Raw genomic sequence first — 57,365 nt, 5'->3', positions numbered from 1 at the left:
GACCGCCCAGCAGAGCGGATTTTGTTTGGTAGGCGCGATTGGACTCGAACCAACAACCCCCACCATGTCAAGGTGACCGGTAAACAGTCATAACGCTTTGATCTATAAGAAAAAATAAGACTTTTTCAACCCCCTCAAAACCGCCACATCTCCCTATAAGAATCAATAACTTAGCGTTGTATATTCCTACAGTAGTGCCACCTTTCTGCGGCGTTCTGTCGACCTACACTCCAAGCCCACAGGTCGCCCCTGCTACGCTGAAAACTCCAAGGAGAATTCGCGATGCCAAACTCTGACCTGCTCCCTTCCCTGCTCTTCAAGATCAATGAAACCAACTCGCCCTGGAAGCAGCCATCATGGAGCTTTCGAACTGGGTCGAGCAGCGCGGGTCGGCCGATGTCGCCGATAACGTACGCTGCTCCCTAGAAGCCATCGACAAGAATGAGGAGTTCATCAAGATGACGCTCGCGGTGATAATGGCGCCGGAGTGACTGCAATCGATTAATGGAGTCCAGTAAGTATGACCCGTTCTCGCTCGTCACAGGCTCAAAAAGACCTCGCCAATATTCTCGGTATAAAGATAACCAAAGACACGTTCGATGTAGCTGCTGCACGCCTCTTAGATCATGTGGCCGCCGCCATCAGGCATGAACCGACCGAGCCATCGGCGACATGCAAAGGGCCTATGGGGGAGTGCCCACAGGTCATAATTGATCAACAAGCGGCTGCGCTAATCACAGATTGGTTGATCCAAATTTATGCACCGTCAAATACCTGTTGACCTGACTGATTCGTACCAACAAACTTTCTTTCCTTGGGTATTTCTATAGGTTTGTCTGATGCGTAAATCATTCACTGTCGTTGCATTAAGCCTTCTTGTATCGCAGTACTCCCTCGCTGGCGAAGCCACCAACACAGCTATCGGTGGCGGTGTCGGTGGAGCCCTTGGAAGCGTCGTCGGTCAGGCTGTGGGGGGTAGCACCGGCGCTGCGATCGGAGCCGGCGTAGGTGGCGCAGCTGGGGGCGCAATGACCGCGAAGAGTGGCAACAAGACCGAATCAGCCATCGGCGGCGGGCTCGGTGCAGCGGGTGGTCAGGTAATCGGCAACAGTGTTGGTGGTTCCACTGGTGGCCTGATCGGCGCTGGACTGGGCGGCGCAGCAGGTGGTGCTATCGGCAACAATCTGGCCAACGATAACGATCACGATAACGACCACTACGACCACAAGCATAAAAAGAAGTACAAGAACAAACATAAACACAAACATGACGACTGATCTCGGATTCCGAGATTGAGCAATTGGAAGCTTTGTTTCAAAAGGGAGTGGACGTGGCTCTCTCCCTTTTGGTCGTATTTCAAACTGGGCACTCATTGGTGCGCCTTTCTGCACTGACGAAACGCCATGCAGGGAAATCCCTTATTCTTCATCCTGCCCTCCAGCGGCAGCTCAATCTGCGCCGGCAGCGCCACAAACGACCATTACACCTCCCCCCTATCAGCGCCTTCCACTGAAGTAAATTTCACCTAGTCTTTAATAGAACGTGGACCAATCTATAAATATTTTTGTGACAATTATTTAACTTCCCACCCGCTTCTCGCCGATGTTTAACTCCCCCGGAGGAGAGGGTTATCGGGACGCTAGTTCATGGAGAGATTCCCTTCCCTCAATGATGTCTCATGACTTGCCCCGAACTGCTCTCCAGCAGATCGGGGATTTTTTCCTGCCTCCGGCGTTCTGCCGACCGCATACAATTCCTACCTCGAAAGACCTTCATGCACCTGTTCGCAGGTCAATTCCCGGGTTCGGGCTTGGTCGGCAATTGCAGCCAGGTCGCCCGTTCTCTGGTCAGCGCGCTTGAACACGTTGGCAAGCACCATTGCGGCGTGGGTAGCCGTCTAGCTTGCGGCGGCAGTACAGGAATTGCCGCTGGCTTCACTGGCTGCGAGTCGACGGGCAAGGTTGTCGGCGACGAGCTGCACGTCGTCAGCAGCAGCGCGAGCGGCAGCAGCATCAGCCATTGCTTGATCGATGTTTCGTTGCCCATCTTGAGCCGCCTTGTTGATTGATTGTTGGTAGGCCTGCTCTTTGGTGCGCTCGGTGGCCTCATTGAGTGCCCTCGCCTCGGCGTCCCGGGTGTCGCGATCATTCCATTCTGACTGCCACTTTTCATCCGTGACCGTCACGCCGTGGTGATAGGCGCCGAACAGCGCGCCCAGCACCATAGCTATGAGCAACAGAACAGCGCCTGCTTTCAGGTAGGTCGTCATGCTCAGTCCTCCTACTCCGGCAGATCGACCGTTTGTCCGGCTAGCGCGTGGGTGCAATCGCCCAGGAACTGGATACGGCCATCGGTGACGAACGAATGACATACACGCTCCGTACGCCACTCCTTGAATTCTTCAATGGCGTCAGGGTTAGCCGGATACCTGACTAAGATCGAAGGCGTGAACGTCGGACTTTCCGCACTACCATTCCAGCCCCAGCGTGGACCGGTCCCGGCGCCATGCTGAATGGCATGTGCGCCATCGCAGCCAGGACACCAGAACGTCAGACCATTGTCATTGCTGTCTCTCAGAACTTTCGATAGGCGACTCATGGCACATCCTTGAAGAACACATGGTGACCGAGCGCCAGCGTCTGCTTGGCACCTTTCACCCAGGCCGGCGGCTTGGGCATGGTGGTCGCGTAGTTATGGGTGGCACCACCGGTGGGATCCGGCACCTTTCCATCGATCACCTGGTCAGCGGCGATCCGTGCCTGCGCCAACTCGCGGAACGGAATCGGCTTCGCGCCACTCAGGGAGGCGAAGTTCGGGTCGCTCTTGTTCCAGCAGCTGAACTGGTAGGGTTTCTGGCATACGACGGCATAGCCCTCCCCCCAACACGATTTGTCCTTGCCGTCTTTCACGCGGTTGCGGATAGTCCAAGCCACGGCGATCTGGCCGGCCAAGGATTCGCCGCAGGCCTCGCCCCACAGCGTGCGGGCGAGGATATCGCGGTCTTTTTCTGTGACGGTCATGCTTTTCTCCAGACGTAAAAAAACCCGCTCAGGGCGGGCTTATGGCGGGTCAATAACAGCTACTGCTGCCGTGTGCTTGGCATTCGCTTTCAGAGGAAAACGAATGTAATCGTTCTTGGGCGAATTTTTGACGCCTGAAATCAATCGCTGGATATCCTGGAGCTCCTAGCTACCATCAGGGAATGGCTGGTACGGACCTAAGGAAAAATATGAGCATCGCACCTAAGAACGGATGGAAGTGGGCCTACAAAAAACTACTTGCCTTAGGCTGCTCGCGCTGGACAGCAGCCTATAGAGCGACGATTTATTCCGTCCGAGGCGATACAGGATCGTTTTATGTCGATCGCAGCTGGGAGAAGATCCGCCTTCGACGCGAATAGCGCCGGCGTTCGGGGGGATCTGCAGCGGTTGCTGCGATGTGAAGGACATTCCTTTTTTCCAGGCAAAAAAATCCCGCTCGATGGCGGGTGCGTTTGGATCTATTGATTCAGGCTTCGACGGTAGGCTCTTCACCAGATGGAGACGCCTCGGCGGGAATTTCAGAAATTTTCACGGGATCAGGGGTCGGTACTAAGATGTGCAAGGTGATCATGTGCTTCAGGTCGTATGGCAGACCGTCCTTTGTCACAGTCACCATTAGTTCCCCATCGGTAAAAACGGTCTCGACATCAGCACGGTTATCGACCTGATTGACCGTAAAGCCCCAGCCCTCGTCGACGGGGGGGGAAAGGCACCATGCCCAGGCACCCGATAACTTTGTAAACGCCCTTCGAGATTCGCGAAGAAGACACTGGAGTGTCGCCCTGAGTAACAAAGTCGTAAGTGGCGCCAGTAGTGCCCAGAATGTTGATCGCAGCTCTTGTCATAATCAGATCGCCTTCAATGTGCCGTCAGCGGCGCGCGTGGTGTTGCCGTCGTGGTAGATCTTGCGCCAAGCAGAAAAACCAGCTGCACCAGACAGACAACGAAATCCCATTTCCGAAGTAGCGTAATCAACAGCGATTTGGCCGCCGTAGTTAGCGCCACCGCTAAACAATGCCGATAACTCGATAAGCGCCCCAAACCCTGTACCAAACGTCGGGCGCCCCTGCGTTGTGCTTGCGTATCGATAGAAACCAGTAGAATAAATTTCTACGCCCGAAGCATCACTCAAGAGTGGTAGCCCAGGATTGAATTGGGTCCCCACACCGAATCCGCCAACTGGCATTGCATTGCCGGCGGCAGTGCCGAGATTTACGTTGGATGCAGTACCAAGTAATGCCTGGCGCGCGTACAACTCAACAAAATTGCTCTCGGTTTTAGTGCACTCCGCGGCGTATCCCCGCCGACTCCGCTCGGTGAAGTACCGAGCAGTATCGTCTGCTTAGCCATTTGATCGTCCTCAATTTTAAGTGAAAGCCCGCACTGGGGCGGGATGCAAACGTTGGTTTAAACACTGATCTTGGCGAATACCGCAGGCATGAAAAATGCGAACGGGTTACTAAAGCCGTCGGTCAAGGCGTACAGCACGCCGGCATTAAAGTCCCACAGTGTTTTAACGCTTCGCCCGGAACCCGAACCCGTCAGCATGTTCATGCCGAAAGTATTAATCAGCAGGTATTCGTTTTCTGGAAAGTTAAACGGCACACTGTAAAAATTACGCGAACTGCCCGTTGCCGTAATTTCATAGCGCAAATAGTTCCAGTTCTGGAACGACCGGGTAAACAGCGCCCGTTCGGTTGGTTGGTGTTGTCGTCATAGGCCCGCACATAAAACCCGGTCCAGTTTCCGGCCGAGCCGATCACCTGCATGGACGCCAGCCCGGCGATGCCGCCGGTGTCGGGCCGGCAGAACACTAGCGGCGGCTCAGCGATGGTAATCACCCGGGGAAAGTACGTGGTTGTGGACCTCGAGCAAAACACCATCAAGGTGTCACCCGGGAAAACGCAGAACTACGGAAAGCCCGTGCACCTGGAGATTGTCATGGGCCAGGCGCTGCGGGAGGTGGTGTTGGAGTGTATGAAGTCGCCGGTCGTCTGCCCGTACCTCATCCACTACTCGCCGAAGGCGCGCAAACGCACCCAGTTGGACGCCAAGCTACACTGGAACGCGGTGACGGCGGACTACCTGACCAAATCATTTGCCCAGGCTCGGGACGATTCGAAGGCCTATGAGGACATGCCAGCCGGCGAGCGCCCCACTCTCCACGAGATCCGCGCTCTCGGCGCCTGGATTTATGAGCAACAGGGCTTCGAGCAGGAATACATCCAAGGTTTGATGGGGCACGCCGACGTGAAGATGACCGAGCACTACCAGGCGGGGCACGGTGATGAAGCGGTGGTTTACATGAAGGTGAAAGCCGACCTGAAGGTGTAGCGCGTTGGTCGTTTGCCCAAAATATTCCCAAAGTTTGCCCAAACACCAGACAACAAAAAAGGGCCCACCTTTCGGTGAGCCCTTCTAGACCGCCCAGCAGAGCGGATTTTGTTTGGTAGGCGCGATTGGACTCGAACCAACGACCCCCACCATGTCAAGGTGGTGCTCTAACCAACTGAGCTACGTGCCTGCTGTGAGGCGGCATTCTACGGAATTCCGGAGGGGTGTCAACACCTTTTTTCGCGCTAACCCTATGAATATGCAAAATATTTAATTTTGCCGGTACAAAGAAGATTTTCCGGGTGCTGGCGGGCGATTTTCAACTCGGGTAGGATCAACGCACTCGTAAAATATATTAAACAGAGGCTGCCGGATGGCTAACACTCCCTACCCAGAATCCTATTACGCCGCATCGGCCAATGCGGCTCCACCGCGCCCGGTGTTGCAGGATGACGTGGAGACCGATGTCTGTGTGATTGGCGCCGGTTATACGGGGCTGTCCGCTGCCCTGTTTCTGCTGGAGAACGGTTTCAAGGTCACCGTGCTCGAGGCTGCCAGAGTGGGTTTCGGGGCGTCCGGGCGTAATGGCGGCCAGATCGTTAACAGCTATAGCCGCGATATCGATGTCATCGAGCGCACGGTCGGTCCCAAGCAGGCCCAGTTGCTGGGGCAGATGGCGTTCGAGGGTGGACGAATCATTCGTGATCGGGTCGCCAGGTACAACATCCATTGCGACTTGAAGGACGGTGGCGTGTTCGCCGCGATGACCGCCAAGCAGATGGGCCATCTCGAATCCCAGAAGCGCCTGTGGGAGCGTTTCGGGCACACCCAGCTTGAGTTGATGGATCAACGCCGCATCCGCGAAGTGGTGGCTTGCGATCAATACGTCGGCGGGATGCTCGACATGAGTGGCGGCCACATCCATCCGCTTAACCTGGCGCTGGGTGAAGCGGCGGCGGTCGAGTCCCTGGGCGGGACGATCTATGAGCAGTCGCCGGCCATACGCATCGAGCGCGGCGCCAGCCCGGTGGTGCATACGCCGCAGGGTAAGGTCCGGGCCAAATTCATCATCGTCGCCGGCAACGCTTATCTGGGCAATCTGGTGCCGGAACTGGCCGCCAAGTCGATGCCTTGCGGAACGCAGGTGATTACCACCGAGCCATTGGGTGAAGAACTGGCCAAGACATTGCTGCCTCAGGATTACTGCGTCGAAGACTGCAATTACCTGCTCGACTACTACCGCCTCAGCGGCGACAAGCGCCTGATTTTCGGTGGTGGCGTGGTGTACGGTGCGCGGGATCCGGCGAACATCGAAGCGATCATCCGGCCGAAGATGCTCAAGGCATTCCCGCAGCTCAAGGACGTGAAGATCGATTACGCGTGGACGGGCAACTTCCTGCTGACCCTGTCGCGCCTGCCCCAGGTCGGACGCCTGGGCGACAACATCTACTATTCCCAGGGCTGCAGCGGCCATGGCGTGACCTACACGCACCTGGCGGGCAAGGTGCTGGCCGAAGCCCTGCGCGGCCAGGCCGAGCGTTTTGACGCCTTTGCCGACCTGCCCCACTACCCGTTCCCCGGCGGCCAGTTGCTGCGCACACCGTTTGCGGCATTGGGTGCGTGGTATTACGGATTGCGGGACAAGTTCGGGTACTAAGCGACACGCAATACATTGTAGGAGCGAGCCTGCTCGCGATATCGGTCTGGCAGCCAACGGATGTGTTGGATGTTACGACCTCATCGCGAGCAAGCTCGCTCCCACAGGTTTTGGGGGTTAGAGACGATCTCGTGGGATACCGCTGCGAATCCGCAGGATGTCCGCCAGTACCGCCAGGGCAATCTCGGCTGGCGTCTTGCTGCCCAGGTTCAAGCCGATCGGCGCATGAATCCGCGCCAGTTCGGCATCGCCCAAGCCACCAATACGCCGCAACCGCTCGAAGCGCTTTTGCGAGGTCTGCATGGAGCCCATCACACCGATGTAGAACGCCTCGGTGCGAACAGCCTCCATCATTGCCAGGTCATCGATACGTGGATCATGGGTCAACGCCACCACCGCCGTGTCGCTGTGGCAACCGCCGTCAGCGATGAACACCGACGGCAGTTGGCGGCGAATCTCCACGTTTTCCAGCACGACGCCTTCGAGCACTTCGTCCCGCGGGTCACACAGAATCACCTCGAACCCAAGCCCCACGGCAAACTCCGCACAGGCCTGGGCGACACTGGAATACCCCGCCAGCAGCAAGCGCTGGGCCGCGCCGACGCGTACACGCACCCGGTCGATTTCACGCTCGATACGCACACCCTGTTCATGATCATCGAACAGGCTGCGCGCACCGCTTTGCAGATCAACCTCGCGGATCAACCGACGTCGGCCCAACAGTGCCGACTCCAGCTCCCGCAGATGCGCTTGCACCTCGCAATCGGCCTCGAGCTTCTCGACCAGCACGTCCAGCACCCCGCCACAGGGCAGGCTGACGCGTGAGCGTGGATCGTCGCCTTCGCCGTAACGAACAACACAAACTGGCTCCAGAAACGCGCCCTCGGCGACTCGCTCGAGAAAGTCTTCCTCGACACAGCCACCGGACAGCGAGCCAATCCAGTGCCCCTGCGTGTTCACCGCCAGCAGCGAACCCGGTGCGCGCGGTGCCGAGCCGTAAGTGGCCAGCACCGTACACAGCCAGATGCGCTGACCGGCCGTAGACCACTCCAGCGTCCGGCGCACCACTTGCAAATCCAGATGCTGCATATCAGTGGGCCTTGTGCTCGAGCGGCGGCGCATCGGCCCGCAACTTCTGCACGTCGTTTACAGCCAGATCATTCGGCTGACCACCCCAGCCCTGACGCAGGTAGTTCAGCAGGTCCGTGAGTTGTTCGTCATTCAGCTTGTCGACAAACCCTGGCATCGGCTGCATATGTTCGAAACCGGAGAACTTCTGCTCGCCGATACCGTCGTCGATCACCCGCACCAGGTTGCGTGGATCTTCCAGGCGCAGCGTGGTGTTGCCGCGCATGGCCACGGCGATGTGCGGTTTGCCCTCACCGCCCGGTGCATGGCAACCGGCGCAGACATTCAAATATTCCTGACGGCCACGCTGGGCACTCGGGCTCAGTTTGTCCAACGGCACTTCGACGAGCACTTTCGCCGCAGGCGGCTGATCGCCGAGCAGGAAAGTCGCCATCGCCGCCAGATCCGGATCGCTGAGGCTTTGGGTGCTGTTGTGGAACACCGGGAACATCTCGTTGAACATCGTGCCCTGGGCGCTCATGCCGTGTTTGAGGAACGAGCCAAGGTCTTGGTGATTCCAGCCACGGGCCGCCAGGTCAGTGGCCAGCAGGCTCGGCGCCAGATAACCATTGAGAATGCCGCCGGTCATGCGCTTGTCCTGCTGCATCGCGCCAGGCAAGCCACGTGGGGTGTGGCACTCGCCACAGTGCCCCAGCACGTCGACCATGTACTGACCGCGCTTCCAGGCTTCGCTTTTGCCTTCAGCCGGTTCCAGCTTCACGTCCTTGCCGTACATCATGTTCCAGCCCATCAGGCCCAGGCGCACGTTGAACGGGAAGCTCAGGCTGGTGACCGGTGCTGCGCGCTCGATCGGCGCGACGGTTTTCAGGTAGGCATGAATCGCGTCGGAATCTGCACGCGGGATCAGGTGATACGAGGTGTAGGGCATCGCAGGATACAGGTTCGCGCCATCACGGCGCCTGCCTTCGGTCAGCGCGGCGAAGAACTCGTCATCGTTGTACAGACCGATACCGTGCTCTTTGCTCGGGGTGATGTTGGTGCCGTAGATCGTGCCGAACGGCGACACGATCGGCAGGCCGCCCGCGTACGGCGCGCCACCCGGTGCGGTGTGGCACGCCATGCAGTCGGCGGCGCGGGCGAGGTACTCGCCTTGCTTGACCTGCGCATCATCGGCGTGAGCTGCCACCACAGGCGCAGCCAGACCAACCGCCAACGCCAGGCGGCTAAGTAGAAGCTTCATGCTTAACCCTCCTTGACCAGGCCGAGATCGGTCAGCACGTTGCGGGTGGCGCTGTAGTAGCGCACGTACCCGGTGCAACGGCAGATGTGATGACCGAGGCTGTCCTCGATGACTTTTTCCAGCTGGCTTTTGACGATGGGCTGACGCTGCAGCTTTTCCACCAGCACGGTCGCGGCATTCACGAAGCCCGGCGCGCAGTAGCTGCACTGGAAGGCGAACTCGTCGACGAAACGCTGCTGGATCGGGTTCAGCTCGGTGACCTTGCCCTGCTCGTCGCAGGTCGCATGGCCTTCGATGGTCCGAACCTTCTTGCCTTCGAAATAGTGCGCGCCGGTGATGCAGGTGCGCACTTCTTCACTGGTACCGTCCGGGTTGTCGACGATCACCACGCAGGCGTGGCAGATGCCCTGGCCGCAGCCCAGGCGCGAACCGGTGAGGTTCTTGTATTCGTGCAGGTAGTCGATCATCGGCAGGTCATCAGGGATGTCCACCGGGCCGACGGATTGACCGTTGAGGGTCAGTTGAAGCGGACGGTTAGCCATTGAGGGCCTCCTTGATGCGTGCAGAAGTGATAGGCAGGTCGCGGACACGTTTACCGATGGCATGGGCCACGGCGTTACCGATGGCACCGACCACCGGGATCATCACCACCTCGGCGATGCCCTTGGACGGGTCGCTCGGCGACAATGGCGGCAGGATTTCCGCGGTCTGTTTCCACACCGCGACGTGACGCGCCATCGGCAAGCGGTAACGGTTGAAGTTCCAGTCACCCTCCCCCGGCCCGCCTTCGTACAACGGCATCTCTTCCATCAGCGCATGGCCGATGCCCATGGCGATCCCGCCTTCGAGCTGACCCCTGACGAGTTCTTCCACCAGCACCCGACCGCACTCGACCCACGAGTGATGGTTGAGTACCGACACCTCGTTCGAACCCTTGTTGACCTTCACTTCCACCAGCGTCGCGACCGGGCTGTAGTAAGTCACCGCCGCGTTGTTCAGCTGGGTCGCCGGGTAGGCGATGCCCTGCCGATCCAGCAGATGGAAACCGGCGCTGTTCATCTGCGCCTTCTTCGCCTTCGGTGCACCGTCGCCGTACTTCACGGCCAGACCGTCGAGCGGCAAGCGCTCACGCACGCCGTCGATGCTGAATTCGGCCTCGGCCCAGCTCCAGCGGTTGAAACCGTGCACGGTGGCGCCGCTCACCAGGCCACGTTCGTGAACGCGCTTGGCCAGCATGGCGAAAGGCAGTGGCTCCATACCGTTGGCCGTGAGCTTGCCGTCGACCCAATGGGCGTCTTCGCGGCGCACCACGTAAGGGTTGGCCTGACCGCCGTAAGGGCCTTGTCGCCAGATTTCCAGAGCCGCCGGCCACAGGCCGTGGTTGAACAGCACGCGCGCCGCTTCACGGGTCGCGTGGCTGAAGTAGTACGCCGAGTTGGTGGCCGACGAAGCCGAAGCGACCTTGCCGACCCAGCGCGGATTGCGCAGGAAGTTGTCCTGCTCGGCCTGGCTCATGATGTACGGGTTGCCGCCACTGACCAGCTGCAACTCTTTCCATTCGGTTTCGCCGGTCTTCACTTCGTGCGCCGGAACACCGAGGAAATCGGCCACGACCATGGCCTGGGAGGTGGACATGCCGGTGCCGATTTCGATACCGATGTGGCGCAGGCTGATGCGACCTTCGGCGGTGAATTCAATGCTGGCCATCGGCGCTTCGGAACCGGTGCCGAAGTCTTTCTGGCAGATGGCGAAACCCACCCCGTACCAGTTGTCCGGATCGGCGGCTTCGCGTTGTTTCTTGATCGCGTCGCGGTTTTTCCAGGTGTCGTGGACCGCCGCCTTGTCGAGAATCTCGTGCAGGCGCAAGGCACCGGCCGGGATCGCGCCCTGGGTGTTTTTCATGCCCGAGCGCAGTGCGTTCTTGCGACGCAACTCAATGGCATCGACACCGAGGCGATCGGCGATTTCGTCGACCATCATCTCGGTCGCCGCCATGCTTTGCAGGGTGCCGTAGCCACGCATCGACCCGGCTTCAACGGCGCGGGAGTGATAAGCCGTGACCTGCAGATCGTTCTGCGGCATGTAGTAGATCGACTGTGCGGCCGTGGCGCCCACCGCAGCCACCGACGGGCTGTAGTTGATTCGTCCGCCACCGTCGACGCTCATCTCGGAGCGGAAAATCTTGAAGCTGTGGTCGTTCTTGTCCACCGCCAATTGGTAGCGAATGTCGAACGGGTGACGCTTGATGCCACTCTGGAACTGCTCGTAGCGGTCGTTGGCCAGGCGTACCGGTACACCGGCGCCGTACAACGCTGCGAGGGCTGCGTAGTAGACGAAAATGTTGTGGTCCTTGGAGCCGTAACCGACGGTGTAACCTGGGTGCATGTTCAGGTTGGCCAGGCCGAAACGCGACGGCGCGATCATCTTCGCGGTTTCGGTCGCGGCTTCCAGCGGACACTGGGTGGCGACGACGAAATGCAGGGTCTTGGTGGCCGGGTCGTACCAGCCGTTGCCGTTGTCAGGCTCCAGGGCGGCCGGTTCGATCGACGGGGTCTTGTAGCGTTCGTCGAACACCAGCCAGTTGTCCGGCGGCGTATCGATTTGCTGCTTCATGCGCTCGGCGTAGAACAGCCCGCGCTCGGTCAGGTTGCCGTGCAGGTTCGGCTGGGAGTTCCACACCGGACGACGGTTTTTCAGCATCGGGAACAGAATCGAATCCTTGAGGCTGGCGAATTCGTCTTCGTCCGCCGAGGTCGCGCCGCCGACGCGCACGTAGCGGAAGCTGCCGTACGGATCGCCTTCGTAGAACGGCACCTGGGCACCGTAACGAATCGCCTTATCATTGAATTTGAGTTGGTTCTTGGCCTGACGGAAGCGCTCGAAGTCGTTCCAGATCAGGATCGCCACCGGGTGCCCGATGAACATCGGCACCTTGCCGGCCGGCAACAGCGGATCCGGGGCGTGCTCCTCGGGGAACACGATACCGTCCTTGACCAGGTCTTCGGCGGTGACGATGCGGTCAGGTTGCAACTCGGCACCGAGCCACGACAGGTCGATGCCTGCAAAGATGTGGTCGGCCTTGATGGTTTTGAGCAGCATGGCGTGGCCTTGCTGCTGCGGCCAGCCCGGCATGTCCTTGGCGCGGATGTCGCGGGCAAAGACCTTGCTGCCGCAGACCTTGGACAAGGCATCGTTACGGGCGCGCGCCTTGCCATTGTTGCCAAGCCACTGCTCGGACGGCACGGTCACGCTGTTTTCCATCAAGGCGGCCAGCGCCTGGCTGCTCAATGGCGTGAGCGTCACGCTCACACCCGCTACCAGCCCGCCCTGAAGGAACGAGCGCCGGGATATATCACGGTTGGACATGGATCATCCTCTGGGCGGTTATGGGGTCCGCCCTTCTGGTTATGTTCTGGAAATCTCGAGTCTTGCAGAAGCCCTTTTCGACGATGCAAAGGGCTGTTGTTGACAGTGCAAAGCTGACCGAAAGGTTAAGTTTATAGGCTTATGCCTTCGCGGAAAACTAAAAACTGACCAAGAAATCAAAAAACCGCGGCTTTTCGTCGCAGCAGATCGATGAACAACCCCAACTCCCGGCTGATGTGCTCGCCCTTGCGCAACAACAACCCGAATGGCGCCATCTGCACATCCAGTTCCACCGGCAGCGCCACCACCAGGCCCATTTTAAGATAGTCGCGCAATGCGGTTTCCGACAGGACCATGATCGCGTCGGTCAGCTGAATCAGTTGCTGCATGGAGTACACCGAACTGCATTCGATGATGTCTGCCGGCAACGGCAACGCCAGGCGCTGCAACGCCTGATCCAGACCGATGCGCGCCGGACTGGTTTCCGGTTGCAGGATCCACGGCCAACCGCCGACCAGCTCCGCCATCTCCAGTTTTTTGCGCCGGGCCAGCGGGTGGCCGGCGTGCACCACCACCAGCAAGCGTTCGTTACCCAGTTGCTCGAAGACGTAATGCTCACTGTCGGTGGCGGCATTGCGCCGGGCGATGGCAAGGTCGATGCGACCCTGTTCCAGCAACTGGATCACCTGGTCGCTGGTGTCGCCCATGATGCGGATCCGCAGCTGCGGATTGAGGGCCTTGATCTCGGCAATCGAATCCATGACCAGGTCCGGCGCCGCGCCCATGATGGTACCGATCGACAGATAGCCGTAGCCGCCCTGCTGCCGTGCCATCAGGTCCTCGGCGCAACGGTCGAGGCCACTGAGGGCCGATTCGGCAAAGCGAATCAGCTCCTGGCCCAACGCTGTCGGGCGCATCCCCCGCGGCAGGCGTTCGAACAGATCGCAGCCGAACATGTCTTCAATCTCATGGAGCATGCGGGTTGCCGCCGGTTGCGACATGTTCAGGCTTTGCGAAGCGCGGTGCAGGTTCTGGCTGCTGCTGAGCGTCACCAACATGTGCAGATGCTTGTAACGCAGGCGATTGAGCAGGCTGCGGGAGATGATCGGCGTGGTCATGACGGGCCTTTTTTATCGATACCCTGAAGGTATCAGTTGTGAGCTAGATTCGATTTGTAACGCATCGATCAGCGGCCGTACAGTCTTCCCCATAAGAACAAATGCCCTACCAAAGGAAAACTGCGATGAAGACTCTACCCGCGCCTCTGCTCGCCAAAATTTCCTGGCGGCTACTCCCGTTTCTCCTGCTGATGTACATCATGGCCTTCCTCGACCGCGCCAACGTCGGGTTCGCCAAACAAGCCTTTCAAGCCGACACCAATATCAGCGATGCCGCCTTCGCCTTCGGCGCCGGGGTGTTTTTCGTGGGTTACGCGTTGCTTGAAGTGCCGAGCAACCTGATCCTGCACCGCGTCGGCGCCCGCCTGTGGATGTGCCGGATCATGGTCACCTGGGGGCTGGTCTCCGCCGCCATGGTCTTCGCCCACACAGAAACCAGCTTCTACATCCTGCGCTTTCTGCTGGGCGTGGCCGAAGCCGGCTTCTTCCCCGGCGTGATCCTCTACCTCACCTACTGGTTCCCCAGCGCCGTGCGCGGCAAGGCCATGGGTTTCTTCTATTTCGGTGCACCGCTGGCCTTCATCTTCGGCAGCCCGCTGTCCGGCCTGCTGCTGGAACTGGACGGCTTCGCCGGCTTCCACGGCTGGCAATGGCTGTTTGCCGTTGAAGGCCTGATGGCGACGGCTGTGGGCATCTGGGCCTACTGGTATCTGGACAACCGCCCGGCCGACGCCAAGTGGCTGACTGTCGAAGAACGCCAGCAAGTGCAAAGCCTGCTCGATCAGGAAGACAGCCATAAACAGAATCACGGCCGCAGCCTGCTCAACGTGATCTGCCAACCCTCGGTGCTGTACCTGTGCCTGATCTACCTGTTGATCCAGGCCAGCGTCTATGGCGTGGTGTTTTATCTGCCGAGCCAGGTCGGAGGGCTGCTGGGGACCAAGGTCGGGCTGATGGTCGGCCTGGTCACGGCGATCCCCTGGATCTGCGCATTGATCGCCGCCTACCTGATTCCCGGCTACAGCGACCGCACCGGCGAACGCCGCCGCACCGCCTGCCTGACCTTGCTCATGGCCGCCGCCGGGATCGCCTGCTCGGTGACCTTCAGCAACCCGCTGCTAGGGATCATCGCCCTGTGCTTTGCCGCCTCCGGCTTCATCGCCGTGCAACCAGTGTTCTGGACCTTCCCCTCCAGCTACCTCGCCGGTAGCGCCGCCGCGGCCGGGATCGCCCTGATCAACTCGTTCGGCGCTCTCGGTGGCTTCATCGCCCCGGTGCTGAAGAACTGGGCCGAAGGCGCCTTCCACTCACCGGCAGCAGGCTTGTACGTGCTGGCCGCTACCACCGTCATCGCCGCGTTGCTGGTGCTGGGCATACGCGCGCCCGGCCATAAAGCCTCGAACAAACCGGCCACCGTTTAAACCTGAGGAGTCACACCATGGGCATTCCAACCATCAAACACGTCCGCGCTTTCACTCTGCGAGGCGGCGGCGCGGATTATCACGACCAGGCCGACGGCCACTGGATCGACGATCACATCGCCACGCCGATGAGCAAATACCCCGAGTACCGTCAGAGCCGCCGCACCTTCGGCATCAACGTACTCGGCACCCTAGTGGTGGAAATCGAAGCCAGCGACGGCACCGTCGGTTTTGCCGTGACCACTGGCGGCGAACCTGCCGCGTACATCGTCGAGAAACACCTGGCGCGCTTCCTTGAAGGCGCCCGGGTCACCGACATCGAAAAAATCTGGGACCAGATGTACCAGTCGACCCTGTATTACGGGCGTAAAGGCATCGTCATCAACACGATCTCCGGCGTTGACCTGGCACTGTGGGACTTGCTCGGCAAGATCCGCCAGGAGCCCGTGCACCAATTGCTCGGCGGTGCGGTGCGCGACGAATTGCAGTTCTACGCCACCGGCGCCCGTCCGGACCTGGCGCAGAAAATGGGCTTCATCGGCGGCAAGATGCCGCTGCACCACGGCCCGGCCGAGGGCGAGGAAGGCCTGCGCAAGAACCTCGAAGAAGTGGCCACCATGCGCGAACGCGTCGGCCCTGACTTCTGGCTGATGCTCGACTGCTGGATGAGCCTGGACCTCAATTACGCCACCAAACTGGCGGTCGGCGCCCACGAATACGGCTTGAAATGGATCGAAGAAGCCCTGCCGCCGGATGATTACTGGGGCTACGCGGCCCTGCGCAACAACGTGCCCAAAGGCATGCTGGTGACCACCGGCGAACACGAAGCCACCCGCTGGGGTTTCCGCATGCTGTTGGAGATGGGCTGCTGCGACATCATCCAGCCGGATGTCGGCTGGTGCGGCGGGATCACTGAACTGGTGAAGATCTCGGCCCTGGCCGACGCCCACAACGCGCTGGTCATCCCCCACGGCTCTTCGGTGTACAGCTATCACTTCGTCGCCACCCGGCATAACAGCCCGTTCGCCGAGTTCCTGATGATGGCGCCGAAGGCTGACGAAGTGGTGCCGATGTTCCACCCGCAATTGCTCGGCGAACCGGTGCCGGTCAATGGCCGCATGCGCCTGTCCGCGCTCGACCAGCCAGGTTTCGGCGTGACCCTCAACCCCGAATGCCAACTGCATCGGCCGTATAACCGCTGAGAAAGGAGTTCGACATGAACATGCCGCACAACGCGTTCAAGGCCGCGCTGAACAGCTCAGCGACCCAATATGGCATCTGGGCCGGGTTCGCCACCGGCTACGCCGCCGAGATCGTCGCCACCACCGGTTACGACTGGATGCTGATCGATGGCGAGCACGCTCCCAACACCGTGCCCGGGGTACTCGCTCAGTTGCAGGCCGTGGCGCCTTACTCGACCGCGCCAGTGGTGCGCGCAGTGAATGGCGATGCCAACCTGATCAAGCAACTGCTGGACATCGGCGCACAGACGCTGATGATCCCGATGGTCGAAACCGCCGAGCAGGCACAGGCACTGGTGCGCGCCATGCGCTACCCGCCCCACGGCATTCGCGGTGTCGGCGGCGGCCTGACCCGCGCCACCCGCTGGGACGGTGTGCCGGACTACCTGAATACCGCCCATGAACAACTGTGCCTGATCGTTCAGGTGGAATCGCGCACCGGCGTGGAAAACGTCGCAGCGATTGCCGCCGTCGAGGGTGTGGATGCGGTGTTTATCGGCCCGGCGGATTTGTCGATCGGCCTGGGTCATGCCGGCAACCCCGGCCATCCGGAAGTCCAGGAGCGGATTCAACACGCGGTGAACGCCACACTGGCGGCCGGCAAGGCCTGCGGGATTCTTGCCCCGAACGAAGAAGACGCCCGTCGCTACCAGCGCTGGGGCTGCCAGTTCATTGCAGTGGCCATCGACATCAGCCTGCTACGCCAAGGCGCCATGGCCACCCTCGCCCGCTACCGCGAACCCGCTGCCACTCAAGCGCCGTCGCGCACTTACTGATCTGCCAAGGAGTCGCACCATGTCATCCGTGCCTGTTTACGAAAACTTCATCGACGGCCAGTTCGTGGCCAGCGCTGCCCATCTCGATGTGATCAACCCGGCCACCGGCGCCGTGCTGTCGAAAGTCCCGGCCTCGACCGCCGAAGACGTCGGGCGCGCCCTCGCCGCCGCCCGTGCCGCCCAGAAAGGCTGGGCGCGCAAACCGGCCAATGATCGCGCCGGCCACCTGCGCCGGATCGCTGCCAAACTGCGGGAAAACGTCGCGCACCTGGCGCGCACCATCACTCTGGAACAAGGCAAGATCAGCGGACTGGCGGAAGTCGAAGTCAATTTCACCGCCGACTACCTCGACTACATGGCCGAATGGGCCCGGCGCATAGAAGGTGAAATCATCACCAGCGACCGTCAGAACGAAAATATCTTCCTGTTCCGCAAACCACTGGGCGTGGTGGCCGGGATCCTGCCGTGGAATTTCCCGTTCTTTCTGATCGCTCGCAAGATGGCCCCGGCCCTGCTGACCGGCAACACCATCGTCATCAAGCCCAGTGAAGAAACCCCGAACAACTGCTTCGAATTCGCCCGACTGGTGGCCGAAACCGACCTGCCGCCCGGCGTGTTCAACGTGGTCTGTGGCGACGGGAAGGTCGGCGCCGCCCTGAGTTCGCACAAGGGCGTGGACATGATCAGCTTCACCGGCAGCGTCGACACCGGCTCGCGGATCATGGCTGCCGCCGCACCGAACATCACCAAGCTCAACCTGGAACTGGGCGGCAAGGCACCGGCCATTGTGCTGGCGGATGCGGACCTCGACCTGGCGGTCAGGGCGATCCGCGATTCGCGCATCATAAACAGCGGGCAGGTGTGCAACTGTGCCGAGCGGGTGTACGTCGAACGCAAGGTGGCGGATCAATTTATCGAACGCATCGCAGCGGCCATGAGCGCAACCCGTTATGGCGACCCGATTGCCCAGCCCGACGTCGAGATGGGCCCACTGATCAACCGCCAGGGGCTGGAAAGCGTCAACCGCAAAGTCCGCACCGCGCTGAGCCAGGGCGCAAGCCTGATCAGCGGCGGGCAGATGGCCGACCTGCCCAATGGCTTCCATTTCCAGCCAACGGTGCTGGCGGGTTGCCGCGCGGACATGGAGATCATGCGCGAAGAGATTTTCGGCCCAGTGCTGCCGATCCAGATAATCGACGACCTGGACGAAGCCATCGCCCTGGCCAACGACTGCGACTATGGTCTGACTTCATCGATCTACACCCGCGACCTGAGCAAAACCCTGCAGGCCATGCGTGAACTGGATTTTGGCGAAACCTACGTCAATCGCGAGAACTTCGAAGCGATGCAGGGCTTCCACGCCGGCGTGCGTAAATCGGGTATTGGTGGCGCGGATGGCAAGCATGGGCTGTATGAGTACACCCATACTCATGCGGTGTATTTGCAAGGCTGATTGCCGAATTCCAACAACCGAGCAGGAGCGTGCTTGCTCGCTCCTGCAGTATGGGTCGCAAAAACTTAAATCGCAGAAACAAAAAACCCCGGTCTTTCGACCAGGGTCTTTGCTATCGACTCGAAGTAACCAGTGGCTTCTTCGTAGCTCCAAGGCGTTCAGTGGGCCTCGGGGCAGATATGGCGCAGCGGACGGGACTCGAACCCGCGACCCCCGGCGTGACAGGCCGGTATTCTAACCGACTGAACTACCGCTGCGTATCGCTTTGAGCTGACGCTCAAGTAACTTGTCTGACTGAAAGCTCCGAGACTTTTCAATCTCTCTTTCAATCTCGAATCAAGGCATGCCTGACTCGGAAAATATGGCGCAGCGGACGGGACTCGAACCCGCGACCCCCGGCGTGACAGGCCGGTATTCTAACCGACTGAACTACCGCTGCGCGTCGGTGGAGGCATTTCAGCCTACCTCTTGCTTTCGCAAGTATCTCGGAAGTGGTGGGTGATGACGGGATCGAACCGCCGACATTCTGCTTGTAAGGCAGACGCTCTCCCAGCTGAGCTAATCACCCGTTTGCATCTCCGAGGCCGCGAAATTTACGCAGGTAACGAACCTAAGTCAATACCCTGCTTGAAGTTTTTCTGAAAAAGACAAAATTCTTTCAATCGGGAGGGCACCTACAGCAGTCAGACCGCTTTCGCGAGCAAGCCCGCTCCCACATTGGACCGCGTTCTTTCAGACACAACACGATCCAATGTGGGAGCGGGCTTGCTCGCGAAGACGGCGGCACTTTCAACATCAATGCTGAAGACAGCTTCCTTGTCCGATTACTCGCTGTAAATCATCTTCTTGGTCATGCCGCCATCGACCACGAATTCCTGGCCGGTGACAAATCCGGCATTCCTCGACAGCAGCCAGGCCACCATCGCCGCGACATCCTCGACCTTCCCCACCCTGCCCGCCGGATGCTGGGCATGATCGGCCTCGGTCAAGGGTTCGGCACGTTGCACCGAGGGGTCGCGCGCATCGATCCAGCCAGGACTGACGGCATTGACCCGGATCTCCGGGCCAAGGCTGATGGCCAACGCATGCGTCAGGGCCAACAAACCGCCCTTGCTCGCCGCATAGGCCTCTGTGTCGGGCTCCGACTGCCCGGCGCGGGTCGAGGCCAGATTGACGATGGCGCCGCTGTGAGCGCGCAGATACGGTGCACAGTGCTTGGCCAGCAACATCGGCCCACTGAGGTTCACCGCCAACACCCGATTCCAGTGAGCCAGGTCGAGGCTTTCCAGGGTGATGTTGTGCGGATCGGCAACCGCTGCATTGCATACCAGCGCATCCAGGCGCCCGAACTGACCGAGCACCTCGGCTACGCCCAGCGCGACTTGCCCCTCGTTGGAGACATCCATGGCGATGAACCAGGCGCTGTCGCCCAGCACTTTCGCCACTTTCGAACCCCGCTCCCGATCCAGATCCGTCAGCACGACTTGCCAGCCTTCGCTGATCAGCCAGGCCGAAATCCCCAGGCCAATGCCCCGCGCAGCACCGGTCACCAGCGCTACGCGGCCATTTGAGCCGGTGGCCGGCGCAGACAACTCGATCACAACGCAGCCAGGCCGCGTGCCAGATCGGCTTGCAGGTCCGCCACGTCTTCCAGGCCGACCGCAACGCGGATCAGGCTGTCACGAATGCCCGCCGCTTCACGCTCTTGTGGCGCCAGGCGACCATGGGAGGTGGTGCTCGGATGGGTGATGGTGGTTTTGCTGTCACCCAGGTTGGCGGTGATCGAAATCAGGCGCGTGGCGTCGATAAAGCGCCAGGCGCCCTCTTTGCCGCCCTTGACCTCAAAACTGACGACCGCACCGAACCCCTTCTGCTGGCGCAGCGCCAATTCGTGCTGCGGATGGCTCTTGAGGCCGGCGTAATGGACTTTCTCGATACCGTCCTGCTGCTCCAGCCACTCGGCCAGTTGCTGGGCGTTGGCGCAATGGGCCTTCATCCGCAGGTTCAACGTTTCCAGGCCCTTGAGGAAGATCCAGGCGTTGAACGGGCTCAGGGTCGGCCCGGCGGTGCGCAAGAAACCAACCACCTCCTTCATCTGCTCGCCGCCACCGGCCACGACGCCGCCCATGCAACGACCCTGGCCGTCGATGAATTTGGTGGCCGAGTGCACGACGATGTCCGCGCCCATTTTAAGCGGTTGCTGCAATGCAGGGGTGCAGAAGCAGTTATCGACCACCAGCATCGCGCCTTTGGCGTGAGCGATTTTCGCCAGTTCAGCAATGTCCACCAGCTCGGCAAGCGGGTTGGACGGCGATTCGACGAACAGCAATTTGGTGTTGGCCTTGATTGCCGCGTCCCAGCCGGACAAGTCCGCCAAGGGCACGTAATCGACTTCGATACCGAAACGCTTGAAATACTTCTCGAACAGGCTGATGGTCGAGCCAAACACGCTGCGCGACACCAACACGTGATCGCCGGCGCTGCACAGGCTCATCACCACCGCCATGATCGCGGCCATGCCGGTCGCGGTGGCCACCGCCTGCTCGGCGCTTTCCAGCGCGGCAATGCGCTCTTCAAAGGCACGCACAGTCGGGTTGGTGTAGCGCGAGTAGACGTTGCCCGGCACTTCGCCGGCAAAACGCGCGGCGGCATCGGCGGCGGTACGGAATACATAGCTGGAAGTGAAGAACATCGGATCACCGTGTTCACCTTCCGGCGTACGGTGCTGACCGGCACGTACGGCCAGGGTATCGAACGCTACGCCTTCGAGGTCGCTGTCCAGCCGACCGGCATCCCAATCCTGACTCATGCTGTCACTCCTTGCCTTGCTCTTGATAGATAAAAGTCTTTTTGCCAGATACAAAACCGGCCCCTCAGGGCCGGTAGTTACTCAGTTGTTGTACAGATCGATGATCGCACTGACTGCCTGCGTCTTGACCTTGGAGGCATCGTTGCGTGCCTGCTCGATCTTGTTCAGATAAGCCTCGTCGACGTCGCCGGTGACGTACTGGCCGTCGAACACCGCGCAATCGAACTTGTCGATCTTGATCTTGCCGCCCCCGACCGCTTCGATCAAGTCAGGCAAGTCCTGATAGATCAGCCAGTCGGCACCGATCAGGTCTGCCACGTCCTGGGTCGAACGGTTGTGGGCGATCAGCTCGTGAGCGCTCGGCATGTCGATGCCGTAGACGTTCGGGTAGCGAACCGCTGGCGCCGCGGAGCAGAAGTAGACGTTCTTGGCGCCGGCTTCGCGGGCCATCTGGATGATCTGCTTGCAAGTGGTACCGCGAACGATGGAATCGTCCACCAGCATCACGTTCTTGCCGCGGAATTCCAGCTCGATGGCGTTGAGCTTCTGGCGTACGGATTTTTTCCGCGCGGCCTGGCCCGGCATGATGAAGGTCCGGCCGATGTAGCGGTTCTTCACGAAGCCTTCGCGGAACTTCACGCCCAGGTGGTTCGCCAGCTCCAGGGCCGCGGTGCGGCTGGTGTCCGGAATCGGGATGACCACGTCGATGTCGTGATCCGGACGCTCGCGCAGGATCTTCTCGGCGAGTTTCTCGCCCATGCGCAGACGGGCCTTGTAGACCGAAACGCCATCGATGATCGAGTCCGGACGCGCCAGGTAGACGTGTTCGAAGATGCACGGGGTCAGGGACGGGTTGGTCGCGCACTGACGGGTGTACAGCTTGCCCTCTTCAGTGATGTAGACCGCTTCGCCCGGTGCCAGGTCGCGAATCAGGGTGAAGCCGAGCACGTCCAGGGAAACGCTTTCCGAGGCGATCATGTACTCGACGCCTTCGTCGGTGTGACGCTGGCCGAAAACGATCGGGCGGATGCCGTGCGGGTCGCGGAAACCGACGATGCCGTAGCCGGTGATCATCGCTACGACGGCATAACCACCGACGCAACGGTTGTGCACGTCGGTGACGGCGGCGAAAACGTCTTCTTCGGTCGGCTGCAACTTGCCGCGCTGGGCCAGCTCGTGCGCGAACACGTTGAGCAGTACTTCCGAATCGGAACTGGTGTTGACGTGGCGCAGGTCAGATTCGTAAATCTCCTTGGCCAGTTGTTCAACATTGGTCAGGTTACCGTTGTGCGCCAGGGTGATGCCGTAAGGCGAGTTGACGTAAAACGGTTGAGCTTCAGCCGACGTCGAGCTGCCCGCGGTTGGATAACGCACATGGCCAATACCCATGTGACCGACCAGGCGCTGCATGTGACGTTGCTGGAACACGTCACGCACCAGGCCGTTGTCCTTGCGCAGGAATAACCGGCCATCATGGCTGGTCACGATACCGGCAGCGTCCTGGCCGCGGTGCTGGAGGACGGTTAGCGCGTCATACAGCGCCTGATTGACGTTCGACTTACCGACGATACCGACGATGCCACACATGCGACGCAACCCCTACTTAATGGATCTGAACTGAGCACTACTCACTGAGGCGTTTTGGCCATCGGCAAGAGTTGCTCCTTGAACGGAATATCAGCGGGTACGCTGATTCCGCTGGCAAGCCACTGACTGCTCCACCCGAGGATCAGGTTTTTGGACCAGTCTGCAACCAATAGAAATTTTGGCACGAGCTGTGACTCTTTCCACCACCCGTCCTGCTGTACCGGCCCCAGGCTCAACAGCCCGACGGCGATAACCACCAGCAACCCGCCACGGGCGGCGCCGAAGGCCATGCCGAGGAATCGGTCGGTCCCGGAGAGCCCGGTGACGCGAACCAGTTCGCCGATAAGATAATTGATCATTGCGCCTACGATTAAAGTGGCGACAAACATGATGGCACAGCCCGTTATTATACGTGCCGATGGCGTTTGAATGTACCCGCCGAGGTACTCGGACAGTGAGCCACCGAACATCCAGGCTACGACTCCTGCGATGATCCAGGTCAGCAGCGACAGCGCTTCCTTGACGAAGCCGCGGCTCAGACTGATCAATGCGGAGATGGCGACGATTGCAACGATCGCCCAGTCAACCCAGGTAAATGGCACAGTGCAGCCTACAGACGGATAAGGCGGCGCATTTTAGCAGAGCCCATGCTTATCGGTAAGCTGCGATTGTCAGTGCATTTCATATCGGGGCGATAGTTTTAGCCACGTTCCGGTTGAAAGCGCACCACAAACCCCTTGAGGTTCTGTTGGCGGTTAAGCAAGTCACGCAGCCGGTCGGCTTCGGCACGCTCGATCAGCGGCCCGACAAACACCCGATTTTTGCCGTCGGCGGTACGGATGTAGGCGTTGTAACCCTGGCTGCGCAGGGTTTTCTGCAGTTTTTCCGCGCTTTCACGGTTCGACAGGCTGGCCAGTTGCACCGACCAGCTGACAGACAAACCATTGGCATCGACACGGCTTTGCGTGGTGTCCGGCTTGCCCGGTGCCGCGGTGATCGGCTGGGCAGGCGCCGTTGCAGGCTTAGCCGCCAAAGCCGGGACCGGCGCGGGTGCAGCCGGCTTGACTGCTGGCGCTGGAACCGCAGGCGCTGGAGCCACCGGAACAGCTGGCACCGCCGATTCCTGCTGGGCGATTTCGTCATCGCTCGGCACGGGTTCCTGAGGCAGGGCTTGCGGCTCAGGCACCGCCACGGGCTCGACCTGTACCTGGGGCATCGCCGGCGCCTGCGGAGCCGCGGGCGCTTCGACCGTCACCTGGCGTTGTTCGTCCTGGCGGGAAAACAGCATCGGCAGAAAAATCACCGCCAGCGCGACCAACACCAGGGCGCCAACCATGCGCTGTTTGTATGCCTTATCCAGCAATGCCATTTGCCGCTTCCTCCGTGGAGCGCCGGGCCAGCCACTCAAGGGCCTCGGCGACACAATAAAATGATCCGAACAACAGGATTTCGTCGTCGCTCGTGGCCTGCGCGCACTGCCCTTCCAGGGCGGCCGCGACACTGTCGTATGACGTGACCGACGCACCAAGACCTTGCAACGCGGCGTGCAAATCCGCAACCGAACGTGCCCGAGGCGAATCCAGAGGTGCGACGGCCCAGTGCTGGACACTAGCATTCAATTCACCGACAACACCACCCAGGTCTTTGTCCGCCAGCAACCCGAACACCGCCAGACGCTTGCCGACCGGCGGGCGACTGGCCAGGCGACGAGCCAGATACTCCGCCGCATGGGGGTTATGCCCCACATCCAGCAATAGATTCAAGCGCTTGCCTTGCCACTCGAACTCACGGCGATCCAGGCGACCGACCACCCGGGTGGCCCGTAGCGCCTCGATAATCTGCGCATCCGCCCAAGGCAAGCCGAGCACCAGGTAAGCCTGCAACGCCAGCGCGGCGTTTTCCATCGGTAGATCGAGCAGTGGCAGGTCGCGCAGCTCCACCGCGCGCCCTTGCCCATCGACACCGCGCCATTGCCAGTTGTGATCGGTCACACCAAGGTCAAAATCGCGCCCACGCAGGAAAAACGGGCAATTGAGCTCGCGCGCCTTGTCCAGCAGAGGTTGTGGAGGATTCAGATCGCCGCAGAGCGCAGGCGCGCCCTGACGGAAAATACCGGCCTTCTCGAAGGCCACGGACTCCCGGGTATCACCGAGGTAATCCGCATGATCGACGCCGATACTGGTGACCAGCGCCATGTCGGCGTCCACCACGTTGACCGTGTCCAGACGACCGCCCAGACCGACTTCCAGCACCACTGCATCGAGCCCGGAGCGCTGGAACAGCCAGAATGCCGCCAGGGTGCCCATTTCGAAGTAAGTCAGGGACGTGTCGCCGCGCCCGGCCTCTACCGCGGCAAAGGCCTCGCACAGCTCGGCATCCGTGGCTTCGACGCCATTGACGGTTACCCGCTCGTTGTAACGCAGCAGGTGTGGGGAGTTGTACACCCCCACTTTCAAGCCCTGGGCCCGTAGCAAGGACGCCACGAACGCACAGGTGGAACCCTTGCCGTTGGTCCCGGTGACCGTGATCACCCGAGGCGCCGGCTTGCCCAGTCCCATACGGGACGCTACCTGCTGCGATCGCTCCAGGCCCATGTCGATGGCCGAAGGGTGCAACTGTTCAAGGTAGGCGAGCCATTCGCCAAGGGTACGTTGGGTCATAGGCTGGCGGGTACCGGTGGAACCACGATCGGCTCGATAGGGGCAGCAACGAACTTCGGCGTCGGCAGACCCATCATTTGCGCCAGCAGGTTGCCCAGACGCGGACGCAGCTCCTGACGGTCGATGATCATGTCGATGGCACCGTGCTCCAGCAGGAACTCGCTGCGCTGGAAGCCTTCCGGCAGTTTCTCGCGCACGGTTTGCTCGATCACACGCGGACCGGCAAAACCGATCAACGCCTTCGGCTCGCCGACAATCACGTCGCCCAGCATCGCCAGACTGGCGGAAACGCCGCCGTAGACCGGGTCGGTCAACACGGAGATGAACGGGATGCCCTCTTCACGCAGACGGGCCAGCACCGCGGAGGTCTTGGCCATTTGCATCAGGGAAATCAGCGCTTCCTGCATCCGCGCACCGCCGGAAGCGGCGAAGCAGATCATCGGGCAACGTTTTTCCAGGGCGTAGTTGGCGGCGCGAACGAAACGCTCACCGACGATGGCGCCCATCGAACCGCCCATGAAGGAAAATTCGAACGCCGAAACCACGACCGGCATGCCCAGCAAAGTGCCGCTCATGGAAACCAGTGCGTCTTTTTCGCCAGTCTGCTTTTGTGCAGCGGTCAGGCGGTCCTTGTACTTCTTGCCGTCGCGGAATTTCAGACGGTCAACCGGTTCCAGGTCTGCACCCAGCTCGGCACGGCCTTCAACATCGAGGAAGATGTCGATACGGGCGCGGGCGCCGATACGCATGTGATGGTTGCACTTGGGGCAAACGTCCAGGGTCTTTTCCAGCTCCGGACGATACAGCACAGCCTCGCAAGACGGGCATTTGTGCCAAAGACCTTCAGGCACCGAGCTCTTCTTGACCTCGGAACGCATGATCGAAGGGATCAGTTTGTCTACTAACCAGTTGCTCATGCTTTCTTTCTCCAGTACCGGCGGCCCGAACGCTCTGGTTCGCGGCCCCGTGTATGCCCTAGCGCTAAATTCATGTGTGCGGCGATGATCAGTGAATGGCCGGGTCAGCGAAACGTGACCTGCGTACCACCCCATAACCCTCAGCCGTTTTGTACAGTGCAGTGGACGGCGGCAGACTGCCAGCCGTCACATCAACGGGTGCTACCACGTACCGCTTTGATAAATGCCTGAATCTTTGCGTGATCCTTGATGCCCTTGCTCGCCTCCACCCCGCCACTGACATCCACGGCGTAAGGCCGAACGCGCGCAACCGCCTCGGCGACGTTATCCGGCGTCAGACCGCCCGCCAGAATGACCGGCTTGCTCAGGCCTTGCGGTATCAGTGACCAGTCAAACGCCTCCCCGGTTCCTCCGGGAACGCCTTCGACATAGGTATCGAGCAAGATTCCGCTGGCGCTGGCATAAGCATCGCAGGCCGCTGCGATGTCATCACCGGCCTTGACCCGCAATGCCTTGATGTACGGCCGGTGCCAGCCTTCGCACTCAGCGGCGGTTTCGTCGCCATGGAACTGCAACAGGTCCAGCGGCACGGCGTCGAGGATTTCCCCCAGCTCGCAACGGCTGGCATTGACGAACAAGCCCACGGTGGTCACGAACGGCGGCAGCGCCTTGATGATCGAGCGCGCCTGCTGGACCGTCACCGCACGGGGGCTTTTGGCGTAGAACACGAATCCGATGGCATCCGCCCCGGCCTCGACGGCTGCCAACGCATCCTCTATGCGGGTAATCCCACAGATCTTGCTGCGAACGGCTGACATGTCGATACAACTCCAAGACAAATCCGGGAAAGTCCCGGATGGTAACAAAAGCGTTCGAGGGCGTCAGCCGCCAAGTTCCGAGAAGCCGGTCAGGAAGTGCGGACCGATGTAGCGCTCGGGCAACTCGAACTCGTCACGGTACTCGACCTGAACCAGATACAAGCCGAATGGATGCGCGGTCACGCCACCGGTCCGTCGAATCCGGCTCTCCAGCACCTCTTTCATCCACTCCACCGGCCGCTCTCCGGCGCCAATGGTCATCAGCACACCGGCAATGTTGCGCACCATATGATGCAGGAAGGCGCTGGCGCGAATATCCAGCACGATCATCTTGCCGTGACGGGTAACGCGCAGGTGATGCAATTCTTTGATCGGCGACTTGGCCTGGCACTGACCGGCGCGAAAAGCGCTGAAATCATGGGTGCCAAGCAGGTACTGGGCGGCCTCGGCCATGCGCTCGACGTCCAGCGGACGGTGGTTCCAGGTCACCTCTTCGTTCAAGTGCGCCGGGCGGATCTGATCGTTGTAGATCACGTAGCGATAACGCCGGGCAATGGCCTTGAACCGCGCATGGAAATGCGCCGGCATGACCTTGGCCCAACTGACACTGACGTCATGGGGCAAGTTGATGTTGGCGCCCATGGTCCAGGCCTTCATCGAGCGCTCGACCTGAGTGTCGAAATGCACCACTTGTCCGCAGGCATGCACCCCGGCGTCGGTACGCCCGGCGCACATCAGCGAAACGGGCGAGTCGGCGACTTTGGACAAGGCGTTTTCGAGGGTTTCCTGCACGGTGAGCACCCCGGACGCCTGGCGCTGCCAGCCGCGGTAGCGCGAGCCTTTGTATTCGACGCCCAGCGCGATCCGGAAAAAGCCGTCGGCTGCCATTTCGGCGGCCGGGTTATCTATATTTGCCAAGGAGGGACAGCCTGATGATGTACCAAAGGCGGGCATTATAAGGCCGCCGGGCGGGGATGCCAGAGAGTTCTCCATTGACTGTCCCGGCCTCATCGCGGGCAAGCCCGCTCCCACAGGTTTTGTGAACGACACAAATCTCTGTGGGAGCAGGCTTGCCCGCGATGAGGCCCAAGCAAACAACATCAATTAATGAGCCAAACAAAAACGGCAGCCTCAATGGGCTGCCGCTTTTTTTCAACCTGCCGATCAATCAAGCCAGGCGCGAAAGCATCTCCGCGGCTTCACTCTTCTGCTCGGCACTGCCTTCGCTTACCACCTCATTGAGGATGTCGCGAGCACCGTCGCTGTCGCCCATGTCGATATAGGCCTGAGCCAGATCGAGCTTGGTAGCGGCTTCGTCAGTACCCGAGAGGAAGTCGAAGTCATCATCGCTATCCAGCGCGGCATCAGCTTCGGTAAAGGTCGGCTCGCCGATGCTGTTGGACAAGCTCTCCAGTTCGGCGTTGACATCATCCAGCTCTGCCGCGAACGCATCCGGCGCGTCCAGTTCCTCGGCCAGCGACAGATCGAAATCGGCCGGCAACTCCAGATCATCCAGCGCGACCTCAGGAACAGCCGGGGTTTCGGCAACCGGGAAATCCTTCACGCCCTCATCCAGATCCAGCAGAAAATCGTCTTCAGCCAGCATCGCCGGCGACGGTTGCGCACCGAGATCCAGGTCGAGGTCGAAGTCCGACAGATCGTCGAGGTTTTCCTTGATTTCAGTCTGCTGCTGCAACACCGACTCAAAGCTCAGATCGTCGTCCAGCGGGAACTCACCAAGGTCTGGCAACGCCGCCACTTCAGGCTCCGCTGCAGGTGCAGGTGCAGGCGCCAAAGGCGTAATCGCGTCCAGATCATCCAGGCTCAGGTCGAAGGCGCTGTCGAGGTCATCCTCGAACGGTGCTGGTTCTGGTTCTGGCGCCGGTGCTTGCGGCTCATCGAGCAACAGCTCCTTGACGTATTGCGCGTCCAGCTCGGCAGCAACGGCGGCCGCGGCGATGCCACCGGCAGCCACCAGCGCCATGGCCGGGAAGCGACTTTTGAGTTTTTCAACCTGGGCGAAGTTGTCGCCATTAGCCACCAACTGACGCTCCTGGCCGACGAACGCATCGCGGTCGCCTTGCTGGCCGTAGACTTCCATCAGTTTCAAGCGCAGATCGCTGCGCTTGGGCTCTTGCTTGACGCCGTCCTCCAGCAACGCGGCGGCCTGGTTCAGGCGACCGGCATTGATGTGCGACTGAGCCTGACCCAGCACGTCGTCGGAACGCTCGGCAGCCGGCGCCACCAATGGTGCGGCGATCGGCGTGGTCATCACCACCGGAGCAACCACCGGCGCTGGCGCGGGAGCAGGCGTCGGGGCAGTCGCCAGCTTCACGCTCGGCGGCGGAACTTCCAGGCCTTCGAAGCTGCTTTCCGGCAAGTCGAAATCGGCCGAGAACGGCTGATCTTCGGCCAAGGCACGGGCCATGCGCAGATGTTTCTCGGCTGCTTGCTGGGCTTTGCGTCGACGCGCCAGCAACAGCAGCAGGAGCAGGAGAATCACCGCACCGCCACCGACCAGGCCCAGCAGCAGCGGATTGGTCAGCAATTCATTGAACTTCTGATCGTCAGATGCCGCCGGTGTCGCCTCGACGGGCTTCTCGGCTGGCGCGGGCGTTGCCTCAGGGGCAGGCGCAGCGGCAACCGGTGCAGGCGCTGCCTCCGGGTTGGCAGCCAGCTCGGCCGACATTGCCGGCGCGGTCGCAGCCGCTGGAGCAGCCGCAGCGCCCTCGGTTTGCAACTTGGCCAGTTGGTTGTTCTTCAACTCGATCAGGCGCTGCAGCTTGTCTACCTGGCTTTGCAGATCGGCCATGCGGCTTTTCAGTTCGGCGTTATCACGACGACTGGTGTCGAGGCTTTCCTGGGTCACCGCCAGCTTGTTGCTGAGGGCCTTGGCATCTCCGGCAGCCCCTTTGCCAGGGTTCTTGCCGGACTCGGCAGACACCAGGCTCAACTTGTCGGTGGCCGCTTGCGCCGGAGCACCCTCGGTACGAGCGCGATTGGTGGCGTCGAGCTGTTGCTGCCCTGCCCCGGGTTTTGCCACATAGCGGCGACCCTGGCGCCAGGCCTTGTTCTGTGCGGCCACTTCGGCAATGGCCTTGGCTTGCGGCAGGCCAGTGCTCTGCGCCTGGTCAGGCATGCGCAGCACCTGGCCGGTTTTCAGGCGATTGATGTTGCCGTCGATAAAGGCATCCGGGTTCAACGCCTGGATGGCCAGCATGGTTTGCTGGATCGAACCGCCATTACGCGCCTTTGCGGCGATTTCCCACAGGGTATCGCGCGGCGTGGTGGTGTATTGGGACGGTTTGGTCGCACCGGTGACGGGCGCGGCAACCGTCGAGGTCGGCTGCGCAGCCGCTTCAGCGGTTTGCGGCGAGAATTTGGACGGATCGAGCAGCACACTGTAGTCGCGCAGCAAGCGGCCGTTCGGCCACATGACCTGAACCAGGAACTTCACCATGGGTTCGGAAAGTGGCTTGCTGGAGGTCACGCGCAGGATGCTTTTGCCGCTGGCGTTGAGCACCGGGGTGAAGGTCAAGTCGTTGAGAAACGCCTGGCGGTCGACACCGGCCTTGGCGAAATCGTCTGGTGAGGCCAGGCTCGGTACCACTTCGGCGGCGGTGAGATCCTTGACATCTAGCAGCTCGATTTCCGCTACCAGCGGCTGGTTGAGCGTCGATTTCAGGGTCAACTCCCCGAGCCCGAGGGCATGCGCCATACCGGAGGACAGCGCCGAGGCGGCCGCTATTGCTAACACCAGTTTGCGAACTTGAACCATTAGCTCATCCTTAGTTTGAACATTCCTCGGCCAGCGAGAAGGTATTGATAGTCGCTGCCGTAAGGCATTGCACGCAACGGCGAGGGTCGTCGCGCGCGGTCATTTCATTGATGCCCGGCAAAGCCCCGCAGAGTGGCTCTGCCTTCAGCACTCCGGCAAGCATAGGCTCGCGCGGAATCATTCGACAAATTGTTGCAAAGTATCTTTTACAGCAGGTCTTTTATCAACAACTCGGCCAGCTGCACAGCGTTGAGCGCCGCGCCTTTGCGTACGTTATCTGACGTCAGCCACAGATTAAGTTCCGACGGGTCGTCAATACCATGGCGAACCCGACCAACGTAGACCACATCCTGCCCTACCGCATCGCCCACCGGGGTCGGGTAATCACCGGCTTCCACCAGTTCGATGCCGGGTGCGTCTTCCAGGGCCGCATTGATTTTCCCCAGGTCGATTTCACTCGCGGACTGCAGGGTCACGCTATAGCTATCGCCAAAAAACACCGGGGCTTGAATGCAAGTGACGGAAATCTTCAATGAAGGCCGCGCCATGACCTGGCGCAGCTCACGCACCAGGCGTTTTTCCAGCAGCGTATGACCTTGCTCATCCGGTTTACCGACCTGGGCCAACAGGTTGAAGGCCATCTGCCGATCAAAGAATTTCGGCTCCAGCGGCCGCACATTCAGCAGTTCGGCGGTTTGCCGGGCGAGCTCACTCACGGCTTCGCGGCCCTGGGCCGATACCGCCAGGCTGGCGGTCAGGCTGATGCGCTGCAAATCAAGCAAATCCATCAGTGGCGCCAGCACCACCGCCAGCGTGGTGGCCGACGGGCTTGGACTGCTGACCTGAAAGGGTTTGTTCAAGCCGGCCAACACCTGGGCATTGGCTTCAGGCACAACCTGTGGCGCCTTTTCGGCCGGCAGGGCACCGGAGAGATCGATAACCGAGCAACCGGCATCGGTCGCGCGGGAAGCGAAACTCAACGAAACCGCCGGGCCGGCGGCAAAGAATGCCAACTGCACCTTGCTGAAGTCGAACTGATCGACTTCCCGCACCCGCACGTTCTTGCCGCGAAACGGCACCGAACTGCCGGCCGACTCGCTGCTGGCCAACAGGTGCAGGTTACCGATCGGGAAATCGCGCTCTTCGAGAATCTGCACAAGTGTTTCGCCGACAGTACCGGTGGCGCCGATCACGGCAATATCAATGGTCTGGCTCATGGGTTTTACCTCTGGCGAAACGGGGGGAGCGGCACTTTACCGGGTGGGGGGCATGCAGGCAATTCTGCCGGAAATTTGCTGCGGCTGTACCGGCCCCTTCGCGGGCAAGCCCGCTCCCACAGGTTTCAGTTGTGCACACAAACCTTGTGCTCGACACCGAACACTGTGGGAGCGGGCTTGCCCGCGAAGAGGCCAGTATGGGCAATCAATAACTTTCAGACTGTCAGGAATAAAAAAACCCGCGCCTCTTTCAAGGCGCGGGTTCTTTCATTGCATCAACCGATCAACGCTCGAGCAGGATCCGCAGCATGCGACGCAGCGGTTCGGCCGCGCCCCATAGCAACTGGTCGCCGACGGTGAACGCGCCGACAAATTGCGAGCCCATGTTCAGCTTGCGCAGACGACCAACCGGGATGTTCAGGGTGCCGGTAACCTTGTTCGGGCTCAGCTCCTGAATGCTGGTTTCGCGGTTGTTCGGCACCAGCTTGACCCAAGGGTTGTGCTGGCTGATCAAACCTTCGATATCAGCGATCGGTACGTCTTTGTTCAGCTTGATGGTCAGCGCCTGGCTGTGGCAGCGCATGGCGCCGATGCGCACGCAGATGCCATCGACCGGGATCGGGCTCTTGAAGCGACCGAGGATCTTGTTGGTCTCGGCCTGGGCCTTCCACTCTTCGCGGCTCTGACCGTTCGGCAGTTCCTTGTCGATCCACGGGATCAGGCTGCCGGCCAACGGTACGCCGAAGTTTTCAGTCGGGTAAGCGTCGCTGCGCATGGCTTCAGCCACACGGCGGTCGATGTCGAGGATCGCGCTGGCCGGATCGGCCAGTTGATCGGCAACAGCGGCGTGGGTCGCGCCCATTTGCTTGATCAGTTCACGCATGTTCTGCGCGCCGGCACCGGAGGCCGCCTGATAGGTCATGGCGCTCATCCACTCCACCAGGCCAGCTTCGAACAGGCCACCGAGGCCCATCAGCATCAGGCTGACGGTGCAGTTGCCGCCGATGTAGTTCTTGGTGCCCGCGTCCAGTTGCTGGTCGATGACCTTGCGGTTGACCGGATCCAGAACGATCACCGCGTCATCCTGCATACGCAGGCTGGAAGCGGCGTCGATCCAGTAACCCTGCCAGCCGGCTTCACGCAGCTTGGGGAAGACTTCGCTGGTGTAGTCGCCACCCTGGCAGGTCAGAATCACGTCGAGGGTTTTCAGCTCTTCAATGCTGTAAGCGTCCTTGAGCGGAGCAATGTCCTTGCCCACGGACGGGCCTTGGCCACCGACATTGGAAGTGGTGAAAAACACCGGCTCGATAAGATCGAAATCCTGCTCTTCCAGCATCCGCTGCATGAGCACGGAACCGACCATGCCGCGCCAACCGATCAGACCTACACGTTTCATCGCAACTACACCTTCTTGAAATGTGGGCCGCTGCCTTGTCTTGAATTTGGCAGCGGGCCCGAGAGATTACAGATTCCGCAGCGCGGCGACTACTGCGTCACCCATTTCCTGCGTACCGACTTTAGTGCAACCGGCCGACCAGATGTCACCGGTGCGCAAGCCCTGATCCAGCACCAGGCTGACGGCTTTCTCGATGGCATCGGCCGCGGCCTGCTGGTTGAAGCTGTAACGCAACATCATCGACACCGACAAAATGGTCGCCAGCGGGTTGGCGATGCCCTTGCCCGCGATGTCCGGGGCCGAACCGTGGCACGGCTCGTACATGCCCTTGTTGTTGGTGTCCAGGGACGCCGACGGCAGCATGCCGATGGAACCGGTGAGCATCGAGGCCTGGTCGGACAGGATGTCGCCGAACATGTTGTCGGTAACGATCACGTCGAACTGCTTCGGTGCGCGCACCAGCTGCATCGCGGCGTTGTCGACGTACATGTGGCTCAGTTCGACTTGAGGATAATCCTTGGCCACTTGTTCGACCACTTCACGCCACAGTTGGCTGGAAGCCAGTACGTTGGCCTTGTCCACCGAGCACAGCTTCTTGCCACGGACCATGGCCATGTCGAAACCGACACGGGCGATGCGGCGGATTTCGCTTTCGCTGTACGGCAGGGTGTCATAGGACTGACGCTCGCCGTTTTCCAGGGTACGGGTACCACGAGGCGCGCCGAAGTAGATGCCGCCGGTCAGCTCGCGAACGATCAGGATGTCCAGGCCGGCCACGATTTCCGGCTTCAGGCTGGAAGCCTCGGCCAGTTGCGGGTACAGGATCGCCGGACGCAGGTTGCCGAACAGGCCCAGTTGCGCACGGATTTTCAGCAGACCGCGTTCAGGGCGGATGTCACGTTCGATGGCATCCCATTTCGGGCCGCCAACGGCGCCCAGCAACACGGCGTCGGCCGCGCGGGCACGCTCCAGGGTCTCGTCGGCCAACGGCACGCCGTGCTTGTCGATGGCAGCGCCACCGATCACATCAAAGCTCAGTTCGAAACCCAGGGCGAACTTGTCGCTGGCCAATTCCAGCACCTTGACCGCTTCGGCCATGATTTCCGGGCCAATACCGTCACCTGGGAGAATCAGAATCTGCTTGCTCATGCTTTCCTCATGTCATCAGTCGGTGCGCCTTGGGCGCACCCGGAAAAATTCTATCGCTCGGCCATCAGTACCAGCACATCCGTACTGAACGAACCATCGGCCTCAATCTCAAAATATTCGCGTACTTCATTGCCCATCGACTGCTGCAACTCGCGGATCGCCGCGCGCATCACTTGCGGTGTGCGCATGCGCTCGACCCAGCTGTTGTATTCCAGGCGCAAGCGCTGACGGGTGGTACTGCGGGTGTGCAGCCCCGCCTCGCTGACCTGGCGCAACCACTCGCCAGCGGAATAATCGCGCACATGGCTGGTATCGCGCAGCACTTCGACGCTTTGCAGGTAAGTGTCGAACAGCGGGCTACCCGGTGACAACACGTCGACGAACGCCGCCACACCGCCCGGCTTCAGGACTCGACGCACCTCCCGCAGGGCCACGCCCAGGTCGCTCCAATGGTGCGCCGAATAGCGGCTGAAGACGAAATCGAATTCGCCATCGGCGAACGGCAGGCGCTCGGCGGCACCGTTGACCGTGGTTACGTTGCTCAAGCCACGGTCGACAGCAGCGGCAGCGACCACGTCGAGCATTTGCTGCGACAGGTCGTAGGCCACCACCTCTTTCACCAATGAGGCTACGTGAAAACTCACGTGACCTGCGCCGCAACCCAGATCCAGGACCCTGGCCTCGCCCTGCCCCGCCAGTTCGGCCTGTAGCAGCGCGAATTCGGTGCCTTGAGCGTGTACGGCGCTGCTCAGGTAGGCCGAGGCCTGTTCACCGAATTGCTTCTGGACTACCTGGCTGTGCTGGGCGGTGCTGGTCATGAGGGACTTCCTTTTTCAGGTTTTAGCCTTGTGGTGTCTGGGCTGCCGTCTTCGCGAGCAAGCCCGCTCCCACATTGGTATGCATTTCAGAATGTGGGAGCGGGCTTGCTCGCGAAGAGGCCGGCCCTGACTACATCAATCTCGAATCATTCAAGCGTCGCGAAACAACCAAGGCTGGCTCGCACGATGCTTGGCCTCAAATGCCGCAATCGCATCGCCGTCCTGCAAGGTCAGGCCGATATCGTCCAGGCCGTTCAACAGGCAATGCTTGCGAAACGCATCAATCTCAAAGCTCAACACCTTGCCATCCGGACGGGTCACGGTCTGGGCCTGCAGGTCAACCTGCAACTGATAGCCCGGATTGGCCTCGACCTGCTGGAACAGTTCGTCGACTTCGGCGTCGCTCAAGATGATCGGCAGCAAGCCGTTCTTGAAGCTGTTGTTGAAGAAGATGTCGGCATAGCTCGGCGCGATGATGCTGCGGAAACCGTACTCTTCCAGCGCCCACGGCGCGTGTTCACGGCTGGAGCCGCAACCGAAGTTCTCGCGGGCCAGCAACACGCTGGCGCCCTGGTAACGTTCGGCGTTGAGGACGAAGTCCTTGTTCAGCGGACGCTTGGAGTTGTCCTGGTAAGGCTGGCCCACATCCAGGTAGCGCCATTCATCGAACAGGTTCGGGCCAAAGCCCGTGCGCTTGATCGACTTCAAGAACTGCTTCGGGATGATCTGGTCGGTGTCGACGTTGGCACGATCCAAAGGCGCGACAAGACCAGTGTGCTGGGTAAAAGCTTTCATGCTGCGCTCCTTCAGATCAATTCACGGACGTCGACGAAACGACCGTTTATAGCAGCGGCCGCGGCCATGGCCGGGCTGACGAGGTGAGTACGACCACCGGCACCCTGACGGCCTTCGAAGTTACGGTTGGAGGTCGAGGCGCAATGCTCACCGGACTCCAGGCGGTCCGGGTTCATCGCCAGGCACATCGAGCAACCCGGCTCACGCCATTCGAAACCGGCTTCGAGGAAAATCTTGTCCAGGCCTTCCGATTCAGCCTGGGCTTTAACCAGGCCCGAGCCCGGCACCACGATGGCCTGCTTGATGGTCGAGGCCACTTTACGGCCCTTGGCGATCACGGCCGCCGCACGCAGATCTTCGATCCGCGAGTTGGTGCAGGAACCGATGAACACGCGGTCGAGCTGAATGTCGGTGATCGCCTGATTGGCGGTCAAACCCATGTACTTCAAGGCACGGACGATGGAGTCGCGCTTGACCAGGTCCATTTCCTTTGCAGGATCCGGCACGTTCTGGTCTACCGCCAGCACCATCTCAGGCGAAGTACCCCAGCTGACTTGCGGCTTGATCTGGGTCGCATCGAGCTCGACAACCGTATCAAACGTGGCATCGGCGTCAGACACCAGGTCTTTCCAGGCTTCAACGGCCAGGTCCCATTCCGCGCCTTTCGGGGCAAATGGACGGCCCTTGACGTAAGCCACGGTTTTTTCGTCCGCAGCCACCAGGCCTACGCGAGCGCCGGCCTCGATGGACATGTTGCAGATGGTCATGCGGCCTTCGACGGACAGGTCGCGAATCGCGCTGCCGGCGAACTCGATGGCGTGGCCGTTACCGCCGGCGGTGCCGATCTTGCCGATCACCGCGAGCACGATGTCCTTGGCGGTCACGCCGAACGGCAATTGGCCTTCGACGCGCACCAGCATGTTTTTCATTTTCTTGGCGACCAGGCACTGGGTGGCGAGCACATGCTCGACCTCGGAAGTGCCGATACCGTGAGCCAATGCGCCGAATGCGCCATGGGTCGAGGTATGGGAGTCGCCGCAGACCACTGTCATGCCGGGCAAGGTTGCGCCTTGCTCCGGGCCGATGACATGGACGATGCCCTGGCGAACGTCGTTCATCTTGAACTCGACAATGCCGTATTCATCGCAGTTGTCATCGAGGGTCTGGACTTGCAGGCGCGAAACCTGGTCAACGATGGCGTCGATGCCGCCCTTGCGCTCCGGCGTGGTCGGTACGTTGTGGTCCGGGGTCGCGATGTTGGCATCGATGCGCCATGGCTTGCGCCCGGCCAGACGCAGGCCTTCGAAGGCTTGCGGCGAGGTCACTTCGTGGATGATGTGACGATCGATGTAGATCAGCGCAGAGCCATCGTCGCGCTGCTTGACCAAATGCGAATCCCAGAGCTTGTCGTAGAGCGTTTTGCCGGCCATCAGACGGTTTCCTCATCAGCTTGTTTCTATGCCCTGGGTCTTGAGCGACTCAATAACCCCTTGGCTTGTGAGGCTGATCCTATGGGGTTACATTAAATAACTCAAATTCATATTTTTTATGCTTTGGATAACCAACTGGAATGCAACTATGGACCTGGCCAACCTCAATGCCTTTATTGCCATCGCCGAGACCGGAAGCTTCTCCGGCGCCGGGGAACGGCTGCACCTGACCCAGCCGGCCATCAGCAAGCGCATCGCCGGGCTGGAGCAGCAATTGAAGGTGCGGTTGTTCGACCGTCTGGGTCGTGAAGTGGGCCTGACCGAGGCCGGGCGCGCCCTGCTGCCGCGGGCTTATCAGATTCTCAATGTCCTCGATGATACGCGCAGAGCCCTGACCAACCTCACCGGCGAGGTGACCGGCCGTCTGACCCTGGCCACCAGTCACCACATCGGCTTGCACCGTTTGCCGCCCTTGCTGAGGGAGTTCACCCGACTCTACCCACAAGTGGCGCTGGATATTCAGTTCCTCGATTCGGAAGTGGCCTACGAGGAAATTCTCCATGGCCGCGCCGAACTGGCGGTCATTACCCTGGCGCCAGAACCCCATGCGCTGGTCAAGGCCACCCCGGTATGGGACGACCCGCTGGATTTCGTGGTTGCCCCGGAGCATTCGTTGCTCAATAACGGCAAGGTCAGCCTGGCGGACATCGCCCGACACCCGGCGGTCTTCCCCGGTGGCAATACCTTTACCCACCACATTGTGCAGCGGCTGTTTGAAGCCCAGGGCCTGACGCCAAACATCGCCATGAGCACCAACTACCTGGAAACCATCAAGATGATGGTCTCGATCGGCCTGGCCTGGAGCGTTTTGCCGCGCACCATGCTCGATGACCAGGTGGCGCGCATACCTTTGCCGGGCATACAGCTCACTCGCCAGCTAGGCTATATCTTGCACACAGAAAGGACGCTGTCGAATGCTGCGCGGGCCTTCATGGCCTTGCTGGACGCTCAACTCGATCAGCCAGGGACTCAAGGCTAAGCTGTGCTAATCCTGTAGAGCCGCGAATTCCTGCCCCAAACGCCCATTCAGCCCAAGGCTTGCCAATGCCCAAATCTGTTGACCGTATTCCGCCAATGCCGCGTATACAGGCACTTGACCCGAAAAGCTCCGAACAGAGCTGGGAAAGTGCCCCGCAATTGTTGGCCGCGCTCAACGGCGCGCGCCTGGGTGCGTGGTATTGGGACATCGAGCGCGGGAAGATCAGTTGGTCCCGGGGCACGCAGGCGTTGTTCGGCTTCGATCCCCGCAAACCGTTGCCATCGGATCTGGAATACCTCGACTTGCTGCCTCCGGAGGATCGTGCGAAAACCGTTCGCGCGTTCCACGCAGTCATCGCTGGCGCACCGCTGGAGCAAGCGATGCATCACCGCATCCGCTGGCCCGATGGCAGCCTGCACTGGCTGGAAATCAGCGGCAGCCTGTTACCGGACAAGCACGGCCGGCCACGGATGATCGGTGTGATCCGCGAGATTACCCACCAGCGCCAGCGCGAACAGGCGTTGAGCAGCTCGGAAAAACGCTTCGCCACCCTGTTCCACCTGTGCCCCAACATGGTCCTGCTGACCCGCCAGGAAGACGGCCTGATCACCGAAGCCAACCAGTATTTCGAAAGCCTGTTCGGCTGGCCGGTGCAAAACGCGATCGGCCGCACCACCCTGGAACTGGGCCTGTGGGTGCATCCCGAACAACGGGCCGAACTGGTCAAGGCCACCAAAGCCAAAGGCGACCTGGTCAGCATGGAAGTGCAGTTTCGCGCCAGCAATGGCCAGGTCCACGACGGCATCCTCAGTGCGCAAAAGGTCGAGCTCGAAGGCCAGCCCTATCTACTGAGCACGTTCCTTGACACCACCGAGCGCAAAGTCGCCGAACAGGCCCTAAAGGACAGCCAGGAACGCCTCGACCTGGCACTGGACTCGGCGCAACTCGGCACCTGGGACTGGCACATCCCCAGCGGCATGCTCTACGGATCGGCACGGGCCGCCCAACTGCACGGTCTGGACGCCAAGCCCTTCCACGAGTCCTTCGACGAGTTCTTCGAAGGCGTGCCCGGCGAAGAACGCGACACCATGCGCGACGCTTACCGCAGTCTGCGTGAAGGCCCGGCCGGCAACTATCAATTGACCTACCGCGTGCAATTGCCCGACGGCACCTCGCGCTATCTGGAAAGCCGTGCCCGCCTCTACCGCGATGACAACGGCGTGCCGGTGCGCATGGCCGGCACCTTGCTCGACATCACTGATCAGGTGGAGCGCGAACAACGGCTGGTGGCCTCCGAAGAGAAATTCGCCACGCTGTTCCAGGTCAGCCCCGATCCGATCTGCGTCACCCGCCAGGACTCCGGCCAGTTCATTGAAATCAACTCCAGCTTCACCCAGACCTTCGGCTGGAGCACCGCCGATGTGATCGGCCGCAGCGCCGACGAAATCGGCCTGTGGGACGCTTCGGCGAAAAGCCTGCGACGAATCGAACAAGTGATCCGCGAACAAGGCCTGAACAACGTGGCCATTCTGGTCCAGCACAAGGAAGGACAGACCCTGACTTGCGTGATTTCCAGCCGCCAGATCAGCGTCGGCGACCAGCCCTGCATCGTCACCACCCTGCGCGATATCACCCAGCAACAGCGCTCGGAAGCGGCGCTCAAGGCCAGTGAAGAGAAATTCGCCAAGGCCTTCCACTCCAGCCCCGACGCCATCACCATCACCGAGCGCGACACCGGACGCTATCTGGAGGTCAACGACGGCTTCTGCCGCCTGACCGGCTACCGCGCCGAGGAGGTGGTGGGCCGCACGGTGTACCAGGTCGGGATTTGGGCCGAAGAAAAACAACGCTCGGCGCTGCTGGCCGAATTGCAGATCAAGGGACGGGTTCATCATCAGGAAATGCTCGGGCGCAACAAGCGCGGCGAACTGCTCACCGTCGAAGTCTCGGTGGAACCGATCACCCTCAATGAAACCGCCTGCCTGCTGCTGACCGCGCGCGACGTCAGCCTGCTGAAAAATGCCGAAGCACAGATCCGCCACCTGGCCTATCACGACCCACTGACCAACCTGCCCAACCGTGCCTTGCTGATGGACCGCCTGAGCCAGCAGATCGCCCTGCTCAAACGGCATAACCTGCGGGGCGCGCTGATGTTCCTCGACCTCGACCATTTCAAGCACATCAACGACTCCCTCGGGCACCCGGTGGGCGATACCGTGCTGAAAATCATCACCGCACGCCTGGAGGCCAGCGTGCGCATGGAGGACACCGTTGCGCGCCTGGGCGGTGACGAATTCGTGGTGCTGCTCAGCGGCCTCGAAGGCTCGCGCAGCGAGGTCAGTGAGCAGGTTCGCGAAGTGGCCGACACCATCCGCGAGCTGCTGTCCGAACCGATGTTCCTCGACGGCCAGCGCCTGCAAGTGACACCCAGCATCGGCATTGCGCTGATCCCCGATCACGGCTCGACCCCGACCGACCTGCTCAAGCGCGCCGACATCGCGCTCTATCGCGCCAAGGACTCGGGTCGCAATACCACGCAGATGTACCACAACACCATGCAGAAGGCCGCGAGCGAACGCCTGCGCATGGAAACCGACTTGCGCCTGGCCCTTTCCCGGGGCGAGTTTCGCGTGCATTACCAACCCCAGGTCGACGCCCGGGGTGACCGCATCGTCGGCGCCGAGGCCCTGGTGCGCTGGAATCATCCGGAACTCGGCCCGCAGTCACCCGCCGAGTTCATCAAGGTGCTGGAAGACAGCGGACTGATTCTGGAGGTCGGCACCTGGATCCTCGACGAAGCCTGCCAGGCCTTCAAACGGTTGATCGACGACGGCCTGGTGAATCCGTATAAATTCAGCCTGTGCGTGAACATCAGCCCGCGCCAGTTCCGCCAGAACGATTTCGTCGAACGTGTCGAAAACAGCCTGAACACCTATGGCCTGCCCTGCTCCCTGTTGAAACTGGAAATCACCGAAGGCATCGTGATCCAGAACCTGGAGGACACTATCAGCAAAATGCGCCGCCTGAAAAAACTCGGTGTGAGCTTCGCCATGGACGACTTCGGCACTGGCTACTCCTCGCTGACCTACCTCAAGCGCTTGCCGGTCGACACCCTGAAAATCGACAAGTCTTTCATCCGCGACGCCACCAGCGACCCGAACGACGCCGAGATCATCCGCGCCATCGTCGCCATGGCCCACAGCCTGGATTTGAAGGTGATCGCCGAAGGGGTGGAAACGGCGGAGCAGCTTGAGTTCCTGCAGGGACTGGAGTGTCACTTCTACCAAGGGTATTTGCACAGCCAGCCGTTGCCGGTGGAGGAGTTTCAAAAACTGCTGAAGTGACAGGCACAAAAAAGGGCGCCAATGGCGCCCTTCTTCTTGCTCCGACTCAGTGTTGCAGAGCCGGCTTTTGCGTTCCGTTGATCGGGATGCGCTTGGCTTTCGCCTCTTCCGGAATCACCCGTAGCAGGTCGATGCTCAACAGACCGTTGCTCAGGCCGGCAGCCTTGATCTCGATGTGGTCCGCCAGACGGAAGGACAGCTTGAACGCACGCTGCGCAATGCCCTGATACAGATAAGTGACGTCTTCGTTCGCGTCGCGTTTACCGCCACTGATGGTCAGCACACCTTTCTCGACTTCGAGCTCCAGATCTTCTTCCTGGAAACCGGCCGCGGCAATCACGATGCGGTATTGATCGTCGCCGTGTTTCTCCACGTTATAGGGTGGATAGCTGCTGCCTGGCTCGTTGCGCAGGGCGGTCTCGAACAGGTCGTTGAAACGGTCGAAACCTACCGAGGAACGGAACAGTGGGGCCAAGGATAATGTAGTAGCCATGATGCAAATCTCCTGAAAACAATCAGCAAGGTTTTTTGTCTCCGCGACCCGAATTCGGCATCGCGTAATCCTTAAATAGGGACCGCTGATTGCATTTCAAGAGATTGTTTTTTGCTTTTTTTACAAAAAATTTCAGGCCGCTTCCGCCACCGGCAGCCCCAGCAAACGCGAGACGTTATCCAGCTCGGTCTCACGACGCAGCACGGTAAAGAGCTCTACCGCCTCGGGATAATTGCGGGTCAGCATCGCCAGCCATTGCTTCAGACGACCCGGCGACTGGCGTGGCGTCATTTGTGCCTTGGCTTGCAGCCAGAAGTCCTGGATCAGCGGCAACAACTCGGCCCAGGTCATCTCGACCACCTCTTCACCGGCCCGCGCCGCGGCGATCTGCCGGGCGAGATCCGGACGCGAAACCAGGCCGCGACCGAGCATGATGTCTTCCACGCCGCTGATCTCGCGGCAACGACGCCAGTCTTCGACGCTCCAGATGTCGCCATTGGCGAACACCGGCACCTTGACCACGTCCTGCACCCGCGGAATCCACTCCCAGTGTGCCGGCGGCTTGTAGCCGTCGACCTTGGTCCGCGCATGCACCACGATGTGTTCGGCGCCGCCTTCGGCCAGGGCCGTGGCACACACCAGCGAGCCGTCCGGGCTGTCGAAGCCCAGGCGCATCTTGGCGGTGACTGGAATGTGCGCGGGGACGGCACGACGGACGTGCTCGACGATCTGGTTGAGCAGCTCGGGTTCCTTGAGCAATACCGCACCACCACGGGATTTGTTGACGGTCTTGGCCGGACAGCCGAAGTTCAGGTCGATCACTTCGGAGCCCAGCTCGCAGGCCAGCGCGGCATTTTCCGCCAGGCACACAGGATCGGAACCGAGCAGTTGCACACGCAGCGGCACACCGGAGGCCGTCCGGGCACCGTTGAGCAACTCCGGACCGAACTTGTGGAAATAGGCAGGTGTGAGCAACTGGTCGTTGACCCGGATGAACTCGGTCACGCACCAGTCAATACCACCCACACGGGTCAGCACGTCGCGCAGGATGTCGTCGACCAACCCCTCCATGGGCGCCAAAGCAATTTGCATGAAAAACACACTCGAGGAAAAACGTGCAGCAGTTTACTGGATTGCGCGAGAAACCGCAGATCCCTTGTGGGAGCGGGCTTGCTCGCGAATGCGATTTAACATTCAACATTGATATTGACTGGCACACCGCTTTCGCGAGCAAGCCCGCTCCCACATTCAGATTTTGGCGGATTCCAGATTTTGCGATAGCAACGCCGGGCCATAACCCTCGATGAACTCCGCCGGCATGCGCTTGGGCTTGCCCGTGGACAGTTCGATGCAGACGAAGGTGGTCTGCGCCCGCAGCAACGTCGAATTATCGCTGGGGCGGACCAACTGGAAGTGCCGGGTCATTTTAAGGCGCTGATCCCAATCGACGATCCAGGTCGCCAATTGCAACTCATCGTCCTCATAGGCTGCCGCCAGGTAATCGATCTCGTGCCGCACCACCGCCATCGCCCGGTCCAGCCGCCGATACTCGACCAGGTCCAGGCCAAGACGCTGGGAGTGGCGCCAGGCACAGCGTTCGAGCCAGGTCACGTAGACCGCGTTGTTCGCGTGCCCCAACCCGTCAATGTCCTCGGCGCTCACTTGCAGATCAATGATGAATGGCGTTTCCCGATCCCAGCCCATGCCCGACTCCCTGGTCAGATAATTTCGACCGGGGCAGTGTAACGGAAGCTCAGGCGGATTGGCGTGATTGCAGACTGCGCCCGGCCAGCAGTGATAACACGCCATCAATCACCCGAGGGTCGGCCAACACTCGCTGATGACCACCGTCTTTCAAACGCAACAAGCGGCTGTCGAACCAGGCTTCATGGATCAGCTGGGATTCCTTCACAGAGACAAAGTTGTCGTCTTCGGCATGGACAATCAGGCCGGGCATGTCGAGTTGATAGTGCGCGACATCCAGCGTCGCGGCTCGCATGCCGACATCTTGCTCGACCTGGCGAATGAACGCCGAGCGGGCCTTCGGTGGCAGCCCGACATAGCGGGCAAAACCACGCAACACACCGAGAATCCGCGCCGGGGCAGCAATGCTGACCAGGGTTTCGGTGCGCAGGCCCAACTGGACCGCGAGCATCGCACTGGCGCCACCCATGGAGTGGCCGATGACCGCTTGCAGCGGTGGCAGTTCGGCGGCCGCTTCCAGCATGGCGCGGGCGAACAGCACCACATTCGCCTCACTGCCCGGTGAGCGGCCGTGGGCCGGACCATCCAGGGCCACGACCGAGTAACCGGCATCGACCAGCGCGGTGATGAGGCTGGCAAACTGCGTCGGCCGCCCTTCCCAGCCATGCATCAGCAATACTGCCGGGCCCTGACCCCAACGCAAGGCCGAGAGACCGAAACGCAGGGTGACCCGCTCGGACTTGGCCAACAGTGGCAGCTCCCAGTCACGCAGCGGCAGATCCCGTGGCGTCATGAACGCCTGTCGCATTTTGCTTGCGACCAGTTTCGGGGCGAACCAGCCCAAGGTGCCATTAACGCCACGAACCCACTTTAACGTGCTCATCGCATTCTCCTCAGGCCGCAGCCTTCAGGTCAACGCACCGCCGATTTGGCGGCGCGCAGTAATCGATCGGACAACTCTCCTGGCCCCAGCGCCCGCGCCAGAGCCAGCCCACCCACCATCAAGGCCATGTCGGCCAGGGCTTTTTCGGTTTCTTCAGGGCTGGCCGCCAACTGCGCGACCATCAATTCCACATGCTCATTGAGCGCGACACGAAACGCTTCCGGCAGCCGCCCCAGTTCGCCGACCGATGCCGGGATCGGACAGGCCGATTCGGAGGAATCACGGTGCTTGCGCGACAGATAGAACGCCGCCACCAGCGCACGGCGCTCTTCGCCGGTCAACTCCGCGTCCATGTCGGCAATCAGGTCACGGCGGTGACCGAGCAATTGCCTGAACGCCTCCAGCATCATCGCGTCCTTGCTTTCGAAGTGGGCGTAGAAGCCGCCGACCGTCAGGCCCGCCGCGCCCATCACTTCGCCCACGCTTGGCTCGGCCGGGCCGCGCTGAATCAGCGCTGCGCTGGCAGCCTTGAGGATGCGTTCGCGGGTTTGGGCTTTTTTATCGTTCATCGTTGCCTCCGAATATTACGATTGAAATATTATTCTCATAATAAATTTTAGCAAGTCATGGGCATGACCGCTGGTCTGAAGAACAGTTTTTTTGGAAATTTTGGAAATGGAGGAATTTGGCCAAACGCCAGACAAACAAAAGGGCCATTCAATAATTGAATGACCCTTATAAATCCCGCAGAGCGGGTAATCGTGGCGTCCCCTAGGGGACTCGAACCCCTGTTACCGCCGTGAAAGGGCGGTGTCCTAGGCCACTAGACGAAGGGGACACAAACCCTTCTATACAACTGATCAGTGCTGAGTGCTGATCGATTCAAGGCCGGTGTGGCCAGACCTTGAACTGTAAAATTGGTGGAGCTAAGCGGGATCGAACCGCTGACCTCCTGCATGCCATGCAGGCGCTCTCCCAGCTGAGCTATAGCCCCGGATTTTTCGCCTCGCGGCGGAGCGACATCTTGCAACATCGCTTCTGTAAAACTGGCGTCCCCTAGGGGACTCGAACCCCTGTTACCGCCGTGAAAGGGCGGTGTCCTAGGCCACTAGACGAAGGGGACGCAAACCCTTCTATACAACTGATCAGTGCTGAGATCTGATCGCTTCAAGGCCGGTGTGGCCAGACCTTGAAGTGTAAATTGGTGGAGCTAGACGGGATCGAACCGTCGACCTCTTGCATGCCATGCAAGCGCTCTCCCAGCTGAGCTATAGCCCCTCATCGTTGATGTCATCGCTGAGGACGGGGCGAATCTTAAGGGCGTATCGAAAGCCTGTCAAACTTATTTTTCAAAAAAATTAAAATTTTTTGCCGACATAACAATCACTTACCGCCCTCCCCCCCGAAAAATCGGGGTCTGAGGACCACTGCGCGCCCAACGACGGGCACACACAATGGCCATCAGCCCTTCATCAAGCGTGTCAGGCAATCGCGCCCAACAGCTTTTCCCACTCCTTGTTTTCTTTCTTCGACACGCCGCCCAGCAGGTCAATGGCCTGGCGCAGACGGAAACGGGTCAGGTCCGGCCCGAGGATTTCCATCGCATCGAGCACCGACACCGAGCTGGCCTGGCCAGTGATCGCAGCGAACATCAGCGGCATGGCATCACGCAGCTTCAGCTCCAGGGATTCGACCACCGCCTGAATGGTCGCGGTGATGCTGTCCTTTTCCCACTGACGCAGGCTTTCGAGCTTCCACAGGATCAACTGCATCAACTGACGAACCTGATCACCCGACAGCTTCTTCGATTCGAACAACTTCGCATCCGGGCTCACGCCACCGGCAAAGAAGAACCCGGCCAGCGGTGCCACCTGGCTGAAGGTTTCGACCCGGCCCTGTACGTGCGGTGCGATCTTCATCATGTATTCGGAATTGAACGCCCACTTCTGCACGCGCGCGGCGAACTCTTCCACCGGCAGATCGCGCAGCCACTGGCCGTTGAGCCACGACAGCTTCTCGATGTCGAAGATCGGCCCGCCGAGGGACACGCGCTTGAGGTCGAAGTTGTCGACCATTTCCTGCAGCGAGAACTTCTCGCGCTCGTCCGGCATCGACCAGCCCATGCGACCCAGGTAGTTGAGCATCGCTTCCGGCATGAAGCCCATGCGCTCGTAGAAGGTCACCGAGGTCGGGTTCTTGCGCTTGGACAGCTTGCTCTTGTCCGGGTTACGCAGCAGCGGCATGTAGCACAGCTCCGGCTGTTCCCAGCCGAAGTATTCGTAAAGCAGGATCAGCTTCGGTGCCGATGGCAGCCACTCTTCGCCACGCAATACGTGGGTGATGCCCATCAGGTGGTCGTCGACCACGTTGGCCAGGAAGTAGGTCGGCAGGCCGTCGGTCTTCATCAGGACTTGCATGTCCATGCGGTCCCACGGGATTTCAACGTCGCCACGGAGCATGTCCGGCACCACGCAAACGCCTTCGCTCGGTACTTTCATGCGGATAACGTGGGGCTCGCCAGCGGCCAGGCGACGGGCGACCTCTTCCTTGGACAGCAGCAGCGCGCGGCCGTCGTAACGCGGGGTTTCGCCGCGAGCCATTTGCTCGGCGCGCATCTGGTCCAGCTCTTCGGCGGTGCAGAAGCACGGGAAGGCATGGCCCATTTCGACCAGTTGCTGGCAATACTTCTGGTAAATGTCGCCGCGCTCGCTTTGACGGTACGGACCGTGCGGGCCGCCGACATCCGGGCCTTCGCTCCAGTCGATCCCGAGCCAGCGCAAGGCGTCGAAAATCTGCTGTTCGGACTCGCGGGTCGAACGCAGCTGGTCAGTGTCTTCGATCCGCAGGATGAACTCACCGCCGTGCTGCTTGGCAAAGCAGTAGTTGAACAAGGCGATATAGGCGGTACCTACGTGGGGATCCCCGGTAGGCGATGGCGCGATGCGAGTGCGGACGGTGGTCATGGCATGTCTCGAAAAGAATAAAAGCGAAGTTCAAACAAGGCGCGAATGGTAACAGGCGACACCCGCCCGGCTCCAGTGAACAGGGCATTTAAGCCAAGGTTGCGTCTGTAACGCCCGTACAGGGAGGTGAATGGCCGAAAATCAGCCGACAGCATTTACCGCTTATCGGCTGTATGCCAGATTTGCCCGCTGATAACTTCTCTTACAATTTCTCGACTACAGTTTGCCCCATGCCTGCCCAACTCAAGCGTCGCCTCTTCTCGTTCCTGCTGATTGTCCTGTTGGTTGCCGGGGGCCTGTTTGCCCATTGGCTCTTGAAGGGGCGCTTTTATGAAAGCACCGATAACGCTTATGTCCAGGGCGAGATCACCCGCGTGTCGAGCCAATTGGGCGCGCGTATCGATCAGGTGCTGGTGCAGGACAACCAGCATGTCGAGAAAGGCCAGTTGCTGGTCAAACTCGAAGGCGACGACTTCCGCCTCGCTGTCGACCGCGCCAATGCCGCCCTGGCCACCCGCCAGGCCGAACGCCTGCAAGCCCAGAGTAAACTGACCCAGCAGGCCAGCCTGATTGCCGCCAGCGAAGCGCAGGTCGCGTCCAGCCAGGCCAGCCTGGGTCGCTCGCAGATCGACCTGACCCGTGCCGAGACCTTGCGCAAACCCGGCTATATCTCGGAAGAACGGGTGACCACCCTCTCCGCCGACAACCACATCGCACGCTCGCAAGTGGCCAAGGCCCAGGCCGACGCGCAAAGCCAGCGCCAGCAGGTCAATGCGCTGAATGCAGAGATCAAACGCCTCGACGCGCAGATCGCCAACGCCAAAACCGACCTGGCCCAGGCCGAACTGAACCTGACCCGCAGCGAAATCCATGCCCCCATCAGCGGCCTGATCGGCCAGCGTGCAGCCCGCGAAGGCCAATATGTGCAGGCCGGCGCTTACCTGTTGTCGATCGTGCCGGACGAAGACATCTGGATTCAGGCCAATTTCAAGGAAACCCAGATTGGCCACATGCAACCCGGCCAGGAAGCCGAACTGACCTTCGACGCCTACAGCGACACCCCGATCAAAGCCCGGGTCGACAGCCTGTTCGCCGCCTCGGGCGCGCAGTTCAGCCTGTTGCCGCCGGACAATGCCACGGGCAACTTCACCAAAGTCGTACAACGGATTCCGGTCAAACTGACCTTCGCCGCGGACAATCCGCTACGCGGCAAGATCCGCCCGGGCATGTCGGTCACCGCCAAGGTGAACATCAAGGACGCCCCTGAAGAAATCACCCCCAAAGTGAGCCACAAAGACGCCCCTGACGATGGCCGGTGATCAACTGATCCGCCCGGTCGGCGAACCGACCCGGCGGGACTGGATTGCGGTGATGAGCGTGATGCTCGGTGCGTTCATGGCGGTGCTGGACATCCAGATCACCAACTCCTCGCTCAAGGACATCCAGGGTGCACTGTCGGCGACCCTGGAAGAAGGTTCGTGGATTTCCACTTCGTACCTGGTGGCGGAAATCATCATGATCCCGCTCACCGCCTGGCTCGTGCAGCTGCTGTCAGCCCGGCGCCTGGCGGTGTGGGTGTCCCTCGGATTCCTGGTCGCGTCCCTGCTCTGCTCCATGGCGTGGAGCCTGGAAAGCATGATTGTGTTCCGCGCCCTGCAAGGCTTTACCGGTGGCGCGCTGATTCCGCTGGCGTTCACCCTGACCCTGATCAAGCTCCCGGAACACCACCGCGCCAAAGGCATGGCCATGTTCGCCATGACCGCCACCTTCGCGCCCTCCATCGGCCCGACCCTCGGCGGCTGGCTGACGGAAAACTGGGGCTGGGAATACATTTTCTACATCAACATCCCGCCCGGCCTGATCATGATCGCCGGCCTGATGTACGGTCTGGAGAAGAAAGAAGCCCACTGGGAGTTGCTGAAAAGCACCGACTACGCCGGCATTCTCACCCTCGGCGTCGGGCTCGGTTGCTTGCAGGTGTTTCTGGAGGAAGGCCATCGCAAGGACTGGCTGGAATCGAGCCTGATCGTAACCCTGGGCAGCATCGCACTGGTCAGCCTGATCAGCTTTGTGATCGTGCAGACCTCCAAACCCAATCCGCTGATCAACCTCGGCATCCTGCGCAATCGCAACTTTGGCTTATCAAGCATTTCCAGTGTCGGGATGGGGGTCGGGCTGTACGGCTCGATCTACCTGTTGCCGCTGTACCTGGCGCAGATCCAGAACTACAACGCCTTGCAGATCGGCGAAGTGATCATGTGGATGGGCGTGCCACAGCTGTTTCTGATTCCGCTGGTGCCCAAGTTGATGAAATACGTCTCGCCCAAATGGCTGTGCACGCTGGGCTTCGGGCTATTCGGGTTGGCGAGTTTCTCTTCGGGCGTGTTGAACCCGGACTTTGCCGGGCCGCAGTTCAATCAGATCCAGATCATCCGCGCCCTGGGCCAACCACTGATCATGGTCACCATCTCGCTGATCGCCACCGCCTACATCCTGCCCCAGGATGCGGGATCGGCCTCGAGCCTGTTCAACATCCTGCGCAACCTCGGCGGCGCCATCGGCATCGCCCTGCTCGCCACGCTGCTGGATGCGCGGACCAAGGTTTACTTTGATTACCTGCGTGAATCCATCGTGCCGAGCAATCCGCAGGTGGCTGAACGGATCGCCTCACTGGCTGACCGGCTGGGCAATGAAACGGCAGCCTTGGGCAAACTCAGCGAGATCGCCCACCAACAGGCGTCGATCATGGCCTACAACGATGCGTTTCATTTTGTCGGGATTGCGTTGGGGATCAGCATGGTGGCGGTGTTGCTGACCAAGAAGTTGCCGGAGGGGTTGAAGGCTGGGGAAGCACACTAATTGATACTTGCAGCGCCCTGACCGGCCTCATCGCGAGCAAGCTCGCTCCCACAGGGATCACACCGAACCTTGTGGGAGCGGGCTTGCTCGCGAAGAGGCCCGTACATTCACCGCAAATCTCAGACAGTAATCAACCGCTCGCGCAACTTGCCAATCTCATCACGCATCTGCGCCGCCGCTTCAAACTCCAGATCGCGCGCCAACGCATACATCTTCTCTTCCAGGGCCTTGATACGCTTGGCGATCTCGCCCGGCGAGCGCAATTCCGCTTCGTATTTGGCGTTCTCTTCCGCAGCCTTGGCCATGCCCTTGCGCTTCTTGCTGCGCGAACCCGGCACGGTGGCGCCTTCCATGATGTCGGCAACGTCCTTGAACACACCTTTGGGGGTGATGCCGTTGGCCAGGTTGAAGGCGATCTGCTTGTCGCGACGGCGCTCGGTTTCGCCGATCGCGCGCTCCATGGAACCGGTAATCCGGTCGGCATACAGAATCGCCCGGCCATTAAGGTTACGTGCCGCACGCCCGATGGTCTGGATCAGTGAGCGCTCGGAACGCAGGAAACCTTCCTTGTCGGCATCGAGGATCGCCACCAGCGACACTTCCGGCATATCCAGGCCTTCGCGCAGCAGGTTGATCCCCACCAGCACATCGAAAGTACCCAGGCGCAGATCACGGATGATCTCGACCCGCTCCACGGTGTCGATGTCCGAGTGCAAATAGCGCACGCGCACGCCATGATCGGCCAAATAGTCAGTCAAGTCTTCGGCCATGCGCTTGGTCAGCGTCGTGACCAGCACCCGCTCTTCCAGAGCGACGCGCTTGGTGATTTCCGACAGCAAGTCGTCGACCTGGGTCAGTGCCGGGCGAATCTCGATTTGTGGGTCCACCAGCCCGGTCGGGCGCACCACCATGTCAATGACGCGGCCAGCGTGTTCGGCTTCGTAGTTGCCCGGGGTCGCCGAGACGAAAATCGTCTGCGGGCTGATGCTTTCCCACTCATCGAAACGCATCGGCCGGTTATCCAGCGCCGAAGGCAGGCGGAAACCGTATTCCACCAGCGTCTCTTTACGCGAACGGTCGCCTTTGTACATCGCACCGACCTGCGGAACGCTGACATGGGATTCGTCGATCACCAGCAAGGCATCGGCAGGCAGGTAATCGTAAAGGGTCGGTGGTGCCGCGCCGGCTTCGCGGCCGGACAGGTAGCGCGAGTAGTTTTCGATGCCGTTGCAGTAACCCAGCTCGAGGATCATCTCCAGGTCGAAACGGGTGCGCTGCTCCAGGCGCTGGGCTTCCACCAGTTTGTTGTTGGAGCGCAGGTACTCCAGACGCTCCTGCAACTCGACCTTGATGCCCTCGACCGCGCCCATCAGGGTTTCCCGTGGCGTCACGTAGTGGCTCTTCGGGTAGAAGGTGAAGCGTGGCAGTTTGCGAATGACTTCACCGGTGAGCGGATCGAACGCCGACAGGCTTTCCACTTCATCGTCGAACAGCTCGATGCGGATCGCCTCGAAGTCGGATTCCGCCGGGTGGATATCGATCACATCGCCACGCACGCGGAAGGTCGCACGGGCAAAATCCATATCATTGCGGGTGTATTGCAGGTCGGCCAGGCGGCGCAGCAATTCGCGCTGGTCGAGCCGGTCGCCGCGATCCACGTGCAACACCATCTTCAAATAGGTTTCCGGGCTGCCCAGACCGTAGATGCACGACACCGTGGTGACGATGATCGCGTCCTTGCGCTCGAGCAATGCCTTGGTCGCCGACAGACGCATCTGCTCGATGTGGTCGTTGATCGACGCATCCTTCTCGATGAAGGTGTCCGAGGACGGCACATAGGCTTCCGGCTGGTAGTAGTCGTAGTAGGAAACGAAATATTCCACCGCGTTGTTCGGGAAGAACGCCTTGAACTCCCCGTACAACTGCGCCGCCAGGGTCTTGTTCGGCGCCAGCACCAGGGTCGGGCGCTGCACCTGGGCGATCACGTTGGCGATGCTGAAGGTCTTGCCCGAGCCGGTCACACCGAGCAGCGTCTGGTGCGCCAGCCCGGCTTCGATGCCCTCGACCATCAGGCGGATGGCTTCCGGCTGATCGCCGGCGGGCTCGAAACGGGTGACTAGCTGGAATTCAGACATGAAATACCTCTGGAATCACGCTTGCCGGCAAAACCGGCACGAACGAGAAAGACCGCAAACGACCGATGTCGCCCGAAGAAAAAACTGGATTGTGCTCAATGTGGAGCCGATTGCCATCGCTTTCAAGGCAAACGTCCTACATCGCGCAAAACCTTTGCCGACACCATTCGACTAACGGTCGCAAAATAATCGGAAAAACTTACCTTAAAAGCCGAATAGCCTGTCGCCATTGATCGCGGATGGCCTCTATACTAGCTCCCCGTTTGTGCACCGCTCTAGTGCATTCGGCTGGAGCGCGACACGTCCCTCCACACTCCATTCAGAGCCGCCGCAATAATGAGCCTGTTCTCCGCTGTCGAAATGGCACCACGCGATCCAATCCTGGGCCTCAACGAAGCATTCAACGCCGATACCCGGACCAACAAAGTCAACCTGGGGGTCGGTGTTTACTGCAACGAGGAGGGGCGAATTCCACTCCTGCGCGCCGTTGTCGAAGCCGAAACCATTCGCGCCGCTCAACACGTTTCCCGTGGCTACCTGCCAATCGACGGTATCGCCGCCTACGACCAGGCTGTGCAAAAGCTGCTGTTCGGCAATGATTCGCCACTGATCGCTGCCGGCCGTGTAATCACCACCCAGGCCGTTGGCGGTACTGGCGCACTGAAAATCGGTGCCGACTTCCTCAAGCAACTGCTGCCGAACGCCGTTGTGGCGATCAGCGACCCGAGCTGGGAAAACCACCGCGCGCTGTTCGAAACCGCCGGTTTCCCGGTGCAGAACTACCGTTACTACGACGCCGCGACCCACGACGTGAACCGTACCGGCATGCTGGAAGACCTGAACGCGCTGCCAAACGGCTCGATCATCGTGCTACACGCCTGCTGCCACAACCCGACCGGCGTGGACCTGAGCCCGGCGGACTGGAAAAACGTCCTGGAAGTTGTTAAAGCCAAAGGCCACGTGCCGTTCCTCGACATGGCCTACCAGGGCTTCGGCGATGGCATCGACGAAGACGCCGCTGCCGTACGCCTGTTTGCCGAGTCGGGCCTGACTTTCTTCGCCTCCAGCTCCTTCTCCAAGTCGTTCTCGCTGTACGGCGAGCGCGTGGGTGCCCTGTCGATCGTCAGCGAATCGAAAGAAGAAAGCGCGCGCGTGTTGTCGCAAGTCAAACGCGTGATCCGCACCAACTACTCCAACCCGCCGACCCACGGTGCCAGCGTTGTCGCTGCAGTGCTGAACAGCCCGGAACTGCGCGCCCAGTGGGAAGCCGAACTGGCCGAAATGCGCCTGCGCATTCGTGGCATGCGTACCCAGATGGTCGACCTGCTGGCACAAAAAGCGCCTCAGCGCGATTTCAGCTTCGTCGGTCGTCAATGCGGCATGTTCTCCTACTCCGGCCTGACGGTTGAGCAAGTTCACCGCCTGCGCAACGAGTTCGGCATCTACGCCCTGGACACCGGCCGCATCTGCGTGGCCGCGTTGAACCAGAGCAACATCAAGGTTGTGACGGACGCTATCGTCCAAGTCATCTGATGACACTTTGAAATGAAAAACGGGAAGCCATGGTGCTTCCCGTTTTTTATTTGTCACAGATAATTCTCAACGCAACGACCCAGCCCTCTAAACTCCACACAAGTCAAAATGTGGGAGCGGGCTTGCTCGCGAAGACGGCAGTACATTCAATACTTGTACAACCTGACCCACCGCTTTCGCGAGCAAGCCCGCTCCCACAGGATTTATGTACTAAGCATTCCCGAGAACCCATATGAAAAACGATGACCTGCGCGCCGACCGCGATGACCTGGATGACCTGGATCACTTCACCCCCCGCGCCCCGGCAAAACGCGGCAACAACCTGGTGATGCAAGTGGCCGCCGGTGTGTTTCTCGGCGGCCTGGCCCTGTGGCTGGTACAATTGGGTGCCACGGCGCTCTACGCCAAACTGATGCTTGGCACGATTACCTTCGGCGGTTAAGCCAGTTCGGTCGCACGCTGGCTGGCAGCGTCGTCGTAGGCGACGTATAGCGATTCAGCGACCTGGCTCTTGATCGCTTTAGTGCTTTCCAGGCCCAGGACAAAACCTTCGGCCTTGCCGCCAGCACGGTTCAATGCTTCAGCGGTGCCGGCCTGAGTGATGGCGTCGAACAACTTTTCGGCGTGGGGGCCGACACCTTTGGGCAGGCTGATCTGAGAGATGCTCATGGGTGCACCCCGTGGTGTCGAGGTGTGAGGGTCAAATGATTCATGGCGCGTACCTTTTCGGCGAATGGCCGGCAGCGCGTGTCACCACTTCCGGGCAGCCATGGTAGACCTCTGGGGCGATCCTGGTAACCGCCAATCGCCGCTAAACCACCGCCCGCCCCGCTGATTCGCTCCAATTGTTATTCGGTGCTTGACTTCTCTTTTTGAATCAGTAAGATACGCGCCATTCCGCGATAGCTCAGTTGGTAGAGCAAGTGACTGTTAATCACTGGGTCCCTGGTTCGAGTCCAGGTCGTGGAGCCAGACAGCAACATCGAAAAGCCCCTGAATCGAAAGATCCAGGGGCTTTTTTGTGGTCGATTGAAAAGCCAACGCCTGAAAAGCAAAAAGCCGATCTGTCTATTCGACAGATCGGCTTTTTTCAGTCGCCGTGAACGTCAGACATGCTCACTGCTTTTCGTGTGGACCGCCCGTGGTTCTGCCACGCCATGTTCCGATTCCAGCACCGGAATCTCCTTGCCATCGCAATCATGCAGTTTACCGTCGCTGAAGTAGTCCCCTTCACGCAACGCCGCCAGATCCTGATAACGCAGCACCCGCTCGGTACCGGCCGCAAACACCGATTGCTGGTCGGAGTTGCCGGCGGTGAGGTGGTTGAAGGTCAGGTTCAGCACGATGGCCATGATTGCCGAAGAACTGATGCCCGAATGGAAAATGGTCGCGAACCAGCTCGGGAAGTGATCGTAGAAGCTAGGTGCAGCGATCGGGATCATGCCGAAGCCAATCGAGGTCGCGACGATGATCAGGTTGACGTTGTTGCGGTAGTCGACCTTGGACAAGGTCCGAATGCCGCTGGCCGCGACAGTACCGAACAGCACGATGCCAGCGCCACCCAGTACGGAGGTCGGTACGGCGGCGATGACCCGGCCCATGAAGGGCAGCAGACCGAGGATCACCAGGAACAGACCGCCGGTTGCCACCACGTAGCGGCTCTTGATGCCGGTGACCGCCACCAGACCGACGTTCTGGGCGAAGGCGCTCTGGGTGAAGGAACCGAAGATCGGCGCGAACATGCTCGACAGCATGTCGGCGCGCAGACCGTTGCCCAGGCGCTTGGAGTCAACCTTGGTGCCGATGATCTCACCGACGGCCAGAATGTCCGCCGAGGTCTCCACCAGCGTCACCATCACCACGATGCACATCGACAGGATCGCAGCGAAGTGGAAGGTCGGCATGCCGAAGTGGAACGGCGTCGGGAAGCCGAACATCGGGCCCTGGGTTACGGACGAAAAATCCGCCATGCCAAGGAACACCGCGATCACCGTACCAATGACCATGGCCAACAGAATCGACAGGCGAGAGATGGTCGCACTGCCGATTTTGCTCAGCAGCAGTACCAGCACCAGCGTTACCGCCGCCAGACCGATGTTCGCCGTGCTGCCGAAGTCCGGCGCATGGCTGTTGCCGCCCATTGCCCAGCGCGCGGCTACCGGCATCAGCGTCAGGCCGATGGTGGTAATCACGATGCCGGTCACCAGTGGCGGGAAGAACTTGGTGATACGCGAGAACACCGGGGTTATCAGCAACCCGATCAGGGACGCCGCTATCACCGCCCCCAACACCGATTGAAACC

The 57,365-nt window shown here is 60.4% G+C and carries 47 protein-coding genes, 9 tRNA genes and 3 pseudogenes; 16 read left to right on the top strand and 43 right to left on the bottom strand.

Annotation, left to right across the window (positions count from 1 at the left end):
* The first annotated feature begins 282 nt into the window (after positions 1-282).
* Together KGB29_RS11230 and KGB29_RS11225 are read left to right on the top strand one after the other, a co-directional pair.
* Positions 283-491 (top strand): annotated as a pseudogene (locus tag KGB29_RS11230) (hypothetical protein).
* Positions 492-839: 348 nt separating this feature from the next.
* Positions 840-1,277, top strand: coding sequence for a glycine zipper domain-containing protein (locus tag KGB29_RS11225; protein WP_150812517.1), 438 nt, complete (start codon positions 840-842; stop codon positions 1,275-1,277).
* Between the two features lie 479 nt (positions 1,278-1,756).
* Here KGB29_RS11225 and KGB29_RS11220 read toward each other — a convergent pair.
* The 5 genes and pseudogenes from KGB29_RS11220 to KGB29_RS11200 all read right to left on the bottom strand — a co-directional run.
* Positions 1,757-2,224: pseudogene (locus tag KGB29_RS11220) on the bottom strand (DUF2514 family protein).
* 56 nt (positions 2,225-2,280) lie between these two features.
* On the bottom strand, positions 2,281-2,598 hold the full coding sequence (locus KGB29_RS11215) for a DUF6527 family protein (RefSeq protein WP_150812516.1): 318 nt from the start codon (positions 2,596-2,598) through the stop codon (positions 2,281-2,283).
* Positions 2,595-3,020, bottom strand: coding sequence for a cell wall hydrolase (locus KGB29_RS11210; protein ID WP_150812515.1), 426 nt, complete (start codon positions 3,018-3,020; stop codon positions 2,595-2,597). The genes KGB29_RS11215 and KGB29_RS11210 overlap by 4 nt, the downstream gene beginning before the upstream one ends.
* An 868-nt stretch (positions 3,021-3,888) precedes the next feature.
* Positions 3,889-4,173 (bottom strand): hypothetical protein, encoded by a 285-nt coding sequence (locus KGB29_RS11205; protein ID WP_150812514.1) that lies wholly within the window; start codon positions 4,171-4,173, stop codon positions 3,889-3,891.
* A gap of 275 nt (positions 4,174-4,448) precedes the next feature.
* Positions 4,449-4,903, bottom strand: a pseudogene (locus tag KGB29_RS11200) (hypothetical protein); the annotation flags it as partial.
* On the opposite strand from KGB29_RS11200, the gene KGB29_RS11195 reads away from it, so the two are divergent.
* Complete coding sequence (locus KGB29_RS11195; RefSeq protein WP_317851077.1) at positions 4,809-5,375, top strand: tyrosine-type recombinase/integrase; 567 nt, start codon at positions 4,809-4,811, stop codon at positions 5,373-5,375. The pseudogene KGB29_RS11200 and the gene KGB29_RS11195 overlap by 95 nt on opposite strands.
* A gap of 113 nt (positions 5,376-5,488) precedes the next feature.
* Here the strand turns inward: KGB29_RS11195 and KGB29_RS11190 are convergent.
* Positions 5,489-5,565 (bottom strand) — tRNA-Val (locus tag KGB29_RS11190).
* Positions 5,566-5,748: 183 nt separating this feature from the next.
* Here KGB29_RS11190 and KGB29_RS11185 point away from each other — a divergent pair.
* Positions 5,749-7,032 carry an NAD(P)/FAD-dependent oxidoreductase gene (locus KGB29_RS11185; protein ID WP_150812512.1) on the top strand — a complete coding sequence of 428 codons (1,284 nt, stop codon included), beginning with the start codon at positions 5,749-5,751 and terminating at the stop codon, positions 7,030-7,032.
* A 117-nt stretch (positions 7,033-7,149) separates the two neighbouring features.
* Here the strand turns inward: KGB29_RS11185 and KGB29_RS11180 are convergent, their stop codons facing one another.
* From KGB29_RS11180 to KGB29_RS11160, 5 genes are all read right to left on the bottom strand, one after another.
* On the bottom strand, positions 7,150-8,121 hold the full coding sequence (locus KGB29_RS11180; RefSeq protein ID WP_150812511.1) for an XdhC family protein: 972 nt from the start codon (positions 8,119-8,121) through the stop codon (positions 7,150-7,152).
* A gap of 1 nt (position 8,122) precedes the next feature.
* A complete protein-coding gene (locus tag KGB29_RS11175; protein WP_150812510.1) occupies positions 8,123-9,361 on the bottom strand; it encodes a cytochrome c in 1,239 nt (412 codons plus the stop codon).
* A gap of 2 nt (positions 9,362-9,363) precedes the next feature.
* On the bottom strand, positions 9,364-9,903 hold the full coding sequence (locus KGB29_RS11170; protein ID WP_015095868.1) for a (2Fe-2S)-binding protein: 540 nt from the start codon (positions 9,901-9,903) through the stop codon (positions 9,364-9,366).
* Positions 9,896-12,727 carry a xanthine dehydrogenase family protein molybdopterin-binding subunit gene (locus KGB29_RS11165; RefSeq protein ID WP_090454239.1) on the bottom strand — a complete coding sequence of 944 codons (2,832 nt, stop codon included), beginning with the start codon at positions 12,725-12,727 and terminating at the stop codon, positions 9,896-9,898. The genes KGB29_RS11170 and KGB29_RS11165 overlap by 8 nt, the downstream gene beginning before the upstream one ends.
* A gap of 176 nt (positions 12,728-12,903) precedes the next feature.
* Positions 12,904-13,845, bottom strand: a complete 942-nt coding sequence (locus KGB29_RS11160; protein WP_150812509.1) for a LysR family transcriptional regulator — start codon at positions 13,843-13,845, stop codon at positions 12,904-12,906.
* 125 nt (positions 13,846-13,970) lie between these two features.
* Here KGB29_RS11160 and KGB29_RS11155 point away from each other — a divergent pair, with 125 nt between their 5' ends.
* Genes KGB29_RS11155 through aldA form a run of 4 tightly spaced genes read left to right on the top strand, consistent with a single transcriptional unit; the run spans position 13,971 to position 18,736 of the window.
* Entirely contained in the window at positions 13,971-15,266 is a 1,296-nt protein-coding gene (locus KGB29_RS11155) for an MFS transporter (RefSeq protein ID WP_090454238.1), read from the top strand.
* A 17-nt stretch (positions 15,267-15,283) separates the two neighbouring features.
* Positions 15,284-16,468 carry an L-rhamnonate dehydratase gene (gene rhmD, locus KGB29_RS11150; protein ID WP_223616403.1) on the top strand — a complete coding sequence of 395 codons (1,185 nt, stop codon included), beginning with the start codon at positions 15,284-15,286 and terminating at the stop codon, positions 16,466-16,468.
* Between the two features lie 14 nt (positions 16,469-16,482).
* Positions 16,483-17,283, top strand: a complete 801-nt coding sequence (locus tag KGB29_RS11145; RefSeq protein ID WP_102668747.1) for an aldolase/citrate lyase family protein — start codon at positions 16,483-16,485, stop codon at positions 17,281-17,283.
* Positions 17,284-17,302: 19 nt separating this feature from the next.
* Positions 17,303-18,736, top strand: coding sequence for an aldehyde dehydrogenase (gene aldA / locus KGB29_RS11140; RefSeq protein WP_150812508.1), 1,434 nt, complete (start codon positions 17,303-17,305; stop codon positions 18,734-18,736).
* Between the two features lie 180 nt (positions 18,737-18,916).
* On the opposite strand, the gene KGB29_RS11135 is transcribed toward aldA, so the two are convergent.
* From KGB29_RS11135 to leuC, 19 genes are all read right to left on the bottom strand, one after another.
* Positions 18,917-18,993, bottom strand: a tRNA-Asp gene (locus KGB29_RS11135).
* 105 nt (positions 18,994-19,098) lie between these two features.
* Positions 19,099-19,175, bottom strand: a tRNA-Asp gene (locus KGB29_RS11130).
* Positions 19,176-19,228: 53 nt separating this feature from the next.
* Positions 19,229-19,304, bottom strand: a tRNA-Val gene (locus KGB29_RS11125).
* A 256-nt stretch (positions 19,305-19,560) separates the two neighbouring features.
* Positions 19,561-20,337 (bottom strand): SDR family oxidoreductase, encoded by a 777-nt coding sequence (locus KGB29_RS11120; RefSeq protein WP_150812507.1) that lies wholly within the window; start codon positions 20,335-20,337, stop codon positions 19,561-19,563.
* On the bottom strand, positions 20,334-21,545 hold the full coding sequence (locus tag KGB29_RS11115; RefSeq protein ID WP_150812506.1) for an O-succinylhomoserine sulfhydrylase: 1,212 nt from the start codon (positions 21,543-21,545) through the stop codon (positions 20,334-20,336). The genes KGB29_RS11120 and KGB29_RS11115 overlap by 4 nt, the downstream gene beginning before the upstream one ends.
* A gap of 81 nt (positions 21,546-21,626) precedes the next feature.
* The gene (gene purF, locus KGB29_RS11110) at positions 21,627-23,132 is read right to left on the bottom strand and encodes an amidophosphoribosyltransferase (protein WP_007975670.1); all 1,506 of its coding nucleotides are present in this window, start codon (positions 23,130-23,132) and stop codon (positions 21,627-21,629) included.
* A gap of 41 nt (positions 23,133-23,173) precedes the next feature.
* Complete coding sequence (locus KGB29_RS11105) at positions 23,174-23,734, bottom strand: CvpA family protein (RefSeq protein ID WP_007975669.1); 561 nt, start codon at positions 23,732-23,734, stop codon at positions 23,174-23,176.
* A 98-nt stretch (positions 23,735-23,832) separates the two neighbouring features.
* Complete coding sequence (locus tag KGB29_RS11100) at positions 23,833-24,501, bottom strand: SPOR domain-containing protein (protein WP_150812505.1); 669 nt, start codon at positions 24,499-24,501, stop codon at positions 23,833-23,835.
* Positions 24,485-25,792, bottom strand: a complete 1,308-nt coding sequence (folC, locus tag KGB29_RS11095) for a bifunctional tetrahydrofolate synthase/dihydrofolate synthase (RefSeq protein ID WP_150812504.1) — start codon at positions 25,790-25,792, stop codon at positions 24,485-24,487. Before folC ends, KGB29_RS11100 begins: the two co-directional genes overlap by 17 nt.
* Positions 25,789-26,709, bottom strand: a complete 921-nt coding sequence (accD, locus tag KGB29_RS11090; RefSeq protein ID WP_008047319.1) for an acetyl-CoA carboxylase, carboxyltransferase subunit beta — start codon at positions 26,707-26,709, stop codon at positions 25,789-25,791. The genes folC and accD overlap by 4 nt, the downstream gene beginning before the upstream one ends.
* A 191-nt stretch (positions 26,710-26,900) precedes the next feature.
* Positions 26,901-27,527, bottom strand: a complete 627-nt coding sequence (locus KGB29_RS11085; RefSeq protein WP_150812503.1) for a phosphoribosylanthranilate isomerase — start codon at positions 27,525-27,527, stop codon at positions 26,901-26,903.
* 63 nt (positions 27,528-27,590) lie between these two features.
* A complete protein-coding gene (gene truA / locus KGB29_RS11080) occupies positions 27,591-28,415 on the bottom strand; it encodes a tRNA pseudouridine(38-40) synthase TruA (RefSeq protein WP_032829430.1) in 825 nt (274 codons plus the stop codon).
* Positions 28,416-28,695: 280 nt separating this feature from the next.
* A complete protein-coding gene (locus KGB29_RS11075) occupies positions 28,696-31,305 on the bottom strand; it encodes a FimV/HubP family polar landmark protein (protein WP_150812502.1) in 2,610 nt (869 codons plus the stop codon).
* A gap of 206 nt (positions 31,306-31,511) precedes the next feature.
* Positions 31,512-32,522, bottom strand: coding sequence for an aspartate-semialdehyde dehydrogenase (locus KGB29_RS11070; protein ID WP_154947646.1), 1,011 nt, complete (start codon positions 32,520-32,522; stop codon positions 31,512-31,514).
* A gap of 283 nt (positions 32,523-32,805) precedes the next feature.
* Positions 32,806-33,918, bottom strand: a complete 1,113-nt coding sequence (gene asd / locus KGB29_RS11065) for an aspartate-semialdehyde dehydrogenase (protein WP_057715575.1) — start codon at positions 33,916-33,918, stop codon at positions 32,806-32,808.
* A gap of 66 nt (positions 33,919-33,984) precedes the next feature.
* Entirely contained in the window at positions 33,985-35,067 is a 1,083-nt protein-coding gene (gene leuB / locus KGB29_RS11060; RefSeq protein ID WP_154947647.1) for a 3-isopropylmalate dehydrogenase, read from the bottom strand.
* 50 nt (positions 35,068-35,117) lie between these two features.
* Positions 35,118-35,885, bottom strand: coding sequence for a class I SAM-dependent methyltransferase (locus KGB29_RS11055; RefSeq protein ID WP_102668757.1), 768 nt, complete (start codon positions 35,883-35,885; stop codon positions 35,118-35,120).
* Between the two features lie 150 nt (positions 35,886-36,035).
* On the bottom strand, positions 36,036-36,680 hold the full coding sequence (leuD, locus tag KGB29_RS11050; RefSeq protein WP_015095895.1) for a 3-isopropylmalate dehydratase small subunit: 645 nt from the start codon (positions 36,678-36,680) through the stop codon (positions 36,036-36,038).
* Between the two features lie 11 nt (positions 36,681-36,691).
* Positions 36,692-38,110 (bottom strand): 3-isopropylmalate dehydratase large subunit, encoded by a 1,419-nt coding sequence (leuC, locus tag KGB29_RS11045; protein ID WP_057715577.1) that lies wholly within the window; start codon positions 38,108-38,110, stop codon positions 36,692-36,694.
* Between the two features lie 148 nt (positions 38,111-38,258).
* On the opposite strand from leuC, the gene KGB29_RS11040 reads away from it, so the two are divergent.
* Together KGB29_RS11040 and KGB29_RS11035 are read left to right on the top strand one after the other, a co-directional pair.
* A complete protein-coding gene (locus KGB29_RS11040; RefSeq protein WP_057715578.1) occupies positions 38,259-39,149 on the top strand; it encodes a LysR family transcriptional regulator in 891 nt (296 codons plus the stop codon).
* 65 nt (positions 39,150-39,214) lie between these two features.
* Positions 39,215-42,493, top strand: coding sequence for a PAS domain S-box protein (locus KGB29_RS11035; RefSeq protein ID WP_150812499.1), 3,279 nt, complete (start codon positions 39,215-39,217; stop codon positions 42,491-42,493).
* 46 nt (positions 42,494-42,539) lie between these two features.
* Here the strand turns inward: KGB29_RS11035 and KGB29_RS11030 are convergent, their stop codons facing one another.
* The 10 genes from KGB29_RS11030 to gltX all read right to left on the bottom strand — a co-directional run bounded on the left by KGB29_RS11030 (position 42,540) and on the right by gltX (position 48,536).
* A complete protein-coding gene (locus KGB29_RS11030) occupies positions 42,540-42,986 on the bottom strand; it encodes an Hsp20 family protein (protein ID WP_057715580.1) in 447 nt (148 codons plus the stop codon).
* A gap of 132 nt (positions 42,987-43,118) precedes the next feature.
* A complete protein-coding gene (locus tag KGB29_RS11025; protein ID WP_008050845.1) occupies positions 43,119-44,078 on the bottom strand; it encodes a tRNA dihydrouridine synthase in 960 nt (319 codons plus the stop codon).
* 156 nt (positions 44,079-44,234) lie between these two features.
* Entirely contained in the window at positions 44,235-44,690 is a 456-nt protein-coding gene (locus KGB29_RS11020; protein WP_150812498.1) for an acyl-CoA thioesterase, read from the bottom strand.
* Between the two features lie 49 nt (positions 44,691-44,739).
* Positions 44,740-45,573 carry an alpha/beta fold hydrolase gene (locus tag KGB29_RS11015; RefSeq protein ID WP_057715583.1) on the bottom strand — a complete coding sequence of 278 codons (834 nt, stop codon included), beginning with the start codon at positions 45,571-45,573 and terminating at the stop codon, positions 44,740-44,742.
* A 29-nt stretch (positions 45,574-45,602) separates the two neighbouring features.
* Positions 45,603-46,142: a TetR/AcrR family transcriptional regulator gene (locus KGB29_RS11010; protein ID WP_057715584.1), complete on the bottom strand. Its 540-nt coding sequence runs from the start codon at positions 46,140-46,142 to the stop codon at positions 45,603-45,605.
* A 193-nt stretch (positions 46,143-46,335) separates the two neighbouring features.
* Positions 46,336-46,411: transfer RNA gene (locus KGB29_RS11005), tRNA-Glu, on the bottom strand.
* Positions 46,412-46,491: 80 nt separating this feature from the next.
* Positions 46,492-46,567: transfer RNA gene (locus tag KGB29_RS11000), tRNA-Ala, on the bottom strand.
* 53 nt (positions 46,568-46,620) lie between these two features.
* A tRNA-Glu gene (locus KGB29_RS10995) sits at positions 46,621-46,696 on the bottom strand.
* Between the two features lie 79 nt (positions 46,697-46,775).
* Positions 46,776-46,851 (bottom strand) — tRNA-Ala (locus KGB29_RS10990).
* 203 nt (positions 46,852-47,054) lie between these two features.
* A complete protein-coding gene (gene gltX / locus KGB29_RS10985) occupies positions 47,055-48,536 on the bottom strand; it encodes a glutamate--tRNA ligase (protein WP_154910079.1) in 1,482 nt (493 codons plus the stop codon).
* Positions 48,537-48,766: 230 nt separating this feature from the next.
* Here gltX and KGB29_RS10980 point away from each other — a divergent pair, with 230 nt between their 5' ends.
* Together KGB29_RS10980 and KGB29_RS10975 are read left to right on the top strand one after the other, a co-directional pair.
* Positions 48,767-49,855, top strand: coding sequence for an HlyD family secretion protein (locus KGB29_RS10980; protein WP_154860620.1), 1,089 nt, complete (start codon positions 48,767-48,769; stop codon positions 49,853-49,855).
* Positions 49,856-49,904: 49 nt separating this feature from the next.
* Entirely contained in the window at positions 49,905-51,395 is a 1,491-nt protein-coding gene (locus KGB29_RS10975) for an MDR family MFS transporter (protein WP_174245540.1), read from the top strand.
* A gap of 119 nt (positions 51,396-51,514) precedes the next feature.
* Here the strand turns inward: KGB29_RS10975 and uvrB are convergent, their stop codons facing one another.
* Entirely contained in the window at positions 51,515-53,530 is a 2,016-nt protein-coding gene (gene uvrB, locus KGB29_RS10970; RefSeq protein WP_057715588.1) for an excinuclease ABC subunit UvrB, read from the bottom strand.
* Between uvrB and KGB29_RS10965 the strand changes: the two genes are divergently transcribed.
* From KGB29_RS10965 to KGB29_RS10955, 3 genes are all read left to right on the top strand, one after another.
* Positions 53,529-53,705, top strand: a complete 177-nt coding sequence (locus KGB29_RS10965; RefSeq protein ID WP_159389613.1) for a hypothetical protein — start codon at positions 53,529-53,531, stop codon at positions 53,703-53,705. The two genes, uvrB and KGB29_RS10965, sit on opposite strands and share 2 nt — an antisense overlap.
* Positions 53,706-53,866: 161 nt before the next feature.
* Positions 53,867-55,063: an amino acid aminotransferase gene (locus tag KGB29_RS10960; RefSeq protein ID WP_008050829.1), complete on the top strand. Its 1,197-nt coding sequence runs from the start codon at positions 53,867-53,869 to the stop codon at positions 55,061-55,063.
* A 232-nt stretch (positions 55,064-55,295) separates the two neighbouring features.
* The gene (locus KGB29_RS10955; RefSeq protein ID WP_057715590.1) at positions 55,296-55,505 is read left to right on the top strand and encodes a hypothetical protein; all 210 of its coding nucleotides are present in this window, start codon (positions 55,296-55,298) and stop codon (positions 55,503-55,505) included.
* Here KGB29_RS10955 and KGB29_RS10950 read toward each other — a convergent pair.
* Entirely contained in the window at positions 55,502-55,732 is a 231-nt protein-coding gene (locus KGB29_RS10950) for a hypothetical protein (protein ID WP_007978659.1), read from the bottom strand. The two genes, KGB29_RS10955 and KGB29_RS10950, sit on opposite strands and share 4 nt — an antisense overlap.
* A gap of 227 nt (positions 55,733-55,959) precedes the next feature.
* Here KGB29_RS10950 and KGB29_RS10945 point away from each other — a divergent pair.
* A tRNA-Asn gene (locus KGB29_RS10945) sits at positions 55,960-56,035 on the top strand.
* A 134-nt stretch (positions 56,036-56,169) separates the two neighbouring features.
* Here the strand turns inward: KGB29_RS10945 and KGB29_RS10940 are convergent.
* A partial coding sequence (locus KGB29_RS10940) for a nucleobase:cation symporter-2 family protein (protein ID WP_223473722.1) occupies positions 56,170-57,365 on the bottom strand: 1,196 nt, incomplete at its 5' end.

Source organism: Pseudomonas sp. BF-B-30, assembly GCF_019956305.1.
GTDB classification, from domain to species: domain Bacteria; phylum Pseudomonadota; class Gammaproteobacteria; order Pseudomonadales; family Pseudomonadaceae; genus Aquipseudomonas; species Aquipseudomonas jessenii.
Note: the sequence above shows the minus strand (reverse complement) of the source record. Positions and strands in the feature narration are given on the sequence as shown.

Excerpts from the sequence above, each read along its gene's own strand:
- KGB29_RS11100 (WP_150812505.1), bottom strand. The coding sequence starts at position 24,501 with ATGGCATTGCTGGATAAGGCATACAAACAGCGCATGGTTGGCGCCCTG.
- KGB29_RS11075 (WP_150812502.1), bottom strand. The coding sequence starts at position 31,305 with ATGGTTCAAGTTCGCAAACTGGTGTTAGCAATAGCGGCCGCCTCGGCG.
- KGB29_RS11180 (WP_150812511.1), bottom strand. The coding sequence starts at position 8,121 with ATGCAGCATCTGGATTTGCAAGTGGTGCGCCGGACGCTGGAGTGGTCT.
- leuD (WP_015095895.1), bottom strand. The coding sequence starts at position 36,680 with ATGAAAGCTTTTACCCAGCACACTGGTCTTGTCGCGCCTTTGGATCGT.
- KGB29_RS11085 (WP_150812503.1), bottom strand. The coding sequence starts at position 27,527 with ATGTCAGCCGTTCGCAGCAAGATCTGTGGGATTACCCGCATAGAGGAT.
- aldA (WP_150812508.1), top strand. The coding sequence starts at position 17,303 with ATGTCATCCGTGCCTGTTTACGAAAACTTCATCGACGGCCAGTTCGTG.
- KGB29_RS10980 (WP_154860620.1), top strand. The coding sequence starts at position 48,767 with ATGCCTGCCCAACTCAAGCGTCGCCTCTTCTCGTTCCTGCTGATTGTC.
- KGB29_RS11015 (WP_057715583.1), bottom strand. The coding sequence starts at position 45,573 with ATGAGCACGTTAAAGTGGGTTCGTGGCGTTAATGGCACCTTGGGCTGG.
- accD (WP_008047319.1), bottom strand. The coding sequence starts at position 26,709 with ATGAGCAACTGGTTAGTAGACAAACTGATCCCTTCGATCATGCGTTCC.
- KGB29_RS11225 (WP_150812517.1), top strand. The coding sequence starts at position 840 with ATGCGTAAATCATTCACTGTCGTTGCATTAAGCCTTCTTGTATCGCAG.
- KGB29_RS11070 (WP_154947646.1), bottom strand. The coding sequence starts at position 32,522 with ATGAGCCAGACCATTGATATTGCCGTGATCGGCGCCACCGGTACTGTC.
- purF (WP_007975670.1), bottom strand. The coding sequence starts at position 23,132 with ATGTGTGGCATCGTCGGTATCGTCGGTAAGTCGAACGTCAATCAGGCG.
- KGB29_RS11215 (WP_150812516.1), bottom strand. The coding sequence starts at position 2,598 with ATGAGTCGCCTATCGAAAGTTCTGAGAGACAGCAATGACAATGGTCTG.
- KGB29_RS11210 (WP_150812515.1), bottom strand. The coding sequence starts at position 3,020 with ATGACCGTCACAGAAAAAGACCGCGATATCCTCGCCCGCACGCTGTGG.
- KGB29_RS11010 (WP_057715584.1), bottom strand. The coding sequence starts at position 46,142 with ATGAACGATAAAAAAGCCCAAACCCGCGAACGCATCCTCAAGGCTGCC.
- KGB29_RS10955 (WP_057715590.1), top strand. The coding sequence starts at position 55,296 with ATGAAAAACGATGACCTGCGCGCCGACCGCGATGACCTGGATGACCTG.
- asd (WP_057715575.1), bottom strand. The coding sequence starts at position 33,918 with ATGAAACGTGTAGGTCTGATCGGTTGGCGCGGCATGGTCGGTTCCGTG.
- leuB (WP_154947647.1), bottom strand. The coding sequence starts at position 35,067 with ATGAGCAAGCAGATTCTGATTCTCCCAGGTGACGGTATTGGCCCGGAA.
- KGB29_RS11185 (WP_150812512.1), top strand. The coding sequence starts at position 5,749 with ATGGCTAACACTCCCTACCCAGAATCCTATTACGCCGCATCGGCCAAT.
- rhmD (WP_223616403.1), top strand. The coding sequence starts at position 15,284 with ATGGGCATTCCAACCATCAAACACGTCCGCGCTTTCACTCTGCGAGGC.
- leuC (WP_057715577.1), bottom strand. The coding sequence starts at position 38,110 with ATGGCCGGCAAAACGCTCTACGACAAGCTCTGGGATTCGCATTTGGTC.
- KGB29_RS11030 (WP_057715580.1), bottom strand. The coding sequence starts at position 42,986 with ATGGCTACTACATTATCCTTGGCCCCACTGTTCCGTTCCTCGGTAGGT.
- gltX (WP_154910079.1), bottom strand. The coding sequence starts at position 48,536 with ATGACCACCGTCCGCACTCGCATCGCGCCATCGCCTACCGGGGATCCC.
- KGB29_RS11020 (WP_150812498.1), bottom strand. The coding sequence starts at position 44,690 with ATGGGCTGGGATCGGGAAACGCCATTCATCATTGATCTGCAAGTGAGC.
- KGB29_RS11145 (WP_102668747.1), top strand. The coding sequence starts at position 16,483 with ATGAACATGCCGCACAACGCGTTCAAGGCCGCGCTGAACAGCTCAGCG.
- KGB29_RS11165 (WP_090454239.1), bottom strand. The coding sequence starts at position 12,727 with ATGTCCAACCGTGATATATCCCGGCGCTCGTTCCTTCAGGGCGGGCTG.
- uvrB (WP_057715588.1), bottom strand. The coding sequence starts at position 53,530 with ATGTCTGAATTCCAGCTAGTCACCCGTTTCGAGCCCGCCGGCGATCAG.
- KGB29_RS11025 (WP_008050845.1), bottom strand. The coding sequence starts at position 44,078 with ATGCAAATTGCTTTGGCGCCCATGGAGGGGTTGGTCGACGACATCCTG.
- KGB29_RS10965 (WP_159389613.1), top strand. The coding sequence starts at position 53,529 with ATGAAATACCTCTGGAATCACGCTTGCCGGCAAAACCGGCACGAACGA.
- KGB29_RS11115 (WP_150812506.1), bottom strand. The coding sequence starts at position 21,545 with ATGAGTCAGGATTGGGATGCCGGTCGGCTGGACAGCGACCTCGAAGGC.
- KGB29_RS11040 (WP_057715578.1), top strand. The coding sequence starts at position 38,259 with ATGGACCTGGCCAACCTCAATGCCTTTATTGCCATCGCCGAGACCGGA.
- KGB29_RS10960 (WP_008050829.1), top strand. The coding sequence starts at position 53,867 with ATGAGCCTGTTCTCCGCTGTCGAAATGGCACCACGCGATCCAATCCTG.
- folC (WP_150812504.1), bottom strand. The coding sequence starts at position 25,792 with ATGACCCAACGTACCCTTGGCGAATGGCTCGCCTACCTTGAACAGTTG.
- KGB29_RS11055 (WP_102668757.1), bottom strand. The coding sequence starts at position 35,885 with ATGACCAGCACCGCCCAGCACAGCCAGGTAGTCCAGAAGCAATTCGGT.
- truA (WP_032829430.1), bottom strand. The coding sequence starts at position 28,415 with ATGGCAGCCGACGGCTTTTTCCGGATCGCGCTGGGCGTCGAATACAAA.
- KGB29_RS11035 (WP_150812499.1), top strand. The coding sequence starts at position 39,215 with ATGCCCAAATCTGTTGACCGTATTCCGCCAATGCCGCGTATACAGGCA.
- KGB29_RS11175 (WP_150812510.1), bottom strand. The coding sequence starts at position 9,361 with ATGAAGCTTCTACTTAGCCGCCTGGCGTTGGCGGTTGGTCTGGCTGCG.
- KGB29_RS11155 (WP_090454238.1), top strand. The coding sequence starts at position 13,971 with ATGAAGACTCTACCCGCGCCTCTGCTCGCCAAAATTTCCTGGCGGCTA.
- KGB29_RS10950 (WP_007978659.1), bottom strand. The coding sequence starts at position 55,732 with ATGAGCATCTCTCAGATCAGCCTGCCCAAAGGTGTCGGCCCCCACGCC.
- KGB29_RS11195 (WP_317851077.1), top strand. The coding sequence starts at position 4,809 with ATGGACGCCAGCCCGGCGATGCCGCCGGTGTCGGGCCGGCAGAACACT.
- KGB29_RS11160 (WP_150812509.1), bottom strand. The coding sequence starts at position 13,845 with ATGACCACGCCGATCATCTCCCGCAGCCTGCTCAATCGCCTGCGTTAC.
- KGB29_RS11170 (WP_015095868.1), bottom strand. The coding sequence starts at position 9,903 with ATGGCTAACCGTCCGCTTCAACTGACCCTCAACGGTCAATCCGTCGGC.